This is a genomic window from Micromonospora sp. CNZ286, assembly GCF_014207755.1.
The window spans coordinates 5,309,564-5,367,234 of record NZ_JACHIZ010000001.1; the positions used below are offsets into that span (position 1 = coordinate 5,309,564).

Here is a 57,671-nt window from a genome sequence, read left to right on the forward strand (position 1 = left end):
AGGTCCGGCTCCCGGGTGGTGGTGCCCTCCGGGTAGATCACCACGGCGCCGCCCTCGGCCAGCGCGGCGACGAGCTTGTCGAGCGACTTGACCGCCTCGACGGTGCCCCGCTCGACCGGGATCTGCTGGCAGCGGTGCAGGATCCAGCCGACCACCGGCACCCGGAACACGCTGGCCTTGCCGAGGAAGCGCGGCCAGCGCCCGGCGTCGTAGATGTAGTGCGCGACCACGAGCGGGTCGGCGTGCGAGATGTGGTTCGGCACGAGGATCACGCCGCCGTCGCGGCGCAGGTGCTCCATGCCCCGCCAGGTGCGCCGGGTCCAGACCGTCATCAGCGGCTTCACCAGCACCACGGCGAGTCGTCGCCAGAACCCCAGCCTCCGCCGTGCCACAGTGCCTCCTCGATCCGCCCACGCGCCCCGGCACAGAATCATGCCTGTTCGCCCCCGCTGCGGCCAGTGCGGGTACCGGCGCTCCCGCTGGCAGGATGGTCGGCGTGTCTGAGGCCCGCTGGACCGTGGTGATGCCGGTGAAGCGCCTGGGGGCGGCGAAGAGCCGTCTGCGGGGCGCGCTGCCCGGCGTACCCCATGAGGAGCTGGCACTGGCCCTGGCGGCCGACACGCTGCGCGCGGTGCGGGCGTGCCCGGCGGTGGCCGGGGTGCTCGTGGTCACCGACGACCCCCGGGTGGCCGCGGCAGCCGGCGCGGCGGGCGCCCGCGTCGCCGCCGACCCCGGCGGCGGCCTGAACGCGGCGTTCCGGCACGGCGCGGCGGTCGCCGGGTCGCGCGCCGCCGTGGCCGGCCTGACCGCCGACCTGCCCGCGCTGCGACCGGCCGACCTGGCCGCCGCGCTGCGGGCCACCCAGGGGGTACGCGGGTTCGTGGCTGATGCCCCGGGCGGAGGCACAGTGCTGCTCGCCGCGCCGGCCGGTGCGCCGCTGGCGCCGCGGTTCGGGCCCGGCTCGGCCGCGGCCCACGCGGCGAGCGGGGCGATGCCGCTCGCCGGGGAGTGGCCCAGCCTGCGCCGGGACGTGGACACCCCGGCGGACCTGGCCGACGCCGCCGGGCTGGGCGTGGGGCCGCGCACCGCCGCGCTGCTGGCCCGGGTCGCCGGAGCGGTCCGGTACGGTGCTGGCATGCAGGGGACGGTGGCCACCTACGACGCGTCGACCCGCAGCGGCGTGCTGCTGCTCGACGACGGCACCGAGCTGGCGTTCCCGGCCCGCGCGTTCGACGCCTCCGGGTTACGGCTGCTCCGATTGGGGCAGCGTGTCCGGATCGAGCGGGACGCCGACGGCGAGGTGGTCCGGGTGACCTTGCCGACGATGGCGTGAACAACCTGGCCCGAGTTCATTTTCCGTTCACCCTTATCGGGGAATCATGAGGTGGTGAGCACCCCTCGCGAGCACCCCGACGGCCCGCCGCCGATCCTCGACCCCGGCACGCCCCGCAACGGCCGCCCCACCCGCGGCCCGGACGGGCGGTTCCGCCAGACCCGGCCCCCGGAGGAGCGCCTCGGCGCCGACCCGGACGCGGCCGGCGCGACCGGCCTGGACGAGCCGCTCGACCCGGTGGAGGGCCCCGGCCCGGCCGGCGAGACCGCCGCGGACGCCGGTCCGCCGACCGCGCCGCCGCTGCCGGAGGACCGCTTCCTCAACCGGGAGCTGTCGTGGCTCGACTTCAACGCCCGGGTGCTGGCGCTCGCCGAGGATCCGCGCACCCCGCTGCTGGAACGGGCGAAGTTCCTGGCCATCTTCGCCAGCAACCTGGACGAGTTCTACATGGTCCGGGTCGCCGGGTTGAAGCGGCGGCTCTCCGCCGGCCTGCCGGTACGCGGCGGCGACCGGCTGCCGCTGCGCACCCAGCTCGACCTGATCACCGAGAAGGCCGCCGGCCTGGTCGCCCGGCACGCCACCTGCCTGGTCGACGACGTGCTGCCGAAGCTCGCCGCCGAGGACATCCGCATCCTGCGCTGGAGCGACCTGGACGACGCCGAGCGGGAGCGGCTGCGCACCTGGTTCCGGGAGCACATCTTCCCGGTGCTCACCCCGCTGGCGGTCGACCCGGCGCACCCGTTCCCGTACATCTCGGGCCGGTCGCTGAACCTGGCCGTGTCGGTGCGCGACCCGGACGGCGGCTCGGAGCTGTTCGCCCGGGTCAAGGTGCCGAACAACGTGCCCCGGTTCGTCCGGGTGCACCGCGACCAGCAGGGCGTGCGGTTCCTGCCGGTCGAGGACCTCATCTCGGTGCACCTCGGCCAGCTGTTCTCCGGCATGCAGGTGGTCGAGTGCCACCTGTTCCGGGTGACCCGCAACGCCGAGGTGGAGGTGGACGAGGACCGCGACGAGGACCTGCTCCAGGCGCTGGAACGGGAGCTGGCCCGGCGCCGGTTCGGCCCGCCGGTACGCCTGGAGGTCGCCGCGTCCATCTCCGACCACATGCTGGAGCTGCTGGTCCGCGAGCTGGACATGGACGGCCACGACGTGCTGCGGGTCCGCGGCCTGCTCGACCTGTCCGCGCTGTGGCAGGTGTACGGCGAGGCCGACCGGCCCGACCTGAAGGACCCGTCGTTCGTGCCGGCCACCCATCCGCGGCTGGCCGAGGGCGAGGTGCCGCGCAGCGTCTTCGCCACGCTGCGCGACGGCGACGTGCTGGTGCACCACCCGTACCACTCGTTCGCGACGAGCGTGCAGCGCTTCGTCGAGCAGGCCGCGGCCGACCCGAACGTGCTCGCCATCAAGCAGACGCTCTACCGCACCAGCGGCGACTCCCCGATCGTGGACGCGCTGGTCGACGCGGCCGCCGCCGGTAAGCAGGTGGTGGTGCTGGTCGAGCTGAAGGCGCGCTTCGACGAGGTGGCGAACATCGGCTGGGCGCGCACGCTGGAACGGGCCGGCTGCCATGTGGTCTACGGCCTGGTGGGGCTCAAGACGCACTGCAAGACCGCGCTGGTGGTACGCCAGGAGGGCAACCAGATCCGGCGCTACTGCCACATCGGCACCGGCAACTACCACCCGAAGACGGCCCGGCTCTACGAGGACTTCGGCATGCTCACCGCCGACCCGGAGATCGGCGCGGACCTGACCGACCTGTTCAACGTGCTCACCGGCTACAGCCGGCAGACCGCGTTCCGGCGGCTGCTGGTGGCGCCGCAGGGCATCCGCAGCGGCCTGATCGAACGCATCGACCGGGAGATCGAACACGTCCGGCTGGGCATGCCGGGGCTCGTGCAGTTCAAGGTGAACTCCCTGGTGGACGAGGAGATCACCGACGCGCTCTACCGGGCGTCGCGGGCCGGCGTGCACGTGGACCTGCTGATCCGGGGCATGTGCACGCTGCGGCCGGGCGTGCCGGGGCTGTCGGAGAACATCCGGGTCCGCTCGATCCTCGGCCGGTTCCTGGAACACTCCCGGATCTTCCGGTTCGGCAACAACGGCGACGCCGAGTTCTGGATGGGCTCGGCCGACCTGATGCACCGCAACCTGGACCGCCGGGTCGAGGCGTTGGTGCAGGTGAGCGACCCGGTGGCCCGGGCCGAACTGGACCACGTCCTCACCGCCGCGTTCGATCCCGACGTGGACGCGTTCGAGCTGGCCGCGGACGGCACCTGGCACCGGCGTACCGGGGACGGCGACGTGCGGCTGACCCACCTCCAGGATCTGTTGCTGCGCCGGGTCGGCGGCCGGGCGGACTGACCGGGCCGTGGCGCGTGCCGGGCGGGCATACGGTGAGCGGGTGAGCGACGACGAACCGGTACGGATCCGGGCCGCGGGCGGCGTGGTGTGGCGCCCGGGTCCGGCCGGCGTCGAGGTCTGCCTCGTGCACCGCCCCCGGTACGGCGACTGGTCGCTGCCGAAGGGCAAGCTGGACCGCGGCGAGCACCCGCTCGTGGCAGCGGTCCGCGAGGTGGCCGAGGAGTCCGACGTACGCGCGGTGCCGCAGGTACGCCTGCCCACCGTCCGCTACCGCAGCGAGGGTCTCGCCAAGGCGGTCGACTACTGGTCCATGCGGGCGGCCGGCACCGGCGGTTTCCAGCCCGGCACCGAGGTCGACGACGTGGCCTGGTTCCCGGTCGACGACGCGGTACGCCGGGTCAGCTACCCGCACGACGCCGAGGTGATCGCCGCGTTCGCGGCGCTGCCGCCGGTCACCGCCACGGTGCTGCTGGTCCGGCACGCGCACGCCGGCAAGCGCGGCACCTGGACCGGCCCGGACCACGGCCGCCCGCTCGACGAACAGGGGTGGGCGCAGGCACGGGCGCTGGTCCCGCTCGTCGCGCTGGTCCGCCCGGCCCGCCTGTTCTCCGCCTCGGCCCGGCGCTGCGTGCAGACGCTGGACCCGGCGGCGGCCCGGCTGGACCTGCCGATCGAGGTCTGCGGCGACTTCGACGAACCGGCGCCGGGCCAGCAGGTCGAGGAGTGCGCGCTCGCTGCCGCGGCCCGGCTGACCGCGCTGGCGCAGGCCGCCGGGACGGTGGCCGTGTGCAGCCAGGGCAAGGTGATCCCGGGCGCGCTGGAACGGCTCACCGGCCGCGTGGACGAGGACTTCACCACCGACAAGGGCCGCGGCTGGCTGCTGCCGTTCGCCGGTGACCGGCTGGTCCTTCCCGACCGGTTGTGAGGCGGGCCGCGGCCGCGCGGCGGGTACCGGTTGTCCGGCGGCTCAGGGCAGCGTGACGGTGAGCGTCACCGGGAGGTGGTCGCTGGCCTCGGTGCGCGGCGCGCGTACCTCGGTGGCGGTCAGGCCCGGCGACACGAAGACGTGGTCGATCTGGGTGCGCGGATCGTCGGCCGGGCTGGTCCGCAGCGGCCGGGCCGCGGCCAGCGCGTCCACCAGCCCGGAGCGGGTGAACTCGGCGAACGCCGGGTCGTCCGGCTCGGTGTTCAGGTCACCGCCGAGCACCAGTGGACGGCCGTTCGCGTACCGGCCGGCGAACGCGGCCACCTCCCCCGCCTGCTCGACCGGATCCCGGCCGGGCGGCGGTTGCAGGTGCGTGGCGACCACCGCCAGTTCCCGGCCGCCGAGGTCGAGCGTGACGCCGAGGGCCTGCGCCCCGGTCGGCGCGCCGTGTGCGGTCAGCCGCCGGGTCTGCCCGGAGCGCATCGGGAAGCGGCTGAGCACCGCGTCGCCCCAGACCGGGTCGGCGGCGGGCGCGAAGACGTACGGCATCCCCAGCCGCCCGGCCACCAACGCCAGCGTGTCGTGGCCGCCGTTGAGCCACCAGCCCCGGTCGACCTCGCTGAGCAGCACCACGTCCGCGCCGCGCAGCTCCCGGGCCACCGCGTCCACGTCCAGCCGCCCGTCCAGGCCGAATCCCATCCGGATGTTGTACGCGGCCACGCGTACCGCCGCCGGTGTCGTGGTGGCGCGGGCCTGCGCGGGCGGCACGTGCAGCACGGCGGCGAGCCCGGCCAGCGCGGTGAGCCCGGCCAGGGCCGCGACCCGGACCGTTGCGGGCAGCGCCGGGCCGGCTGATGCCGCACCGGACGGCGTCGGCCCGGGGCGGAGAGGTGCCGTAGCCGCCACCAGAGTCACCAGGACGGCCGTGGCGACCGGAGCCCAGCCGTTGGGGTACCCCAGGTCGTAGGCGGCGTAGTAGGCCACCGTGGCCACCGCGAACACCAGCATGCCGAGCACCGCCGCCCGCCCGCGCCGCGCCCCCGCCCGCCCGCCGTCGGTGCCTCGTTCGTCCGTGGCGGCGGCCCGGGGCTCCGCGGCGCCTCGCCCGTCGGCAGCCGCGGGCCCGTCGTCGGTCGTGTCGGTGAGGGCCAGGCAGCCGCCGAGGCCGGCGGCGGTGAGCAGGTACGCCGGGACGAGCAGCCCGGTCACGAACAGCACCGACCCGGCGAGCAGCGCGAGCGGCCACAGCACCCGCGCCAGGCGCGCCGGTGCCCGGAACAACGCCGCCGCGAGGAACAGCAGCACCGCGAGCGCACCCGGCAGGGCACCGTTTCCGGGGCGGACGAGGCCGGGAAAATCAGGGGATCCGGTGCCGGCGGCGGCGCTCCAGAGCGCCGGGGCGAGCGCCACCTGCCCGGCCAGCAGCAGTGCCGGCCCGCACAGCAACCAGGCCCGGCGGCCCGGGGTCGACACGCTTCGCCCGGCGTCGCCGTCCGCCGCATCCGTCGCCGGAGCGGCCGTCCCCGCCGCGTCGCCGCGCACCCGGGCGGCGGCCCGCTCCCGCCGTACCGCCGCCGAGGCGGCCAGGAACGCCAGCACCAGCAGGGCGCTCAGGCTCCAGGCGAGCACGCCGCCGCGCCACACCAGATCCTCGGTGCCGAGCAGGGCGTGCCCGACCGCGTTCCCGGCCAGGCCGAGCGCCAGCCCGGCGACCGGGCGGGGCACGGACGCGGCGACGGCGGCGAGCCAGACCAGGCCGGCGAACAGTCCGGCGCAGGCCAGCCAGAGCTGGGCCGGGCCGCCGGGTTGCGCGGTGAGCGCCAGCCGGGCCACCGCCAGCACACCGGCGGCGACGAGTCCGACCGGGGCGGCGCCGACGCGGCGTACGAGCGTGGGCGCGGCGAGCGCGAGCAGGAACCAGCCCAGCGCGAACGCGCCGAGCAGCTCGGCGGGCGTCTCGGCGGCCCGGCCGAACAGGGTGATGACCGACGGCAGCCAGACCCGCAGCACGTCCAGCAGGACCGCGATACCGAGCGCGAGCGTGAGGGTGGAGAGGTGACGGTGCCGCACGGGGCGCCTCTTCTCGTGACCGACGGGGGTTTTCGGCACGGCGATTCTGCGGGGCGCGACGGCGGGCGGTCAACGCGTACCCATGCGAAAGGGCGCCCACCGCGAACGGTGGGCGCCCTTTCGTGGGCCGTCCGGTCAGCGCCGGGTGGCGGCCTTCTTGGCCGGCGCCTTCTTCGCGGGCGCCTTCTTCGCCGCCGTGGTCTTCTTCGCCGCGGTGGACTTCGCCGCGGTCGTCTTCTTGGCGGTGGTGGTCTTCTTCGCCGCGGTGGACTTCGCCGCGGTCGTCTTCTTCGCCGCCGTGGTCTTGGTCGCGGCGGCCTTCTTCGCCGGCGCGGCCTTCTTGGTCGCGGTGGTCTTGGTGGCCTTGGTGGCCTTCGCCGCCGTGGTCTTCTTGGCGGCGGCGGTGGTCCGGCCTCCGGTGGCCTTGGCGGCACCGGTGGTCTTCTTCGCGGCGGCGGTGTCCTTGGGCACCTTGCCGCTGGCCACCATCTCCTTGAAGCCCGCGCCCGCCCGGAACGTCGGGACGGAGGTCTTCTTGACCTTCACCGCCTCGCCGGTCCGCGGATTGCGCGCTGTTCGGGCTCCCCGGACGCGCTTCTCGAACGCTCCGAAACCGGTGATCGCCACCTTCTCGCCCTTGGTGACCGCCGCCTGGACCTCAGCGAGAACCGCGTCGAGCGCGGCCGTCGCCGTCTTCCGGTCCCCCAGGCGAACGGCGAGCGCCTCGATGAGCTCGGCCTTGTTCACGACTTCCTCCCGATTGTGCAACTGACTCGACGCGAGCCATTCTGCGCGCACGGTATGCCCTGTGCTGCCTGGACACAAACATTCGGTGGAAAAAAGCCCTTGTGTCGCAACGGATTCGCCCCCACCGGATGCACCGGTGGGGGCGAATAGCGCTGGAGATCAGGCGATCGAGGGCAGGAACGCCGGCCGGGCGGCCTCGTACGCGCTGATCTCGGCCTCGTGCCGGAGGGTGAGTCCAATGTCGTCCAAGCCCTCCATCAGCCGCCAACGGCTGTGGTCGTCCAGCGGGAACGCCCAGGTGGCGTCACCGGCGTGGACCTGACGGGCGGCCAGGTCGACAGTGATCGGCGTGGTCGGCTCGGATTCCACGAGATCCCACAGTTCTTCCACGGCTTTCAATTCCAGCTCGACCGGAAGGAGACCTTCCTTGAGCGCGTTGCCGCGGAAGATGTCGCCGAAGCGAGGCGAGATGACGGCCCGGAAGCCCCAGTCCCGCAGCGCCCAGACGGCGTGCTCCCGGGAGGATCCGGTGCCGAACTCGGGGCCGGCGATCAGAATCGACGCACCCGAATGGGCGGGATCGTTGAGGACGAATGACGGGTCCTCCCGCCACGCGTTGAACAGACCGTCGGCGAATCCGGTCCGGGTCACCCGCTTGAGGTACACGGCGGGGATGATCTGGTCGGTGTCCACGTTGGATCGGCGCAGCGGCACGGCCGTGCCGGTGTGGGTGGTGAACTTGTCCATGTCGGCTGCCCTTCTACAGGTCGGCGGGGGCGGCCAGCCGGCCGACCACGGCGGTGGCGGCGGCGACCGGCGGGGACACCAGGTGGGTACGCCCACCCCGGCCCTGGCGGCCCTCGAAGTTGCGGTTGGAGGTCGAGGCGGAGCGCTCGCCCGGCTTCAGCGTGTCCGGGTTCATGCCCAGGCACATGGAGCAGCCGGCGAAGCGCCACTCGGCGCCGGCGTCGGTGAAGACCTTGTCCAGCCCTTCGATCTCGGCCGCCTCGCGGACCGCGGCGGAGCCGGGGACCACGAGCATGCGTACGCCGTCGGCGACCCGGTGCCCGCGCAGCACCTCGGCGGCGGCCCGCAGGTCCTCCAGGCGGCCGTTGGTGCAGGAGCCGACGAACACCACGTCCACGGCGAGGTCGCGCATCGGGGTGCCCGGGGTGAGGTCCATGTACTCCAGCGCGCGGCGGGCGGCGACCCGCTCCGGCTCGGTGACGAAGTCCTCCGGGTCCGGCACGGTCGCGCCCAGCGGCACGCCCTGCCCGGGGTTGGTGCCCCAGGTGACGAACGGCGTGATCCGGCTCGCGTCGAGCGTGACCTCGGTGTCGAAGGTCGCGCCCTCGTCGGTGGGCAGCGTCCGCCAGTACTCCAGCGCCGCGTCCCAGTCGTCGCCCTGGGGCGCGTTCGGCCGCCCCTTCAGGTACGCGAACGTGGTCTCGTCCGGCGCGATCATGCCGGCCTTGGCGCCCCACTCGATGGACATGTTCGCGATCGTCATCCGGCCCTCCATCGAGAGGTCGCGGATCGCCTCGCCCCGGTACTCGACGATGTGACCGCGCCCGCCGCCGGTGCCGACCTGCGCGATCAGCGCGAGCACCAGGTCCTTGGCGGTGACGCCGGGCGCCAGCTCGCCGACGACGTTCACGGCCATGGTCTTCGGGCGGGCCTGCGGCAGCGTCTGCGTGGCCAGCACGTGTTCGACCTCACTGGTGCCGATGCCGAACGCCAGCGCCCCGAACGCGCCGTGGGTGGCGGTGTGCGAGTCGCCGCACACGATCGTCATGCCGGGCTGGGTGAGGCCGAGCTGCGGGCCGATGACGTGCACGATGCCCTGGTTCTCGTCGCCCAGCGGGTGCAGGCGGACACCGAACTCGGCGCAGTTGCGGCGCAGCGTCTCGATCTGGGTGCGGGAGGTGGGGTCCGCGATCGTGAGCAGGTCGCCGCGCCGGGAACGGAACGCCGGGTCGTCGTACCCGGTCGGGGTGTTGTGGTCCTCGGTCGCGATCGTCAGGTCGGTACGGCGCACCCCGCGCCCGGCCAGACGTAGCCCGTCGAACGCCTGCGGGCTGGTCACCTCGTGCAGCAGGTGCAGGTCGATGAAGAGCAGGTCCGGCTCGCCGGCGGCGGAGCGGACCACGTGTGCGTCCCAGACCTTCTCGGCCAGGGTCCTCGGTTGAGTGACTCCCACCATCTGGACATCCTAAATTCTGGGAGGTAAATTTCGGCTTGTGGGACACAGTATGAGCGGTGTCGGCGTTCTCGACAAGGCGGTGGTCATCCTGGCCGCCTGTGTCGACGGCGCCAGCCTGGCCGAACTCGTTGAACGCACCAAGCTGCCCCGGGCCACCGCGCACCGGCTGGCACAGGCGCTGGAGATCCACCGGATGCTCGTCCGGGACACCCAGGGGCGCTGGCGCCCGGGTCCACGCCTGGGCGAGCTGGCCAACGCGGCCCCGGACGTGCTCCTGACCGCCGCCGAGCCGCTGCTCGCCGCGCTACGGGACGCCACCGGCGAAAGCGCCCAGCTCTACCTGCGCCGCGCCGACGAGCGGATCTGTGTGGCCGCCGCCGAGCGCGCCAGCGGCCTGCGGGACACCGTCCCGGTCGGCTCGGTGCTGCCGATGACCGCCGGCTCGGCGGCGCAGATCCTGCTCGCCTGGGAGCCACCGGAGGCGGTCATGCCGCTGCTCCCCCGCTCCAAGTTCACCGGCCGCACGCTGGCCGAGGTGCGGCGACGCGGCTGGGCGCAGAGCGTCGCCGAGCGGGAGGCGGGTGTGGCGAGCGTCTCGGCGCCGATCCGGGACCGCACCGGGCGGGTGATCGCCGCGATCAGCATCTCCGGCCCGATCGAGCGCCTCGGCCGCCGCCCCGGCGAACGCCACGCCATGGCCGTCGTCCGAGCCGGCCAGCGCCTCTCCGGCCTCTGACCCCCCGCCCTCCACCCTCCCACCCTCTCGCCCCTAGCCCCCCTCGCGTTGATCATGAAGTTGGCGGCATTTTTGATCTCCCTGACTGCCGCTAACTTCATGATCAACGCGGCAGGGCCCGGGGGGGGTGGGGAGGGGGGCGGGGGCAGGGATGCGGAACGGCCCGCCTCGCGTTGCGAGACGGGCCGTTCGTGGATGTAGCCCCGACCGGATTCGAACCGGCGCTACCGCCTTGAGAGGGCGGCGTCCTGGGCCGCTAGACGACGGGGCCAGGCACTTTTCCTGCTTCACCACCCTGCCGGGCGGTGTGGCAGTAGTCTAGCGGCATCCCGTCCGGCACCACCGCCGGGGGTCACCCCCTGCACGCGTGGGCCGGACAGCAGAAAGCCCGCCCCGGAAACGGGACGGGCTGTCGGTGCTGTAGCCCCGACCGGATTCGAACCGGCGCTACCGCCTTGAGAGGGCGGCGTCCTGGGCCGCTAGACGACGGGGCCAGAACCTTCATTGCACTCCGTCAGCGTGAGCTGCCGGAATCCAGCGTCCGAGGGTTCAGGCGAACCCTCGGTTGCGCTGGGGTACCAGGACTCGAACCTAGACTAACTGAACCAGAATCAGTCGGGCTGCCAATTACCCCATACCCCATTGGCCCCTTGCGGCGCCGGGAATGAACTTTACCCTCCCGGTGCCGACAGGCCAAATCCAACCCCTCGAAACCCACCTGACCAGCGGAAACGAGGCATCGGAGCGAATCAGGCGACGGGGACCACCGGGTTGCTCAGCTCCCCGATCCCCTGGATCCGCACGGTGACCGTATCCCCCTCGGTGAGCGGACTAACCCCCGCCGGCGTGCCGGTCAGCACCACGTCGCCGGGCAGCAGCGTCATCACGTGCGAGATGTACGACACCAGGCCCGGCACGTCGAAGACCATGTCCTTGGTCCGGCCGAGCTGGCGCACCTCCATCTCCTCCGGGTTGCGGCCCACCTCACACCGGATCTCCAGGTCGCTGACGTCGAGCCCGGTGGTGATCCACGGCCCGATCGGGCAGAACGAGTCGAAGCCCTTGGCGCGGGTCCACTGCCCGTCGGAGCGCTGGAGGTCCCGCGCGGTGACGTCGTTGGCGCAGGTGTAGCCGAAGATGGCCCGCTCGGCGGCGGCCCGGTCGGCCCGGCGGGCGCCCGGGGCGCCGATCACCACGGCGAGTTCCGCCTCGTGCTCGACCTGCTTGGAGAAGATCGGCAGCCGGATGGCGTCGCGCGGGCCGATCACCGAGGTGGACGGCTTGAGGAAGAGCAGCGGCTCCTTCGGCACCTCGCTGCCGTGCTCGGCGGCGTGCTCGGCGTAGTTACGGCCGACACACACCACCTTGCTGGGCAGGATCGGCGACAGCAGCCGGACGTCGGAGAGCGCCCAGCGGGCGCCGGAGAACTGGATCTGCCCGAACGGGTGGCCCTCGATCTCGGCGATGGTCAGGCCCTGCGGCCCGGCCTCCGGCTCGCCCTCGACGACCCCGAACGACATTCCCTTGGCATGAGCGAAACGAGCGATACGCACCCGGCCAATCTATCCCCGCCCGCGGGCCGCCCGGCGGACACCGGCAGGCGGCACGCCCCGGCGGTCGCGCGCCCCACCCTCGCGGGCCGGCGGCGGCACCGGACCGCCAGGAGCCGGACAGGGTACGCGCGATCGCGCCGGACAGGGCGGGAATGGCGGCTTCGTACCCGCCCGGCGGGCCCCGGACCATAGCTTCGGGTCCGGAGGTTCGTTGGTATGCCTGCATCGAGACGACACCACAGGGCCCTGGCAGTGTTCGTGAACTGCCTCGGCGTCATCGCCGCCGTACCGGCGCTGTCCCCGGCGACGCCCCTCGCGGCCGCCGCCCCCGCCCATCCGGCCCCACCACCGGCTGTCATCCCCGGTGCCGCGGCCACCCCGATCCCGACCGGCGTGCCGGCGGTGCCCCCGGCGGTGCCGACCACCGGCCCGGCACCGGTCCGCCCGTCGATGCCCCCGGTCAGCGTGGCGGTGGGCGCGGCGGGCACCCCGGCGCCGGGTTACCGGATCGAGGTCCGCAACGCCGGCACGGCACCCGTCGACACCATGGTCCGGCAGGAGCTGCCGAACGGCTCGCGGGCCACCACGGTGACCGGCGGTGGGCGGACCAGCCGCCCCGCCGGGATGAGCGCTGGTGAGGTGACCTGGCGGCTGCGGCTGCCGGCGAAGAGCACCACCACGCTGCACACCGCGCTGTCGGTCCCCGGTCCGGGCCGCTCGGTGACGGCACCCACCTGCGTCTACGGCTCGGACGGCACGCGCCCGTTCGACTGCGCCACGGCGACCTGGGTGGGCGCCGCGACGGCCCCGACGGCGCAGGTCACCGCCGCCCCGGCCTGGCGGCGGCCGCCGGTGCTGCTCGCCGCGTTCACGGCGCTGCTGGTGGTCACCGCCGGTGTGGTGTGGTGGGCGGTGTGGCGCCGCCGCCGGCGCACCGCGGCGGGAAGCGCCGCACCCGGCGGCATGGCCCGCGGCGGGACGGGCGCCCCCGGAGGCGGCGCGACGCCCACCGGTACGCCCGCGGGCGGCACCATGCACACCGGCGCTCCCGGAAGCGGTGTGCCCGGCGGAGCCGGACCGGGCCAGGGCGGGCCGGTCCCAGGCGCGACCGGTGGGCCGGCCGAGCGCGGCACGGTCTACCCGCGTACGGCCGTGCCGTCGCCCGCGAGCCGTCGTCGCCGGCCGCCGGTGTGGCTGGTGGTCGGCGTGGCGGCGGCCGTGCTGGCCGGTGTGGTCGGCGCGGCGGCCTGGTCGGCCACGCAGCGGGTGGCCGCGATGGACACCACCAAGCAGCCGACGAGCGGCGCGTGGGTGGGCAGCAGCGTCACCGGCGCGCTGGGCCAGCCGCTGCGCGAGACCGCGTTCGAGTTCACCGTCTACCGGCTGAGCTGCGGCGCCGACGTCCTGCCGCCGGCGCCGGGCGGTGGCCGGCCGTGCCTGGCCACGGTCGGGGTGCGCAATCTCACCAACGAGGACCAGACCTGGCACGGGCAGTTGCAGCGGGCGTACCTGCCCAGCGGCAACTGGGTGGCAGCCGACGAGGACGCCACCCGGGTGGCGAACCTGGGCCGGGACGTCTTCTCCCAGCCGGTGGCCGCCGGGCGGCGGGTGCTGCTGCCGCTGGTGTTCACCATGCGCGGCGACGAGCCGCCGAAACGGCTGGAGCTGCGCAGCGGCGTCTTCTCCGCGGGCGTGCGGGTGGACGTGGCGTGATCCGGGCACGGGCGGCGGTCGTACCCTGGGGTGTGTGACCGCCGCCCTCGCCCCCGCGCTCGACCTGGCCGACTGGCAGGCGCGCCGGCACGCCCACGAGGCGCGGGTGGACGCCTGGCTGACGCCGCACCTGGAGCGCCGCCGCACCGGGGTTAAGCACCCGGTGGAGGACTTCCTCTTCACCTACTACTCGCACCGCCCGGCGCAGTTGCGCCGCTGGCACCCGGGCGCGGGCGTGGTGCTGCGGGACGCCGACCCGGCCGGTTTCGGCCCGGACTACACGGCGGGCGCCGCCGGGCTCACCCTCGACACCGATCGGGTACGCGCGCGGCGCGCCGAGTCGATCGCCTGGATCCGTACGCTGCTCGCAGCGACCGCCGGACGCCCGGCGCAGTTCGGCTGTTTCGGCATGCACGAGTGGGCGATGGTCTACCGGCAGACCCAGGAGCAGGTACGCCACAACGCCTGGCCGCTGCGGCTGAGCCCGGCGGATACGGCGGCTGTGGTCTCCGAGCGCGGCGTGCGGTGCAGCCACTTCGACGCGTTCCGGTTCTTCACCGCGCCGGCCCGGCCGCTGAACGTGCTCCAGCCGACCCGGGAGGGCCAGCACGCGCTGGAGCAGCCGGGTTGCCTGCACGCCAACATGGATCTCTACAAGTGGGCGTACAAGCTGTCGCCGCTGGTGCCGTCGGAGCTGGTGGCGGACTGCTTCGCGCTGGCCCGGGAGATCCGGGCGCTGGACATGCGGGCCAGCCCGTACGACCTGGCCGACCTGGGTTACCCGCCGGTGCGGGTGGAGACGCCGGAGGGCCGGGCCGAGTACGCCACCGCCCAGCGCGGGTTCGCCGAGCGGGCCGCCGGGTTGCGGACCCGGCTGCTTGCCGCGCTGGACCGGGCCGTGCCGGCCGACCACCGCTGAGCGCGGGGGCCGGCCGGCGCGGGGATCAGTTCGAGGCGCAGGTCACTGCCGGTGCCGGGCTCGGGACGGCACCGTCGGCGAGGAACCCGAACGTGGTCTGGGCGGCAGGGGCGAGGGCACCGTTCCAGCTCGCGTTCCGGCCGGTCACTGTGGTTCCGCTCTGCGTCACGTCGGCGCTCCACGCCTGGCTGATCCGCTGGCCCGCGGGGAGCGGGAAGCGCACGGTCCAGCCGGCGATCGGCGCGGCGCCGTCGTTGCGGACTGTCACCTCCCCCTGGAAGCCGCCCGGCCACTGACCGGCGATCCGCCAGGTGGCGGTGCAGCGGCCGGGCGCCGACGTCGGGCCGGCCGTGGGCGACGGGCTGGTCGTGGGCGACGGGCTGACGGTGGGCGACGGCGTGGGGCTGACGGTCGGGGACGTGGTCGGGCCGGGCGTGGTGCGGCCCAGCGCGGCGACCAGCGCCGGGTACCACCTGTCGGACATCTTCTGGTCGCCTGCGGCGTTCGGGTGCACGCCGTCGTACGTGTCGGTGGCGGTGCTGAACCCGGTCCACTGGTCGACCACCACGATCGGCGACGCGGCTGTGGTCTTCCCGGCCGCCCAGCCGTCGATCAGCGAGTTGAGCGCCACCGTCCGCTGGCCGCACTCGGGACAGCTCGCCGGGTTCATCGGGATGATCTTCGCGACCAGCACGGTCATGGCCGGGTTGGCGGCCCGCATCTGGTCCACCAGCTTCGAGTACGCGGCCAGGATCGTGGCGGGCGCGATGTTGCTCCACACGTCGTTGGTGCCGAAGTGCATGAGCACGACGTCCGGACGGGTGGCGGACAGCCAGCCGGGCAGCAGGTTCTGGTTGGCCACGTTCGTCGCGAGGTAGCCGCCGTGCCCCTCGTTGTCGCCGTCGTACGGCACACCGCAGCCCTGCGGCCCGAGCGTGCCGACGAAGTCGACGTCGGTGTGGCCGGTGGACTGGAGGCGGTTCCAGAGCAGCGCCCGCCAGCAGCCGGGCGACCCGGTGATGGAGTCGCCGAGCGGCATGACGCGGACCGGGGTGGCCGCCGCGGCGGCCGGGGGTGTGGTGGCGGTGAGGGCGAGGCCGAGGGCGAGGACCGGTAGCAGCGCGGCGAGCGCGGTCAGCGCGGCGCGCAGGGGGTTACGGGACATGCGGAAGGGACTCCTGTCACTGTGACGTGGTGGTCGGTGACGGCCCTGAAGCTCCCGTACGCATTGAAGCGCTTCGACGCCTCCGACTCAACCCTCCGGGTGCCCCCGATGCCGGTTCCACTCCGGGGCGAGGATCGACATGACAGTGGCGTCCACCCAGTCGTCGCCGTCGCGCAGCACCTGCCGCAGCGTCCCCTCGGCGACGAAGCCCACCTTCTCGTAGGCACGCCGGGCACGCGGGTTGAACGCGAACACCTCCAGGCCGATGCGGTGCAGGCCGAGTTGCTCGAAGCCGTACCCGACGACGAGCCGGACCGCCTCGGTGCCGAGGCCGCGGTCGCGGCCGCCGGGGCCGATCAGCGTGCGGAAGTTGCAGCTCGCGTTGGCCCGGTCCCACTCGTTGAGGACCACCTCGCCGACGCAGGTGCCGCTCGCCCGGTCCACCACCGCGAGGTCGAGCCGGTCGTCCTGGCTGTTGCGGGTGCCGTACCAGGCCCGCAGGCGGGACGGCTCGAACGCCTCGCCGGCCGGGCTGCCGGTCAGCCGGGCCACCTCCGGGTCGGCCAGGATCTCGGCGAGCGCCGGCAGGTCGTCGTCGTGGAACGGGCGCAGCACCACCCGCTCGCCGGTGAGCGTGGGCTTGACGGAGAAGTCGATCACGTGGCGGAATTCTCCGGGCGGCGCGCTCGGCGGCTCAACAGGTTTTCGGTCAGTCGCCGTCCACCCGGCGGTCGCGTTTGCGCTGCGACTGACGCTTCTTCTCGGCCAGGCGACGCTCCTTGGCGCCACGGGAGGGGCGGGTCGGCCGGCGCGTCTTCGGCGGCGGGGCGACGGCCTCGCGCAGCAGCGCGGCCATCCGCTCGCGGGCCGCCTCCCGGTTGGCCAGCTGGGCGCGGTGCTCGCTGGCGGTGACCGTCAGCACGCCACCGACCAGGCGGCCGGCGAGCCGGGCCAGCGCCCGTTCCCGCAGCGTCTCCGGCACGCTCGGCGAGCCGCCCAGGTCGAAGCTCAGCTCCACCCGGGAGTCGGTGGTGTTGACTCCCTGCCCGCCGGGCCCGGACGAGCGGGAGAACCGTTCCCGCAGCTCGGCGGCGGGCACCGTGAGCCGATCGGTGACCCGCAGTCCGTCGTCCACTCCCCGAGGCTAGCGCCCGGCGCGGTGACTCGGGGTGGGGGTGGCGCTCGGCGTGGGACCGGCCCGTTCCTCGCCGCCGCCGGACGCCGCGTACGCGGCCGCGCCGACGAGCAGCAGGGCGATCACCGCGAGCTTGACGACGACGCCCCGGATCGCGAGCCAGGCGTTGCGCCGGGCACCGGGGACGCTGGTCCGGATGGTCTGGTAGTCGGTCCAGCCGCGTTTCGCACGCGCGTAGGACGCGCCGACACCGGCGCCGATGATCAGGCCCACCACGAGGAGGGCCGCAATGACAGCTTGCTCCACCTCCGCCAGTATTCATACTCAGCGTAATATTTCTATGGCCCAATGATCCCACGCCGGATATCCGACACTTCGCACCGATCTTGCGACGCTTGTGCAGGTCAGCGCCGGGAGGGGCGGCAGGGCAACCCCGCGCGGGCGCCAGGCCGGGCCCGCGCGGGTGGCCGCGCAGACGACTCAGCCGCCCCGGCCGATGATGGTGTCGGCGGTCTGCTGGACCTGGTCGATCGGGATGGCGAAGCCGATGCCGATGGAGCCGTTGCCGTCGATGGTGGCGATCGCCGTGTTCACGCCGACCACCTCACCGCGCGCGTTCACCAGCGGGCCACCGGAGTTGCCCGGGTTGATCGAGGCGTCGGTCTGCACCGCCGTGTGCCGGCCGTTGCCGATCCGTACCTGCCGGTTGAGCGCGCTGACGATGCCGGCGGTGACCGTCCCGGCGAGCCCGAGCGGCGACCCGACCGCGAGCACCGGCTCCCCCACTCTCGTCGAGTTCGCCTTTGCCAGCGGCAACGGCGGCAACCCGGCCGACGCGGGCACCTTCAGCACGGCCAGGTCGCTGGCCGGTTCCCGGCCCACCACCTCGGCCGGGAAGCGCCGCCCGTCCGACGTCTCCACAGTCACCGCGCCGGAACCGCCCCGGGCCAGGATGTGGTCGTTGGTGACGATGTGCTGCTCGTTGTCGATGGCGAACCCGGAGCCGGACGCGGACGCGCCGGAGCGGCCCCCGACCATCACCGACACCACCCCGGGCACCGTCTTGCCGGCGGCGGTGATCAGCTCCGCCGGCACCGGCGCGGCGGACGCCGCTGCCGGTCCCGGCGCGCCCCGGTCGGCCGCCCAGGTGCCGGCCGCCGCGCCGGAGACGGTGGAGAGCGCCACCACCGCCGCCACGCTCAGCAGCCGATGCCGCAGGCTACGCCGCCCGGCCTCCGGCCCGCCCCCGGGTACGTCCCGGTAGCCGCGCCCGTCCGGGTCCAGCTCCGGCGAGACGAACCACGGTCCGCGTGGCTCGCCGAGTCCGGTCTGCACTGCCATGCCTGGCTCCTCACATGTCGTGCGGTAGTGGTGTGCGGGTCAGGGCAGCCGGGAGAACCACCGCAGCGAGCCGGCCGCGGCGCCCATCGCCAGGACCAGCCCGAGGCCGATGAAGCGGGCCGAGATGTCCTGCCGCTCGGTGCGGTAGCCGACCGAGGTGCCGATGTCCTCGTAGACGTCCTTCAGCTCGGCGGTGGTGGACGCCTCGTGGAAGCCCCCGCCGGTCTGCTCGGCGACCGCCCGCAGCGTCTGGCCGTCCACCGGCACCTGGATCGCCCGGCCACCCCGGTCGACCGAACCGCCGGGCGTGCCGAAGGAGATGGTGTGCACCGGCACCTTCGCGGCGACCGCCTGGTCGGCGGCCTCCATCGGGTCCATGCCGGAGGTGTTCGCGCCGTCGGAGAGGATGATGATCCGGGCCGGCGGCGGATCCTTGGCGGCGGTGGCGTCCAGGCTCTTGACCGCGCCGAGCGAGGTGCTGATCGCCTCGCCGATGGCGGTGCCCTGCACGCCGGTGATGCCCTCGGCCAGCCGCCCGATCCCGTCGTGCAGCGCCTCCCGGTCGGTGCTCGGCGGCACCAGCACCGCCGCGCTGCCGGCGAACGCGACGAGGCCGACGTTGAACTCGTCCGGCAGCCCGTCGACGAACCGCCGGCCCGCCTCCTTGGCCGCTGTCAGCCGGTCCGGGTCCACGTCACCGGCGAGCATCGAGGTGGAGACGTCCACCGCGACCATCACCGTGGCCCGCTCCCGGGGCACCCGCACCTCCGCCTCGGGCCGGGCGAACCCGACCACGAGCAGCGCCAGCATGGCGAGGAACAGGCCCGCCGGGACGTGCCGCCGCCAGGCCGGGCGGCGCGGGGCGACCCGGTCGAGCAGGCGCAGATTGGTGAAGCGCACCGCGTACCGGCTCTGCCGCCGTTGCAGCACCAGGTAGCCGGCGACCAGCGCGACGACGGCGAGCAGCAGCCAGAGGCGGGCGGGTGACTGCCAGGTCATGCGACACCTCCGCGGGCCGTGGCCGGCACGGTGGCCAGCCGGCGCTGCTCGTGCACGTACCGGACGACGTCCGCGCACCAGTCCCGGTCGGTGCGCAGCGCCAGGTGGGTCGCGCCGGCCCGGCGCAGCGTGCGGCGTACCTGGTCGCGCTGCTCGGCGGCGGCGCGCGCGTACCGCTCGCGCAGGCCCGGGTCACCGGTCCACACCTCGCGGTGCCGGCCGCTCTCCGGGTCGACGAGCGTGACCAGGCCGACGTCCGGCAGTTCCAGCTCGCGCGGGTCGGTCACCTCGACGGCAAGCACCTGGTGCCGTACCGCGAGGCGGCGCAGCGCGGCGGCCCACGGCGGCGGCGCGGCGTCCGGGTCGTCGGGCAGCTCGTCGAGGAAGTCGGAGACGATCACCACGAGCCCGCGCCGGGTGGCGACGCGCTGAAGGCCGTCCAGCCCGTCGGCCAGGCCCGGCGCCGCGTCCGTCCGGCCCGCGCCGGCCGCGCCCGCGCCGTCGGAGTCCGGCAGGTCGCCGGTACGCGGAGCGCCGAGCAACGCGCGGAGCAGCCCGAGCAGATGGGTACGCCCGCTGCGGGCCGGGAACCGGCGCAACCCGCGCGGAGTGAGCACCTGGGCGCCGAGCCGGTTGCCGACTCCCGCGGTGAGGAAGCCGATCGCCGCCACGGCGGCCACCGCCAGTTCCCGTTTGTCCAGCGTGGACGTCCCGTACTCCATGCTGGGGCTGGCGTCGACGAGCAGCCAGGTGGTCAGTTCCCGGTCCGCGTCGACCTCCCGGACGTGCGGGACGGTGGTCCGGGCGGTGACCGCCCAGTCCATCCGGCGTACCTCGTCCTCGCCGGGGCGGTACTCGCGGCTGCCGGCCGCCTCGCTGCCCGGTCCGGGGAGCAGGCCGCGGTACCGGCCGTGCAGCAGCCCGTCGAGCCGCCGGGTCACCGTCAGCTCCAGCCGGCGCAGCCGCTGGTCCGGGGCGAGATCGGCGAGCCCGGGTCCGGCCTCGCCGGTCATGCCGCCGCCAGGTCGTTCACCGTCTCGGTGGGCCCGTTCACCAGCCGGGGCGGCGGCACCGCCTCGATCACGCGGCGCACCACGTCCTCGCCGGAGATCCCGTCGGCGATCGCGTCGAAGGAGAGCACGAGCCGGTGCGCCAGCACGTCCACCGCGAGTTCCCGGATGTCCTCGGGGAGCACGTAGTCCCGGCCGTGGATGAGCGCCTGGGCGCGGGCGGCGGCCACCAGGCCGAGCGTGGCCCGGGGGCTGGCCCCGTACGCCAGCAGGGGCGCGACGTCGGGCAGGCCGAAGCGCTCCGGGTCGCGGGTGGCGAGGATGAGGCGGACCACGTACTCGGCGAGCGCGTGGTGGACGAAGACGTCGGTGGCGCGGCGCTGGAGTTCGCGCAGCCGGACCGGGTCGAGCACGGTACGCGCGGTGGGCCGGTCGGTGCTCATCCGGTAGAGGATGGCCAGCTCGTCGGCGTCGCTCGGGTAGTCGACCACGACCTTCATCAGGAAGCGGTCGCGCTGCGCCTCCGGGAGCTGGTAGACACCCTCGGACTCGATCGGGTTCTGGGTGGCCAGGACCAGGAACGGGTCCGGCACCGGCCAGCTCCGGCCGGCGATGGAGACCTGCCGCTCGGCCATCGCCTCGAGCAGCGCCGACTGCACCTTGGCCGGGGCCCGGTTGATCTCGTCGGCGAGCACCAGGTTCGCCATGATCGGCCCCAGCTCCACGTCGAACTGTTCGGTGGAGGCGCGGTAGATGCGCGTGCCGACGATGTCGGAGGGGACCAGGTCGGGGGTGAACTGGATCCGGGAGAACGTGCCACCGACCACTGTGGCGAGTGTCTGCGCCGCCAGCGTCTTGGCCACCCCCGGTACGCCCTCCAGCAGGCAGTGCCCGTCGGCGATCAGGGCGGTGAGCAGGCGGTCGACGAGCCGATCCTGCCCGACGATCACGCGTTTGACCTCGACGAGGGTCTGTTCCAGCTCGACGCCGCTCGCGTCGGCGTCGACCGGGCTGAGCACGCTGGCCGGGGTGTCCGAGATGTCCGTCACGGTGCTTGCTTCCCGGGCCGGACCGGCGACAAACGTCGGATTATCGGCCCCTGGGCGGTGGTCGACGGGCCGGACCGGCAGCTTCTCCCCAGCCGGGCGGGAACGACACGAAGCGGCGCGGCACCGGCCGGAGGGGTACGGAACACGACACCGGCCCCCGCCGGAGCGGGGGCCGGTGCGGGGCGGGACGGATCAGTTGGCGATGACCAGGTGGAACGGCCGGTCCGAGGCGCTGCCGGAGGAGCTGCGCGTCTGCACGAAGACGGCGTTCGGGGTGAGCGTGCGGGGCGCGACCGACACCTCACCGGCCGGCGGCACGTTCGCCGTGTCGTTCGTGCCGATGGTCGCCACGTACGCCTTGGCGGACACGTTGTAGTCCAGCAGCACCTGGTACTGCCCCGGCGACACCCCGATGCCCGGGGTGAACCGGAACGAGGACACCACGTTGCCGGAGTGCTGCAACAGCGTGCCGTTGGCCGCCACGACGGCCCAGGCGACCTGGCCGGCGGCCGGCGGGGCCAGGGTGGCCCGCATCGCGGTCCGGGCGGCCTGCCGCTCGACGGCGGTCACCGGCGGCTGCGCCGTGGAGTGCCGCGGGCCGGGCTGCGGCTTCGCCTCCGGCTGGGCGGCAGCGGCGATCCCGCCACCGGCCAGGCTGAGCGACAGCGCGGCAAGCGCCACCACCGTCGCCTTCCGCTTGAAGAATGTGGCCATGAGTTCTCCCTTTGTAGACCGTGGTGATACGGCGACTGCGCGCGTCAAATTGCGGATCATCGGGTATCCGCTCGGGAGCGCACCGCTCGTGAGCTGGCCTTACTACAGAGAGTCGCGACGTCTCAACCAGGTGGAACCTAGCACCGGAAAATGTGGGCGGTCAATAGCGTTATTGCGTGTCCGACCGATCGGCAAAGATGCCCGGAAATTGCGAGGAACAATTCACGAAATTGTTTCGGAGGGCATCGCGCCGACCCGGCTCCGGGTAGCCTCACCGTCGTGATCACCATGCCGCGACCAGCCCGGGCCGGCACCCGGGGCGGCCGCCCGGCCACCGCCGCATGCTGGCTCGCCGTCGCACCGGTCGCCGCGTGGGCGCTGGTACGCCTGACCGGGCTGGAACGCGGTCCGCTGGTGCAGGCGGTCGCGTTCACGCCGTACGCCGCCGCCGTGGCCCCGGTCGTGGCGGTGGCGGCACTCGCCCTGCGGCGCCGCACCCCGGCGGTGGTCGCGGTCCTGGCCGCGCTGGCGCTGATCGGCGCGGTGGCGCCCCGTGCGGTCCCCGGCGACCGGCCCGCCGCCGACGGGCCGACGCTGCGGCTGCTCACCGCCAACCTGCGCCTCGGCTCGGCCGACCCGGCGGCGCTCGTGGACCTGGTCCGGACTCGGCGGGTCGACGTCCTCACGGTGCAGGAGCTCACCCCGCCGCTGGCGGCCGAGCTGGACCGGCTCGGCCTGGCCGAGCTGTTGCCGCACCGGTCGCTGACCTCCGAGGTCGGCTCGACCGGCTCCGGCGTGTACGCCCGGCACCCGCTGCGCGACACCGGCCACCGGCGCAACAAGGGCTTCTTCTTCACCCAGGCGTACGCCACGGTGACGCTGCCCGGGGCGCCACCGGTGCGGGTGGAGTCGGCGCACCCGGCCGCGCCGTACGCCCCGCACGTGGTGCCGGACTGGTGGACCGACCAGCGCGCCCAGCCGCCTGCCACCCCGGACGGCGGGCTGAGCGTGCTGGCCGGCGACTTCAACGCCACGCTCGACCACGCGGCGCTGCGGGACCTGATCGCCACCGGCTACACCGACGCGGCGGACGCGGCCGGGGCGGGGTTCGGCGGCACCTGGGGCCCGTACGACGGCGACCCGATCCCGCCGGTCACCATCGACCACGTCCTCGTGGACAGGCGTATCGCGGTGCGCGCCGCCCGCACCTACCCGGTGCCGGGCAGCGACCACCGCGCGCTGCTGGCCGAGCTGCGCCTGCCGGCCGGGTGAGTCAGGCCGCGCTCCCGCCCGGCACCCGGGCCCGGTCCAGGCCGTAGGTGAGCGCGTCGACCAGGGCGTGCCAGCTCGCCTCGACCACGTTCGGGTGCACGCCCACTGTGGTCCAGTCGCGACCGGCGCCGGCGGTCTCCACGAGTACGCGCGTGACAGCGCCGGTGCCGTGGCTGCCCTCCAGGATGCGCACCTTGTAGTCGGCCAGCTCGAACTCGCGCAGCTCCGGGTAGTGCCGGGCCAGGCCGACCCGCAGCGCCTCGTCCAGCGCGTTGACCGGGCCGTTGCCCTCGGCGGTGGCGATCACCCGCTCGCCGCGTACCCGGATCTTCACCGTCGCCTCGGAGACCACCGCGCCGTCCTCGCGGTGCTCGACGATCACCCGGTACGACTCCAGTGCGAACGGCCGGGCCGGCGCGGCATCCGGCAGCTCGGAGCGGACCAGCAGCTCGAACGAGGCGTCGGCGGCCTCGAACGACCAGCCGTCGGCCTCCAGCTCCTTGACCCGCCCGGTGACCCGGGACAGGGCGTCCGGATGGCCGGCCAGGTCCAGACCGAGCTCGCGGCTCTTGAGCTCGATGCTGGCCCGGCCGGCCATCTCGGTCACCAGGATCCGCATGTCGTTGCCCACCACAGCGGGTTCCACGTGGTTGTAGAGCAACGGGTCGACCTTGATCGCGCTCGCGTGCAGCCCCGCCTTGTGAGCGAAGGCGGCGGCCCCGACGTAGGCCTGGTGGGTGTCGGGGGCGATGTTGGCGATCTCGGAGATGGCGTGCGAGACCCGCACCATCTGTTCCAGGCAGCCCTCCGGTAGGACGGGCATGCCCAGCTTGAGCTGGAGGTTGGCGACGATCGCGAAGATGTCGGCGTTGCCGGGGCGCTCGCCGTACCCGTTGGCGGTGCCCTGCACGTGCCGGACGCCCGCCTCGACCGCGGCGATGGTGTTGGCGACAGCGCAGGCGGTGTCGTTCTGGGCGTGCATGCCGAGCCGTTCCGGCGCGATGCCGGTCCGCGCCACCAGTTGCTCGACCACGGCGGTGACCTGGGAGGGCAGCATGCCTCCGTTGGTGTCGCAGAGCACGAACCGCTCGGCGCCGGCGGCCAGCGCGGTCTCCGCCACGGCGGCGGTGTAGCCCGGGTCGAACCGGAACCCGTCGAAGCAGTGCTCCCCGTCGACGAAGACGCGCCGCCCCTGCGCCACCAGGTACGACACGGTGTCGCGGATCATGGCGAGGTTCTCCTCGGCGGTGGTGCGCAGCGCGCGCTCCACGTGCCGCAGGTCCGCCTTGGCGACCAGGGCCACGGCCGGGGTCCGGGCGTCGAGCAGGCCGCGCACCTGCGGGTCGTCCTCGACCGCGAGGCCGGCCTTGCGGGTGGCCCCGAAGGCGACCAGGATCGCGTGCCGCAGCTCCAGCTCGGTGCGGGCGCGGCGGAAGAACTCGGTGTCCTTCGGCACCGCGCCCGGCCAGCCGCCCTCGATGAAGCCGACTCCGAGGTCGTCGAGCAGGCGGGCCACCGCCAGCTTGTCGACCACCGAGTACGTGAGCCCTTCGCGCTGCGCGCCGTCGCGCAGCGTCGTGTCGTACACCTGGAACGTCATCGGAGTCCTCTTCTCGTGCCCTGGGGAGCAAACAAAAAGACCCCCCGCGGATGCGGGAGGTCTGCGCGCTCGGCGGGGGAAGGGCCGGCGCGCTAGCTGCTAATGATCAGGACGAAGCTGGTCACGACCCGTACTCTGCCACCCCGGCCCCGATTTTGGGAGGCGAAACCCATATTCCGGGACGATCGCGCGTGCGGTGATCGTCTTCACACCCGGCCACCGCCCGCCACGAGCGCAAACGGGGCTACGGAAGAATCTTGAACTGATCCAGTTACTGGCCCGGCCACCTCACCCGGCCACGTTCAAGGAGGACCCGTGCTCACTGTCGGTGACCACTTCCCCGAGTACGAACTCACCGCCTGCGTGTCGCTCGACGCCGACAAGGCGTTCAAGACGATCAACCACAAGTCCCACGAGGGCCAGTGGCGCGTCGTGTTCTTCTGGCCGAAGGACTTCACCTTCGTCTGCCCCACCGAGATCGCCGAGTTCGGTCGCCTCAACGGCGAGTTCGCCGACCGCGACGCCCAGGTGCTCGGCGTCTCCGTCGACAACGAGTTCGTCCACTACGCCTGGCGCAAGGACCACCCGGACCTGCGCGAGCTGCCCTTCCCGATGCTCAGCGACATCAAGCGTGAGCTGACCTCCGCCTGCGGCGTGCTCGGCGCCGACGGTGTCGCGCAGCGGGCCACCTTCATCGTGGACCCGAACAACGAGATCCAATTCGTCATGGTGACCGCCGGTTCGGTCGGCCGCAACGTCTCCGAGGTGCTGCGGGTGCTCGACGCTCTTCAGACCGACGAGCTGTGCCCGTGCAACTGGAACTCCGGCGGCGCGACGCTCGACGCCAAGGCGCTCCTCGCCGGCGCCGGGGCCTGACCATGGGCCTGGACGCGATCAAGGCGGGCCTGCCCGAGTACGCCAAGGACATCCGACTCAACCTCGGCTCCACCATCACCACCTCGACGCTGAAGCCGGAGCAGGCGTGGGGCACCGCCCTGGCCTGCGCGGTGGCGGCCCGCAACCCGGTGGTGCTGCGGGAGATCGCCGCCGAGGCGGCCGGTCACCTCACGCCGGAGGCGGTCGAGGCGGCCAAGGGTGCGGCGGCGGTCATGGCGATGAACAACGTCTACTACCGGGCCAAGCACCTGATCGGCGACGAGCAGTACGCGTCGCTGCCGGCCCGGCTGCGAATGCAGATCATCGCCCGCCCCGGTGTGGAGAAGACCGACTTCGAGCTGTGGTGCCTCGCCGTCTCGGCGATCACCGGCTGCGGCGTCTGCCTGGAGTCGCACGAGAAGACGCTGCGCGCGGCCGGGTTCAGCCGTGAGCAGGTGCACGAGGGGCTGCGGATCGCCGCCGTCGTACACGCTGCCGCGGTGACCCTGGACGCGGAGGCCGCACTGGCCTGATCGACCGGCCCGCACGTGCCCGACCGGCACCGCACGGGCCGACGACCCGAGGGGCCGGCGTCACCACCGTGGCGCCGGCCCCTCGGCGTCGGCGGGCCGGCCGCCGGCGGGTTGGTGCCCGGACAGGGTGGGTAACCCTCCCGACTGACGACGGCGCCGCGACGGCCGCGGCCCTGGGGACGGGAGGCGGCACATGGACGGACTGGACCCGCGCGCCACGCACGGCGGCACCGAGCCGATCCTCGACGACGGCCGGGGCACGGTCGCCGGGGGCGCCCCGGCGGGCGCCTTCGACCCGTGGCGCTACCGCGACGAGGCGGGTGTGGCGAGCGCCGACCTGACCGGCTACAAGGTCGAGGCCACCGACGGCGCCATCGGCAAGATCGACCGGGCGAGCCACGAGGTGGACGACAGCTACCTGGTCGTGGACACCGGGCCGTGGATCTTCGGCAAGAAGGTGATGCTCCCGGCCGGGACCGTGAACCACGTCGACCACGACGCCCGCACCGTGCACGTCGACCGGGAGAAGGACCAGATCAAGGCCGCCCCGGAGTACGACGAGTCCAGCCACGCCGAACCGGGCTACCGGGACCGGCTGGGCGGCTACTACGGCGAGAACCACTCGGCGCTGCCGCCGGACGTGCCGCCGCGCGCCTGACATCCCGGCGACGGCCGGCGGGGACGGACGAACGCCCCGCCGGCCGTTACCGTGTCGGATGTGGACGCCGCGCAGAGCCCCTTCCCCGCCCTGTTCAACTTCCGCGACGTCGGCGGATACGCCGCTCGGGACGGGCGCACGGTCCGCCGCGGCCGGCTCTACCGCTCCGACTCGCTGCACCGCATCGACGAGACCGACCGGAGCGCGTTCACCGCGCTCGGCATCCGTACCGTCATCGACCTGCGCCGGCCGTCCGAGGTGGAACGCGACGGGCGGGTGCCCGACTACGACGGGCTGACCTACCGGCACATCCACCCCGAGCACGCCGACTGGGGTGCGAACCGGTTCGACGCCTCCGGCGTCAGCCTGGCCCGCTACCTGGCCGACCGGTACGCCGACCTGGCGCGTACCGGAACCGCCGGGCTCGCCGAGGCGGTCGGGCTGATCGCGGACAGCGCCAACGCCCCGGTGGTGGTGCACTGCGTCGCCGGCAAGGACCGCACCGGCATCGTCTGCGCGCTCACGCTGGCAGTGCTCGGGGTGCCCGACGAGGACGTGGTAGCCGACTACGCGCTCAGCACCGCCGCGTCGCGGCGCTTCACCGAGTGGGTCCGGGCCACGCTGCCGGACGCGGAGGAACCGCCGCCGCCGTTCCTGGAATCGCCGGCCGAGGCGATGGAGCTGTTCCTCGCCGAACTGCGCACCGGCTACGGGTCCGTCGAGGGCTACCTGACCCACGCCGGCGTCACCGAGGCGCAGGTGGAGTCCCTCCGCACCCACCTCCTGGACTGACCCGGCCTCGCGGTGATCGAGGAGCGAACCCCTCGATCACCGCGAAGCGCCGTCAGAGGACCCGGGTGACCCAGCCGTACGGGTCGGCGGCACGCCCGCGCTGGATGTCGACGAGCTTCTGCCGCAGCGCCATCGTGGCCCGGCCCGGCTCGCCGCCGCCGATGAGGAACTCGCCGTCGGGGAAGCGCACGCCGCCGATCGGGGTGATCACGGCGGCGGTGCCGCAGGCGAACACCTCGCGCAGCCGGCCGCTCGCCGCGTCGGCCCGCCAGTCGTCGAAGGCGACCGGCGCCTCCCGCACCTCGTGCCCGGCCTCGGCGGCGAGGGTGAGGATCGCGTCGCGGGTGATGCCCGGCAGGATCGTGCCGCCCAGCGGAGGGGTGACGATGCTGCCGTCGTCGTAGACGAAGAAGACGTTCATGCCGCCCAGCTCGTCGACGTACCGCCGCTGCACCGCGTCCAGGAACACCACCTGGTCGCAGCCCGCCTCGATCGCCTCGGCCTGCGCGGCGAGCGAGGCGGCGTAGTTGCCGCCGCACTTGGCCGCGCCGGTGCCGCCGGGCGCGGCCCGGGTGTAGTCCGGCGAGACCCAGACCGTCACCGGCTTCACGCCACCGGCGAAGTACGCACCGGCCGGCGAGGCGATCACGCAGTAGAGGTATTCGTTGGCCGGGCGCACACCGAGGAAGACCTCGCTGGCGAACATGAACGGACGCAGGTAGAGGCTGGCGTCCTCGTGCTCCGGGATCCACGCCTGGTCGACCTCGACCAGCCGGCGCAGCGACTCCACGAACGTCGCCTCCGGCAGCTCCGGCATGGCCAGCCGGCGCGCCGACGCGGCGAACCGGGCCGCGTTGGCCTCGGGACGGAACATCGTCACCGCGTCACCGGTGCGGTACGCCTTCAGCCCCTCGAAGATCTCCTGCGCGTAGTGCAGCACCGCCGCGGCCGGGTCCATCGGGATCGGCGCGCGCGCCTCCAGGCGGGCGTCGTACCAGCCCTTGCCCTCGGCGTAGCGGATGGTGACCATGTGATCGGTGAAGACCCGGCCGAAGCCCGGGTTCGCCAGCAGGGCGGCCCGGTCGGCGGCGGATACCGGCGCGGGATTCGGACGGATCTCGAAATCGAGCATGTCACCACCGCTCATCGCGCTGACCTCCCTGCGGGTTCACGGCATGCGGGATCGCACGCCGACGTCACTGGTGCCAGAAACTTACCCCGAACGGTCGTTCAGCGGATAGCTCCGCCCCGGCGGATGCGACGCGCCGGACGGTCGGGTGGGCCCGGTGACGGGTCTGGCGGCCCGGTACCGGGCCGCCAGCAGGGTCGGCCCGGTCAGGCTACGGCGTACGCGGCGAGCCGGTCGCCGACCTCCTCGGTGCGCAGCGGCGTCCCCGGCGTACGCCCGGCCAGCTCGGTGCCGACCGCGGCGGTGACCCGGGCGGCGGCGTCGGCGTGGCCGAGCTGGTCCAGCAGCAGCGCGGCGGACAGCACCGCGGCGACCGGGTCGGCGACGCCCTGGCCGGCGATGTCCGGCGCCGAGCCGTGCACCGGCTCGAACATCGACGGGTAGCGCCCCTCGGGGTTGATGCAGCCGCTGGCCGCGAGCCCGATGCCACCGGTCACGGCGGCGGCGATGTCGGTGAGGATGTCGCCGAACAGGTTGTCGGTGACCACCACGTCGTACCGGGACGGGTTCGTCACCAGGAACATCGCTGCGGCGTCGATGTGCTGGTATTCCGTGGTCACGTCCGGGTGCTCGGCGGCCACCGCGGCGAAGGCGCGCGCCCAGAGCGACCCGGCGTGGGTGAGCACGTTCGTCTTGTGCACGAGCGTGACCTTGCGCCGCTCCCGGCGGCCGGCGCGGGCGAACGCGTCGCGGATCACCCGCTCGACGCCGTGCCGGGTGTTCAGGCTCTCCTCGGTGGCCACCTCGGCCGGGGTGTCCCGGTGCAGCGCGCCGCCGGCGCCCGCGTACAGCCCCTCGGTGCCCTCGCGGACCACCACGAGGTCGACCTCGCCGGGCTTGACCGCCGCGAGCGGACCGGCCACGCCGGGCCAGAGCCGGGACGGGCGCAGGTTGACGTACTGGTCGAAGGCGAACCGGAGCTTCAGCAGCAGACCGCGCTCCAGCACACCCGGCGGCACGGTCGGGTCGCCCACCGCGCCCAGCAGGATGGCGTCGTGACCGGCCAGCTCGTCGAGGACGGAGTCGGGCAGCACCTCGCCGGTGCGGTGATAGCGCGCCGCGCCCAGGTCGTACTCGGTGGCCTCGATCCCGGGCACCACCGCGTCGAGGACCTTGCGGGCCTGCGCGACCACCTCGGGTCCGATGCCGTCGCCGGCCACCACCGCGATGTGTGCCACCTGGCGCTCCTCGTCTCGTCGTTAGGCGCAACCGTACGTCGCCGTCCCGGCCCCCGGTACGAATCTTCCATCATCCGGGACGGCGAATCACAGGAGGCTCCCAGCCGACATTCATGGTGCGGTCATCTCCACTGCTTAGGGTCGAGTTCACGGGTCGACGGGGGCCCGGAATTCGGCACCGCCGCGACGTAGCGGCGACCACCGAGGGGGCAGGTGTCATGCGGATCGAGCACCGGCGGGCCCACTGGGCGGACGAGCAGCCACGTACCCGCTGGGTCGACCAGTCCGCGTTCCGCCCGACCCGCCCGGACCTGCACCTGGGCGCCACGAACCACCGCGTCGAGCGGGCCGGCGCCTCCGCGTCGGGCCGGATCAGCGTCCGCCACACCGTCACCACCTCGACCGCCGACTACACCATGCTCCTCAACGCGCCGGAGTGGTTCGGCCACCGGGCGGTCAGCGAGGCGCTGCGCGACGCCGTCGCCGAGCTGCGCGCCGTCGACCTCACCTACGGCCCGAACCGGCCGGACAGCCTCGTCTCCCGGCTGCGCCGCGACGAGATCAGTCCCGACTCGTACCCCCCGCTGGCCGACCTGATCGACCTCTGCGCCGCGATGCGGGCGGCGACCGACGGCTGGTTCGACGCCTGGGCCGTGCCGGGCGGCTTCGACCCGGGCGGCCTGCTCGGCGGCTGGGCGGTGGAACGGGCCGCGGCGCGGTTGCGCGCCGCCGGCATCCACGACTACGCCGTGCTCAGCGGCGCCGACCTGACGGTACGCGGGCACGCCGCCCACGGCGGCCCGTGGCGTGTCGCGGTGCACCACCCCACCGACACCCGCCGGACACCTGTCGTGCTGGAGATGACGACGGGCGCGGTCGGCACCTCGGGCGTCACCGGCCGGCGCGGGCACGTCGTCGACCCGCACACCGGCGAGCCGACCGACCGGCTGGTGGCCGCCACCGTGCTCGGCCCGAACCTCGCCGTCGCCGACGCCTACGCCACCGCCCTGTACGCCGCCGGACCGGCCGGGCTGGCCTGGTTCCGTCACGACACGGACTACCGCCCGCTGTTCGCGCACCACCGGCGCTGAGTCGCCGTCCGCCCGCACGACACCGGCCGGGAGCGCGATCGGCCCCCACGGTCTCGGCAACGACCGTGAGGGCCGGTCAGCGACGAGTGCGCGTGGCTCGCGCAATCGAGGGGTGCGGGCCGAGGGGCCGGGCGCCCGACCGCGCCACCCGAAGACGGGCCGGGGATCGACTCAGCGGAAACCGCATCGGTACGCTAGCGAATCGACGCAACTCGACGCAAGAGTCTCCACAGCGGACGCCTGGTGAACGATGTCGGCAATCAGCGGTGAACGCACGGTGGGGCAGAGGTGACGGGCCGGGCCCGGGATGGCACGCTGTCCGCCGTGAGTTTCGATCTGAGCGTGTGGGCCCTGCCGAACGGGGCGACACCGGAGCAGGTGCGGGCGGCCGTGCAGCAGTGCCGCGAGGGCCGCCACGGCGAGCAGCACCCCGACCCGCGACTCGTCGCCTTCTACCGGGCGATCACGGCGAGCTATCCGGACCGCCCGGCCCGGCCCGGTACGCCGTGGGAGGCGCCGCTGCACACGGCGGCCGACCACATCGAGATGAACCTGAACCCGGCCTGCCCCGATCAGGTCCTGCTGGACGTCGAGCGGCTGGCCGGCGAGCACGACCTGATGCTCTTCGACGCGCAGGACGGCTCGGTCTACCCGCCACCGGCCCGCGTCCGTTCCTGACCCACCGGGACGACGAAGGGCCCGGCCGATCCGGCCGGGCCCCGATATGTCCTGTCCGGACTACACGTCGCGCAGGTCGGCCGCGCTGGCCGCGACCGCGCCGATCGAGTCGGCGGCGGAGGTGAGCAGGTCGGCGCCGAGCGCCTGGTCGACGGTCAGCGTCATCAGCGTCTCGCCACCGGCCTCGCGGCGGGCCACCTGCATGGCCGCGATGTTGACGCCGGCCTCGCCGAGCAGCGTGCCGACGGTGCCGACCACGCCGGGCCGGTCCGCGTAGCGCAGGAAGACCAGGATGCCCTCCGCGCCGATCTCCACGTCGAAACCGTCCACCTCGGTCAGCTTGAACACGTCGCGGGTGCCGGTGTGCGCCACGGTGCCGGAGACACGGACGGTGCGCCCGTCCGGCAGCGCACCGCGCACGGTCACCAGGTTCGGGTGGTCGACGGTCTCGCCCGGCGTGGCCAGCGTGACCTCGACGCCCCGCTCGGCGGCCAGGTGCGGCGCGTTGACGTAGGTGACCTGCTCCTCCACCACGGAGCTGAACAGCCCCTTGGTCGCGGCGAGCTTGAGCACCGACACGTCGTGGGCGGCGATCTCGCCGCGCACCTCGACGGTGACGCTGGCGGCCACCCCGCCGGCCAGGGCGGTGAACGCCCGGCCCAGCCGCTCGGCCAGCGGCAGCAGCGGGCGGACGTCCTCGGCGACCACGCCGCCGGCCTGCACGTTCACGGCGTCCGGGACGAACTCGCCCTGGAGCGCGAGCTTGACGCTCTTGGCCACCGCGAGACCGGCCTTGTCCTGCGCCTCGTTGGTGGAGGCGCCCAGGTGCGGGGTGGCCACCACGTTGTCGAAGGCGAACAGCGGCGAGGAGGTGCACGGCTCCTTGGCGTACACGTCGACACCGGCGCCGGCGACCCGGCCCTCCGCGATCGCGTCGGCGAGCGCCTGCTCGTCGACCAGGCCGCCGCGGGCGGCGTTGACGATCCGGACGCCCGGCTTGACGATCGCCAGCTCCTTCTCGCCGATCAGGCCGACCGTCTCCGGCGTCTTGGGCAGGTGGATCGAGATGAAGTCGCTCTCCCGCAGCAGCTCCTCCAGCCCGACCAGGCGGACGCCGAGCTGCGCGGCGCGGGCCGGCTGGATGTACGGGTCGTACGCGATCAGCCGGGTGCCGAACGCGGCGATGCGAGACGCGAAGAGCACGCCGATGCGGCCGAGGCCGACCACGCCCACGGTCTTGCCCTGGATCTCGACGCCGGTGTACTTGGACCGCTTCCACTCCCCCGCCTTGAGCGCGGCGCTGGCGCTGGCGGTGTTGCGGGCGACCGCGAGCAGCAGCGCGACGGCCTGCTCGGCGGCGGAGACGATGTTCGAGGTGGGCGCGTTGACGACCATGACGCCGCGGGCGGTGGCGGCCGGCACCTCGACGTTGTCCAGACCGACGCCGGCCCGGGCGACCACCTTCAGCCGCGGTGCGGCGGCGATCGCCTCGGCGTCGATCTGGGTGGCGCTGCGTACGATCACCGCGTCGGCCTCGGAGAGGGCGGAGAGCAGAGCGGGGCGGTCGGTGCCGTCCACGTGGCGCACGTCGAAGTCGTGCGCGAGCACCTCGATGGCGGCGGGGGCGAGTTCTTCGGCGATCAGTACGACAGGATTCATCGGTCCTCGTAGACGCTCGGTAATGGTTCGGCCTGGGGCGCCGGGACGCCGCGCTGCGCCCTGCGCCGATCCGTGCCACGGCCGTCGGGTGCGCTCGGGCACCACACCAAGGAATGGTAGGTGCCTGCCCGCTCTCCGGGTCGCGGACTGCGGGGTGAGCGCCCTCACACAGGTCCGTCGCACGCCTGTCATCCCCCGTTCACCGGGGGCGGTGCGGGACGAGGCGTTACTCACCGTGTCCCAGCACGTGAACGAACGGCGGCCCGCGGCCGGACGCCGGGGAGAGCGTCGGGCCGCGGGCCGCACGAGGGAGAAGCTCAGGCGGTCTCGGTGATCGGCCGGTCGACCCAGCTCATCATCGCGCGCAGCTTCTGCCCGGTCTCCTCGATCGGGTGCGCCGCGCCCTCGGCCCGCCACTTAGCGAAGTTCGGCCGGCCGGCCTCGTCCTCGGCCACCCACTCGCGGGCGAACTCGCCGGACTGGATCTCGCCGAGGATCTTGCGCATCTCGTCCTTGACCCGCGAGTCGATGACGCGCGGGCCACGGGACAGGTCGCCGTACTCGGCGGTGTCGGAGATGCTGTAACGCATCCGGGCGATGCCGCCCTCGTACATCAGGTCGACGATCAGCTTCAGCTCGTGCAGGCACTCGAAGTAGGCCACCTCGGGCGCGTAGCCGGCCTCGGTGAGCACCTCGAAACCGGTCTGCACCAGCGCCGCCGCGCCACCGCACAGCACCGCCTGCTCGCCGAACAGGTCGGTCTCGGTCTCCTCGGTGAACGTGGTCCGGATCGCGCCGGCCCGGGTGCCGCCGATCGCCTTGGCGTACGCCAGGGCCAGGCCGAACGCGTTGCCGCTGGGGTCCTGCTCGACCGCGACCAGGCAGGGCACGCCCTTGCCGTCGACGTACTGGCGGCGGACCAGGTGACCGGGGCCCTTCGGGGCGACCATCGCCACGTCCACGTCGGCCGGGGGCTTGATCAGGCCGTACCGGATGTTGAAGCCGTGGCCGAAGAACAGCGCCTTGCCCGCGGCGAGGTTCGGCGCGATGGCCTCGGCGTAGAGACCACGCTGGGCGGTGTCCGGCGCCAGGATCATGATCACGTCGGCCTCGGCCGCCGCCTCGGCGGGCGTGAGCACCCGCAGGCCCTGCTCCTCGGCCTTCGGCCGGCTCTTCGAACCGGCGGGCAGGCCGATCACCACGTCGACGCCGGAGTCGCGCAGCGACAGCGCGTGCGCGTGGCCCTGGCTGCCGTACCCGATCACGGCGACCTTGCGGCCCTGGATCAGGCCCAGGTCGGCGTCGTCGTCGTAGAACACCTCAATGCTCATTGACTTCCCTTTCGTACGGCGGTGCCCGTCGGCCCGTCGAAAAACTTGTGGGTACGGATCAGGCGGCGCGCAGGGCCGGGCCGGCGGTGATGGCCCGCGAACCCCGCCCGATCGCCACGGTGCCGGACTGGACCATCTCCTTGATGCCGAACGGCTCCAGGTCGCGCAGCAGCGCGTCGAGCTTGTCCGGCGTGCCGGTGGCCTCGATGGTCAGCGTGTCCGGCGCGACGTCGACCACCCGGGCGCGGAACAGGCCGACCGTCTCCAGCACCTGGGCGCGGGCCGCGCGGTCCGCGCGGACCTTGACCAGCAGCAGCTCCCGCGCCACCGACACCTGCGGATCCAGCTCCACGATCTTGAGTACGTTGACCAGCTTGTTGAGCTGCTTGGTCACCTGCTCCAGCGGCGAGGACTCGGCGTTGACCACGATGGTGATGCGCGAGACGTCCGGGTTCTCGGTCTCGCCCACGGCGAGGCTGTCGATGTTGAACCCGCGCCGGGAGAACAGCCCGGAGACCCGGGCGAGGACACCCGGCTTGTTCTCCACCAGCACGGACAGCGTGTGCATAGTCATTGCTGTGCCTTCCTCGTCATGCCCTCATGGCCCTCGCTGCGCTCGGTGCATTCGGTCATGACCTAGAGCTCGTCCTCGTCGAAAGCGGGACGCACGCCCCGCGCGAACATGATCTCGTCGTTGCTGGTGCCGGCGGCGACCATCGGCCAGACCATCGCGTCCTTGCCGACCACGAAGTCGATGACCACGGGCGCGTCGTTGATCGCCATGGCCGCCTCGATGGTCTTGTCCACGTCGGCGGCGTTCTCGCAGCGCAGCCCGACGCAGCCGAGCGCCTCGGCGAGCTTGACGAAGTCCGGGATGCGGTGCTTGTGGGTGCCCAGCTCGGTGTTGGAGTAGCGCTCCCCGTAGAACAGGGTCTGCCACTGCCGCACCATGCCGAGGTTGCCGTTGTTGATCACGGCGACCTTGATCGGGATGCCCTCCAGCGCGCAGGTGGCCAGCTCCTGGTTGGTCATCTGGAAGCAGCCGTCACCGTCGACCGCCCACACAGTGGTGTCCGGCTTGCCGACCTTGGCGCCCATCGCGGCCGGGACGGCGTAACCCATGGTGCCCAGGCCGCCGGAGTTGAGCCAGGTGTGCGGCTTCTCGTACGAGATGAACTGGCTGGCCCACATCTGGTGCTGGCCGACGCCCGCCACGTAGACCGCGTCCGGGCCGGCGATCTCGCCCAGCCGCTTGATCACGTACTGCGGGGAGAGCGTGCCGTCGGCCGGCTCCTCGAAGCCCAGCGGGTACCGCTCGCGCAGGTCGTCGAGCTGGGCCCACCAGTCGGTCAGGTCGGCCGGCGGGTGCGCGGCCTGCTCGGCGGTGACGGCGGCGATCAGCTCGTCGATCACGTGCCGCGCGTCACCCACGATCGGGACGTCGGCGTGCCGGTTCTTGCCGATCTCGGCCGGGTCGATGTCGGCGTGCACCACAGTCGCGTCCGGCGCGAACGAGTCCAGCTTGCCGGTCACCCGGTCGTCGAAGCGGGCGCCCAGCGCCACGATCAGGTCGGCCTTCTGGAGGCCGTAGACCGCGGCGACGGTGCCGTGCATGCCGGGCATGCCCAGGTGCTGGCGGTGCGAGTCGGGGAACGCGCCCAGCGCCATCAGCGTGGTGACCACCGGGATGCCGGTCTGCTCGGCCAGCTTGCGCAGCCCCTCGGTGGCGCCGGCCTTGAGCACGCCGCCGCCCACGTAGAGGACCGGACGGCGGGCGCCGGTCATCAGCCGGGCCGCCTCGCGGATCTGCTTGCCGTGCGGGTGCAGCGTCGGCCGGTAGCCGGGCAGGTCGAGCGTGGGCGGCCAGGAGAAGGTCGCCGGCGCCTGGAGCACGTCCTTCGGGATGTCGACGAGCACCGGGCCGGGCCGGCCGGTCGCGGCCAGGTGGAAAGCCTCGGCCAGCACGCGGGGGATCTCGTCGGCGGTCTGCACCAGGAAGTTGTGCTTGGTGATGGGCAGCGTGATGCCCTGGATGTCCGCCTCCTGGAAGGCGTCGGTGCCGATCGACGGCCGGGCCACCTGCCCGGTGATCGCCACCATCGGGACCGAGTCCATGTACGCGTCCGCGATCGGCGTCACCAGGTTCGTCGCGCCCGGACCGGAGGTGGCGATGCAGACGCCGACCCGGCCGGTGGCCTGCGCGTAGCCGGTGGCCGCGTGCCCGGCGCCCTGCTCGTGGCGGACCAGGATGTGCCGGACCGTGGAGTCGTAGAGCGGGTCGTAGGCGGGCAGGATCGCGCCGCCCGGAATGCCGAAGACCACGTCGACGCCGAGCGCCTCCAGCGACCGCACGAGCGAACCGGCGCCCGAGACCTCCGCGGTGGCGGGCTCCCGTACGGGCGTCTCGGTGGTGGCGGCCGCCGGGACGGTACGGCCGGGGCGGGCGGCGGGGTCGGAGTCACCGGCCGCGCCGGTGCCGGAGCGGGCACGGCGGGCGGAGTGGGCGAGGGTCTCTGGCGTGGGTCTCGTCATGGCGGTTCAAGCCTTCGGAAGTGAGTGGGTGACGCGCTTCTCAGGATGGGACGGGGAGGTCCCGGCGATGGTCCGACGGCAACAAAAAAGCCCACGTGCAGGATGCACGGGGCCAGCGCACTCTCGGTGGGAGAGTGCGCTCAGGTAAGTACTCGCGGCGACCGGTTCGACGACATGCGGCTAAGCCTGACGCATCTCACGCGATGAGTCAACTGATCCCACATTTTGGTTCACGGACGTGGGCGTGTCGGTCGCCGCGACCCCCTCCGCGCCCGGCGCCACCTGCGAAGATCCCTCCATCGAGGGACGCGGGGCGGGCGGGTTGTTGCGCAGCCGGGGCAGCAGCGGCGACGGGGCGCGCGCCGGCGCGGGCGGCGGCACCGGCGGCATCGCGGTGTGCCGGTTGCCGGGCGCCGTGGCCGCCTCCAGCATCGCCTCCAGGTGCTCGGCCGGTACGCCCCAGCCGAACAGCGCGCCCTGGCCGAACCGGCACCCGGCGGCCACCACCGCGGCCAGCTCGGTCGGGTTGGTGACGCCCTCGGCGATCACCTCCAGCCCCAGCTGGTGCCCCAGGCGCATGACGATGTCGACCATCGGGGCGAACGCCGGACCGTCCCGCCCGACCGGCCGGACCGGCTCGTGCTCGGCGACCAGACTGTGGTCGATCTTCAGAATGTCGATCGGCAGCCGCCGGAGCTGGCCGAGCGACGAGTAACCGGCGCCGAAGTCGTCGAGTGCGATCCGGACGCCGGTCAGCCGCAGCGCGGTGAGCCGCCGGATCAGCTCGTCCAGGTCGGTGGCGACCGCGTGCTCGGTGACCTCCAGCACCAGCCGCTGTGGCGGCACGTGGTGCGCGCGCAGCGCGTCGGCGACCTGGACCACGTACTCGGGGGCGTGCAGCTCGCGCGGCGACACGTTCACCGACACCCAGACGTCGTGCCCGTCGGCCAGCCAGCGGGAGAGCTGGTAGCAGGCCTGGTGCAGCACCCACGCGCCGAGCTTGGCGATCATCCCGCACTCCTCGGCGAGCGGGATGAACTCGTCCGGCCGGACGTTGCCCAGCTCCGGGTGCCGCCAGCGCAGCAGCGCCTCCGCGCCGACCGGCCGCACCGACGGCAGCGAGGCAACCGGCTGGAAGACCAGCCGCAGCTCGTCGCGCTCGATCGCGCCGCGCAGCTCGTGCTCCATCCGGGTACGGCGGCTCAGCAACTGGTCGTAGGTGGCGTCGTAGCGCTCGATCCGGTTCTTGCCCCGCTGCTTGGCGTAGCGCAGCGCCAGGTCGGCGTTGCGCAGCAGCAGTTCGACGTCCTGCTCACCGTGCCCGGCGGCGACGCCGATGCTCACCGACAGGAAGACCGGCCCGTCCCCCTGCTCGTACGGGCGGCCGAGCACCCCGAGCAGGCGGTCCGCGACGGGGCCGGGGTCGGCCGACCCGTGCATCAGCACCGCGAACTCGTCACCACCGAGCCGGGCGGCCAGGTCGCCCGGGCGCAGGTTGCCCCGCAGCCGCCGCCCCACCTCGATCAGCACCGCGTCGCCGACGTCGTGCCCGCGCATGTCGTTGACGTTCTTGAAGCCGTCGAGGTCGAGCCCGAGCAGCACGCACGGCACGCCCGCCTCGGCACTGCGGTGCAGGGCACGCAGCAGCCCGCGCCGGTTCGCCAGCCCGGTCAGCGGGTCGGTGTGCGCCAGCTCGCGGAAGTGCGCCTCCCGCTCGGCCAGCCGGATGGCGTAGCCGCGGACGTCGTTCAGTGCGAGGTACTGCCGGGTCACCAGGGCGAACCCCTCGACCGTGCCGGCCACGATGGCGTACCCGTCGAACCCGCCGCCCTGCACCAGGTGGTAGATCGCGGAGGCGGCCATGGCGAACATCGGCACGAAGGCGTACTCGCCGTCGCGGCGGATGAAGTCGACGTCGAGCTGCGTCAGATCGGCCCGGCGCCCGGCCACGGCGGTGGCCAGCAGACCGGCGGCGGTCAGCACCGCGCCGGTGAGCACCATGCCCGGGCCGGCCTGGCAGAGCCCGGCGGACACGGCCAGCCCGCCGGCCGTCACCGCTATCGCGCCGGCGGCGAGCAGCGTGAGCCATCCGCGCGGCGGCGCGACCCGCAGCACGACGATCACTGTGAGCCCCGTGGTGAGCGCCGCGCTGACGGTGGCCAGCACGATCGGCAGGCAGGCGACGGGTGTGGCGTCGCCGAGCAGCCGGGTCGGCTCGCTGAACGCCACCCAGCCGACGAACCAGAGTGCGCTGCCCATGATCAGGCCGTCGAGCAGCAGCCGGGCGGTGGCGGCCCGGGTCGCGGCCGCGCCGGGCAGCCGCAGGACGGCGGCGCCGAGGCCGAGCGCGGCGAGCGTCGTACCGGCGGCGACGAGGACCGCCCATCCGGTCCGCTGGCCCTGCCGGTGCGCCCAGTGGTCACCGGCGGCCAGCAGACCGCCGAGGCCGACCAGGAGGCTGAACAGGGCGGCGCAGGCGGCGACCGCGAGCAGCAGGTGAGCCGGCCGGCGGGGGCCGGTGCGACGCCGCACCGACGCGACGAGCAGCACGGCGGCACCGGCCGCGGCGATCCCGCTCAACACCGCGACGGTGACCATCCCCGGGGACGACTGCACGCGTCAACTCTGCCGGATGAGCGCCTCCCGTGGGGGACCGGGTGTGCAACTGTTGGGACACAGGGTGCGCGTGGCGGAGTCGCCGCGCGGATGGTGTCAGACTGGTTGTCATGCCTGAGCTGCGGTCGAGGACCTCCACCCATGGTCGGACGATGGCCGGCGCCCGGGCCCTCTGGCGGGCCACCGGGATGACCGACGACGACTTCGGCAAGCCGATCGTCGCCATAGCGAACAGTTTCACCCAGTTCGTACCCGGTCACGTCCACCTCAAGGACCTCGGTGGCCTGGTCGCCGACGCGGTGGCCGAGGCTGGCGGCGTCGGCCGGGAGTTCAACACGATCGCCGTGGACGACGGCATCGCCATGGGCCACGGCGGCATGCTCTACTCGCTGCCCAGCCGGGAGCTGATCGCCGACGCGGTGGAGTACATGGTCAACGCGCACTGCGCGGACGCCCTGGTCTGCATCTCCAACTGCGACAAGATCACCCCGGGCATGCTGCTGGCCGCGCTGCGGCTCAACATCCCGACCGTCTTCGTCTCCGGCGGCCCGATGGAGGCCGGCAAGACGGTGGCGATCGAGGGCGTCGTGCACTCCAAGATCGACCTGATCGACGCCATGATCGCCTCCTCGAACGAGGCGGTCACCGACGACCAGCTCGGCGAGATCGAGCGCTCCGCGTGCCCGACCTGCGGCTCCTGCTCCGGCATGTTCACCGCCAACTCGATGAACTGCCTCACGGAGGCGATCGGCCTGGCGCTGCCGGGCAACGGGTCGACGCTCGCCACCCACGCCGCGCGGCGGTCGCTGTTCGTCGAGGCCGGGCGCACCGTCGTCGAGATCGCCAAGCAGTGGTACGAGAACGACGACGCCTCGGTGCTGCCGCGCTCGATCGCCGGCCGGGAGGCGTTCGAGAACGCGATCGCCCTCGACGTGGCGATGGGCGGCTCCACGAACACCGTGCTGCACCTGCTCGCCGCCGCCCGCGAGGCGGAGCTGGACTTCGGCGTGGCCGACATCGACGCGATCTCCCGCCGGGTGCCGTGCCTGGCCAAGGTCGCCCCGAACTCCCCGAACTACCACATGGAGGACGTGCACCGCGCCGGCGGCATCCCGGCCATCCTCGGTGAGCTGGACCGCGCCGGGCTGCTGCACCGCGACGTGCGGTCGGTGCACTCCCCCAGCCTCGACAAGTGGCTGGCCGACTGGGACGTCCGGGGCGGCTCGGCGACGCGAGAGGCGGTCGAGCTGTTCCACGCCGCGCCGGGCGGGGTGCGCACCACCGAGCCGTTCTCCACCACCAACCGCTGGTCGTCGCTGGACACCGACGCGGCCGGCGGCTGCATCAGGGACCGGGAGAACGCGTACAGCGCGGACGGCGGCCTGGCCATCCTGCACGGCAACCTCGCGCCGGCCGGCTGCGTGGTGAAGACCGCCGGTGTGCCCGAGGAGTGCCTGACGTTCCGCGGCCCGGCCAAGGTCTACGAGTCGCAGGACGACGCGGTGACCGCGATCCTCGCCAAGGAGATCGTCGCCGGGGACGTGGTGGTGATCCGCTACGAGGGCCCGAAGGGTGGCCCCGGCATGCAGGAGATGCTCTACCCCACCTCGTTCCTCAAGGGCCGTGGGCTGGGCCGCTCCTGCGCGCTGCTGACCGACGGCCGGTTCTCCGGCGGCACCTCCGGCCTGTCCATCGGGCACGTCTCCCCGGAGGCGGCCTCGGGCGGGCTGATCGCGCTGGTCCGCGACGGCGACGAGATCGTCATCGACATCCCGGGCCGGTCGATCGAGCTGAACGTGCCCGCCGACGAGCTGGAGGCGCGGCGGGTGGCCGAGGAGAAGCGGGACCGCCCGTACACCCCGGTCGGCAGGCAGCGTCCGGTGTCGGCGGCGCTGCGCGCGTACGCGTCGATGGCGACCTCGGCCAGCGACGGCGCCTACCGCCGCGTCCCCGAGTGACGTAAGGAAGGGCCCCCTTTTAACGCCTCCGGTAGAGGAGGGGGCCCTTCTTAACGCCCGCGCGCCGGTAACCTCCGGCGGCGTGGAGACGACGGTGAGTTACGCGCGACTGGTCCGGCCGGCGATCGACCGGGTGTACGTGGGCGCCAGGTGGGGAGCCCGCGCCCGGATGGAGGCGTTCTACGCCGAGCGCGGCTGCACACTCGGCGCGGAGAACAGCTTCTTCTCCGGCGTGCTGGCCCGGCCGATGCCCGCCGAGGCGCTGGCCGACGGCCTGATCTACACCTCCGGAAGCATGGACGAGGAGCTGGAGCAGGGCGTCGTGGTCCGGGACGCCGACGGTGACTGGCACCTCACCGACCTGGGACGCGAGCTGACGCTGTTCGCCCAGCGGGCCACCGGTGAGGCAGCCGAGGAACTGTGGTCGACGCTGCCCGGTGTGCTGCCCGGTCTGCGCATCGTGCCCCGCCTCGCCGACCTGGTCGGCCGGGTGCTGACGCACGCGCAGGCCACCGGCGGGCCGGTGTTCCGGGCGATGTCCCCGCCGTACGAGCCGGAGGGTGCCTCCCCGGCGCTGCTGCTGGTCACCCGGCTGGGCTCGCTGCGCCACCACCGCGCCGACGCGCACCGGGCCGCGTGGCGGGCCGCCGGGCTGACCGCCGAGGGGATCCGGGCACTGCCGGACGGCCCGGAGCGCGCGGCGATCGAGGCGGACACCGACCGCCGCGACGAACCGGCGTACGCGGCGCTCACCGAGGCCGAGCGGTGGGAACTGCTGGCCGGCCTCGCCGCCCTTCCCAGCTGACGGTCCGCGGCCTGCGCCGCCATCGGGTGGAACGTCATGGGTGTCTCCGGACCCGTTTGACACCCATGACGTTCCCCTCACCGCTGGGTGGGGTCCTCCTCGGCCGGTGCGGTGCCGTCGATGGGCAGGCCGAACTCCGCCGGCGAGTTCTCGTCGGTGCCGTCCAGGTCCGCGTGCGGGTCCTCCGGGGTGACGTCGTCGGGGTCGGCGCCTCCGGCGTGCAGTTCGGACAGCTCAACCGGATCAGTCATGCCGTCCTGGTACCCGCCGCACGCCGCCCGAACCCGCCCGTCCGTCAGGGCTGGACGAAACGCCCCCCGCTACGGGCGGAACCGTGGGGTCACTCGCCGGGGCGGTCCGAGGAACCAGAGCCGCCGGGCGTTCCCTCGGTGTCGAACTCGGGGCTGTCCTGGGAGGAGATCGCGGTGGAGACGAGGCTGGAAGCGACCGGCTGAACGGGGATCACGTCCTCCGACGTACGCAACCGGGGCGGCGCGGGCATCCACGGCTTGAGGTTCTGGATGATCTGCTCGTAGAAGTCGTCGACGGCGTGCAGCACGGAGTCGATAAAGGCGCCCCGACCACTGCCACGCTTGGTTCCCGCAGCCGTGCTCTGGGCGATACGGAATGCTCGCAGCTCGCGCGAGGGGTCGGTGATGAGCGTCGTGGGCTCGGCGCGTACCTGGCGGAGGAGATCGGTGGCGCCACCTCCTCGGGCGTGCATGGCGAATGCCTCGATCCGGACCGTGTCCGGCGCGTCCTTCAGTTGACGGACCAGCCAGTTCACCCGGGTGGTCGGCCGGCCCGACCGGGGAGCGTCGACATCGACGTGGCAGACGATCTGCCCGGCCCGCAGATCGGCCGTCACGTGCAGGTGCCCGACCGCGCCCGGAATCCGGATGCTGCCGCTCAGGGTGCCGGCGCTGGCGAGTTGGTTGGCGAGCGACTGGGTGCGCGCCGCCGGATCGGCGAGGTCGCGGCGGCTCAGCGCGGGAGTCACGTCGGTGCCCAACTGTCGGCCGAGCCGGAGGCACGCGTAACGGATCAAGGCGTCGAAGCGCCCGGCGACCTGCGCCGCGGCACTGTCGCCGGCCCGCAATGTCCCGGCCGACACCCCGTCCCGCACCTGCACCCAGGCCGGCCCCATGTCGCTGAACTCGAGAGCGCCCGAACGCGGGTGTTCGAGGTATCGGATCAGCTCGCCCAGAACCCATGCCTGATCCGGGTCTGCGACGCCGCGGTATTCCTTCTGGATCACGGCCTGGGTCAGGATCTCCGTCCAGGGCAGGTGATACAGGGCGACCTTGCGCAGTTTCCGGCGATCGACTGTCGTCGGATGCTGACCCGGAACGGGAGCGATCTCGTTCGAGATCGTGATGAGGGCGTCGAATCCCTGCTCCCGCGCGATGTCCAGGTAGGCCTCCAACTGCTCGGATCGCAGCGGGTTACTGCCGGTCTTCACCTCCACGAGCGCGGTCCACTGGCGTTGCCCCCTCGTGACGCGGATGAGGCCGTCCGGAAAGAGTTGCTGGTTTCCGATTTTGAACGGAACCTCGATGAAGGTCTGCACGACTCCGGCCGGCGCGCCGACGGACTGGGTCAGGACACGCCCGAACTCCCGGACCGCGCTCATCACCGCCAGCAGGGCGGAGGTCGCCCGGCGTTCCTGCTCCTCGGCGCCGTTGATACCCGAAGTAGGAATCAGACGTGCCGCGAGCCAGGTTTCCTCAGACATAAGTGACTCCTCGTGAATGCGGTGGTACGAGAAGTTACTCGCGAGCCCGGTCGAAAAGCGGCGCGACCATTGGCGCGTACGAACGAAAAGAGTTGGCCGGTCGGATGTCGAGCGATCCATCCCGGCCGAAAGCGAATGCCGGACGGATACGCGGTCTCATCAGTTCGGCTTTCGTCGGCTTCTCAGTCCGATACCTGACTGCGAATGGCACGGGCCGGGTCAAGGGCTCGGGCGGTGTCGCTCCAGGCCGTCGAAGAGCAGGTCGAGGGTGAACTCGAACTCGGTCTGAGAATCGCACCAGCCGAGCGTCGGATCTGCCGCGTCGTGCGTCTCGGCGGCGACCATCGCGGCCAGGTGCGGCAACCGCTCGGCCAGCGCCACCATCTCGGCCTCCGCTGCCGCCGCGTCGGCCTCCCCGCCCGCGTCCGGCCGGAACACCTCCTGCGCGAAGCCGAGCGCCAGGCTGCCGAAGGCGTGCAGCGCCCGGTGGGCGATCCGGTACGAGAAGCCGCCCTCGACGAGCGTGGCGAGGATGCCGTCGTAGTAGGCGTACACCCCGGCGGGGACGGTCGGGCGGGAGCTGAGCAGCGCCGGGGCCCACGGGTGCCGCAGCATGACCGCACGCGCGGCGAGGAAGCGCAGCCGCAGCCGGGTACGCCAGTCACCGCCGGGCGCGTCTGCCTCGGCCCGTTCGGCGGCTGCGGTGATCTCGGCGGCGACGGCGTCCACGAGGCCGTCGAGCAGTCCGGCCTTGCCGGGCAGGTGGTGGTAGAGCGACATGGCCTCGACGCCGAGGGCGGCGGCGAGCCGGCGCATCGTGAGCGCCGCCATCCCCTCGGCGTCGACCAGGGCGATCGCGCTGGCCAGGGCCCGCTCGCGGCTCAGCGGCTCCCGAGGCTTCCTCGCTCCCATGCGGCTTCCCATCTCCCTTGACCTTACAACGTATGGTTAGCCTTACGACGTAAGGCGACCCCGGCCCCGGCACGTCGATCACCCCCGAAGGAGCCGCCATGCACCAGCTGATCCGTACCGCCCGGGTGACCGGGCTGTTCTACCTCGGGCTCGCCGTCACCGGCGCCCTGGGGTTCCTCACCGTCCGTCCCATGCTCTTCGACGCCGACGACGCGGGCACGACGCTCGCCAACCTGGTGGCCCACGAGTCGCTGGCCCGCCTCGGCATCGCCCTCGAACTACTGGTCGTCCTCACCCAGACGCTCACCGCGGTCTGGTTCCACCGCCTGTTCCGTACCGTCGACGGCACCGCCGCGGGCAGCATCGCCGCCTTCGGGCTCGTCAACGCCGTCGCGATCCTCGGCAGCGCCGCCGTCCTCGCGACGGCCTTGCAGGTCGCGACCGGCGGGCCGGGCGACGCCGACACCGTCCAGCTGCTCTACCTGGTCAGCGGGAACCTGTGGGAGGTGGGCGGGCTCTTCTTCGGCCTCTGGCTGGTGCCGATGGGCTGGTGCGTGCTCCGGTCGGGCTGGCTGCCCCGGCCGCTGGGCTGGGTCCTCGTCGCCGGTGGTGTCGGCTACGTGCTCATGACGTTCGTCGCGTACCTCGCCCCCGGCGCCGGCGCCGTCGGCGACCTGCTGGTGATCCCCGCCACTGTGGGCGAGGTCTGGATCCTCGGCTACCTGATCATCTTCGGCGTGCGCAGGCGGGCACTCGAAGGGACCGAAGCCTAGGCCGGGCTCGCGGCGAGGGCGACACCCCGGGCGTACCGGATGGCGGCCGGGGTGTCCGCGAACACCAGGCCCTCGCGGCGCAGCTCGTCGGCGACGCCGAGCGTGCTGAGCACCTGGTCGTGGCCCGGGGTGATGCCGGAGAGCAGCACCGTGATCCCCCGGCCGCGCAGCCGGGCGATGGCGTCGCCGAGCACCTGGGCGCCGGTCGCGTCGACCGTGGAGACGCGGGACATCCGCAGGATCACCACCCGCACGTCGGCCACCTCGGCCAGTTCCAGCAGGAACGTGTGCGCGGCGGCGAAGAACAGCGGCCCGTCCAGCCGGTACGCCACGATGTGCTCGGCGAGCAGCGCGTGTTCCTCGTCGCTGTGCTCGCCGGTGTCCAACGGCACCTGTTCCAGCTTGGCACTGCGGGCCACCGCGCGCAGCGCCAGGACGACCGCGACCGCGAGCCCGACGACCACTGCTGTCACCAGGTCCCAGATCACCGTGACGGCGAACGTCAGCACCAGCACCACCGCGTCGGCGCGAGTGGCCCGCATCAGCGCGAGCAGGGAGGCCGCCTCCACCATCCGTACCGTGGTGGCGAGCAGCACCCCGGCCAGGGCGGCCAGCGGGATACGGCCGACCAGCGGGGCGGCGGCGAGCACGATCGCGGCGAGGGCCACCGCGTGGGTGAGTGCGGCGAGCTTCGAGGACGCCCCGGCACGCACGTTCACCGCGGTACGGGCGATGGCGGCGGTCGCCGGGATGCCGCCGAAGACCGGGGAGGCGAGGTTGGCCAGGCCCTGGCCGAACAGTTCCCGGTCCGGGTCGTGCCGCTCGCCGACCGTCATGCCGTCCGCCACAGTGGCGGAGAGCAGGCTCTCCAGGGCGGCGAGCGCGGCCACGGCGAGGGCGCTCGGCAGCAGTACGCCCAGCGCGCCGAGGTCCACGAAGTCCAGCGACGGCGCGGGCAACCCTTGCGGCAGCTCACCGATCCGGGCCAGGTCGATCGGGGCCAGCTCGGCGAGCAGCGTCGCGGCGGCCACCCCGACCAGGGAGAACGGCACGGCGGGCCGCCATCGGACGCCGAGCAGCATCAGCGCCGCCACGCCGAGCGCCACAGCGACCGCGGCGGGCCGGGGGTGCGCGGCGAACCGGGCGACCGCGTCGGCGGCCACCGCCCACACCTTCTCGCCGTGCGCGGCGGTGACGCCGAGCGCGGCCGGCACCTGTTGCAGCGCGATGACCACGGCGATGCCGGCGGTGAAGCCCTCGATCACCGGGGCCGGCAGGTAGCGGACGTACCGGCCGAGGCGGGCCACTGCGAGCGCGATCAGGATCAGCCCGGCCAGCGCGCCGACCATCAGCACGCCACCGGCGCCGAACTGCTGCACCACGGGCACCAGCACGACCGTCATGGCCCCGGTGGGACCGGAGACCTGGAGGTTGGAGCCGCCGAAGACCGCCGCGACGGCCCCGGCGACGACGGCGGTGACCAGGCCGGCCTGCGCCCCGAGCCCGGAGGTGACGCCGAAGGCGAGCGCCAGGGGCAGCGCCACCACGGCGACGGTGAGCCCGGCGAGCAGGTCGCGCCGGGGTGAGCGGCGCGCGTTCTGCCAGTCGGCCCGGCCGGGCAGCAGCCCGGCGAACAGCCGGCCCGCCCGGCGTACGGCGTCACCGGCGCGAAGGGCAGCCGCGCTCACCGGTCCGTCCCGGAGGCCCGCAGCTCGTCCAGCAGGGCGTCCCGGTCGGTGAGGACCGCGCCGAGGATGCGCCGTCCGGCGGCGAGCAGGTCGGCCACGTCGGGGGTGCTGAGCGCGTACATGACCAGCGGGCCGTCCCGGTACGAGGTGACCATGCCGGCGCGGCGCAGCACGGCGAGCTGCTGGGAGAGGTTCGACGCCTCCACGTCGATGGCGGCCAGCAGGTCGCGGACCGGCTTCGGCCCGTCCTGGAGCAGTTCGAGCACCCGGATGCGCACGGGGTGCCCGAGGGTGCGGAACAGCTCCGCCTTGGCCTGGTACAGCGGCACCGACATGACTCACCTCTCCGACGACTCTGAAGACTTTAGCACTTGCAGAAATCTTCAAATCGATGGAGATGCGGGTAAGGCCCCTCAGACGAGGTCGTTGACGCAGCGCAGCACCGGGCGGCGGGTGAGCGCGTCGGCGTCGAGCGGGCCGGGCGCGTGCACGGTGAACGTCGCGCTCTCCCCCGGCAGCAGCGTCACCAGCGCCCGGTCCACCTGCGCGGCCGGATCGAGGCGATCAGGGAACAGCGTCAGGTCGCGCAGCACGGTCCGGGCGGTCACCCGGACCCGCCGACCGCCGTCGACCGGCTCGACAGTCGCGTCCCACTGCGCCGCCGGCCACCGCACGTCGCGGTCCTCGGCGAAGAACCACAGCGCGCGCTCCGCGGCGTCCCCGGCGTCCGCGACGAGCAGTTCCGCGCGGCCGTCGTCCGGCCGCGCCAGCTCCGCCGGCAGCGCCAGCACCACCGAGGAGTACGCGGGGACGTAGAGGTCGACCGAGGTCTTCGCCCTCGGCTCCCCGGTGAGTGCCAGCCGGGTGACGGTGGCCGGCCCGCTCCACGCCTGGGCGGTCTCGTTCACCGCTACCAGCGCCAGCCCGCCGTCGCGCGGCTGCACCGTCAGCAGCCGGTCGGCGTAGGCGCGGCGCAGCGCGTACCAGAGGGGTTTGCGGCGGCCGTCGCCGTCGATCGCCGACCAGGACGTGACCGGCCAGCAGTCGTTCAGCTGCCACACGACGGTGCCGGTGCAGACCGGCCGGTGCGAGCGGAAGTGCTCCACCCCGAGCTGGATGGCGCGGGCCTGGTTGAGCTGGGTGAGGTAGTGCCAGTCGTCGAAGTCGGCGGGCGGCGGCAGGTGGGCGTCGAGCCCGCGCCGGAGCTTGCCGTCCCCGTCCGCAGCCTTCTGGTGGTGTGCCATGCCCGGCGAGTCGTGCGTGAGCGGGTTGTCGGAGAGTGCCCGGCGCAGCGTCGCGTACGCGGGCGGCGCCTGGTAGCCGAACTCGGCCACGAAGCGTGGAACGTAGTCCCGGTAGCGCGTGTAGTCGTCGGTGTTCCACACGTCCCAGATGTGCGTGGTGCCGTGCGCCGGATCGTTGGGGTGGACGTCCTCGCTGCCGGACCAGGGGCTACCCGGCCAGTACGGGACCGTCGGGTCCAGCTCGCCGACGATCGCGGGCAGCAGGTCCAGGTAGTAGCCGCGTCCCCAGGTGCGTCCGGCCAGGGGCTCCTGCCAGTCCCAGTCGTGCCAGCCCCAGATGTTCTCGTTGTTGCCGGTCCAGAGCACCAGCGACGGGTGCCCGGCGAGGCGTGTCACCTGCTCCCGCGCCTCCGCCTCGACCTCGGTGCGGAACGGCTCCTCCTCCGGGTACGCGGCGCAGGCGAACAGGAAGTCCTGCTGCACCAGCAACCCCATCTCGTCGGCGAGGTCGTAGAAGTCGTCCGACTCGTACCGGCCGCCGCCCCAGACGCGCAGCAGGTTGACGTTCGCGTCGGCCGCCTGGCCGAACCGCCCGGCGAGGCGCTCCCGGGTGACCCGGTTGGGGAACGCGTCGTCGGGGATCCAGTTGACGCCCTTGACGAACACCGGCACGTCGTTGACGTGCAGCGTGAACGGGGTGCCGTGGGCGTCGGGCGTGGTGTCCAGCCGGACCGAACGGAACCCGATCCGGCGGGCGGCGGCGTCCAGCTCCCGGCCGTCGGCGCCGTGCAGGGTGACGTCGAGGTCGTACCGGGGTTGGTCGCCGTACCCGATCGGCCACCACAGCGCGGGGTCCGCGACGGTGAGCGTCACGACGGCGGTCCGCTCCCCCGCCGGTACGGCGACGTCGGCGGTGACCCCGGCGACGGCGGCGCGGACGGTCAGCGGCTCGTCGCCGGCCCGCTCGACCTGCACGTGCAGCTCGACCCGGCCGACGTCGTCGGCCACCGTGACAATCGGCCGGACCGACGCGAGCCGGGCGGTGGACCAGGCGTGCAGGCCGATGTCGCGCCAGATGCCGGCGGTGACGAGCGTCGGCCCCCAGTCCCAGCCGAAGTTGCAGGCGGTCTTGCGGATGAAGTGGAACGGCTCCGGGTACGCGTTGGGCCGGTCACCGAGCCGGTCCCGGTGCGCCTCGGCGTACCGGTACGGGGAGTCGAAGCGTACGGCGAGGGCGTTGCCGTCCGGGCGCAGCAGCGCGCGGACGTCGAAGCGGTACGAGCGGTGCTGGTTCTCGGTGCGGCCGACCTCGACGCCGTTGAGCGTGACGGTGGCGACCGTGTCGAGGCCGGCGCAGACCAGGTCGACCCGCTCGTCGTCACCGGGCTGCCCGGCGAACGTGGTCTCGTAGACCCAGTCGGTGCGGCCGATCCAGGTGAGGCGGTTCTCGTTGTCGTCCAGGTACGGGTCGGGGATGAGGCCGGCCGCGAGCAGGTCGGTGTGGACGCAACCGGGGACCGACGCCGGCACCGCCGTCCCGGCGATCTCCGGCGGCACCGCCGGCCCGGGCTCGGCCCGCAGCGTCCACCCCTCGTGCAGCAGCGTTCGACGGCTCACGACTTCACTGCGCCTTCCATGATTCCGCGGACGATCTGACGTCCACCGATGAACAGCATGACCAGCAGGGGAACGGTGGCGATGAACGCGCCCGCGAGCACCCGCCGGTAGATCACGTAGTTGCCGCTGGCCAGGTCGGAGACCGCCACCATCGACGTCGGGTAGTCGGTGCCGCTGAGCGTGATCAGCGGCCACTGGAAGTCGTTCCAGGTGGCCACGAACGTGAGCAGGCCGAGCACCGCCAGGGCCGGGCGGATGGCCGGGAGCACGATGGTCGCGTACACCCGCATGGTCGTGGCGCCGTCGACCCGAGCCGACTCGATCAGCTCGTCCGGGACGGTGTTCACGATGAACTGCCGCATGTAGAACACGCCGAACGCGGTGACCAGGCCGGGCGCGATGACGGCGAGCAGCGTGCCGTTCCAGCCGAGCTCGCCCATCACGATGTAGAGCGCGACGATGCCGAGTTGGTTGGGCACGGTGAGCGTGAGCACCACGAACAGCATGAGCGCGCGGCTGCCCTTGAAGCGCAGCTTGGCGAAGGCGAAGCCGGCCAGTGAGCAGAAGAACAGCACCGAGGCGGTCACCACCACCGAGACGATGACGCTGTTGACCAGTGATGCGGCGAAGTAGACGTCCTGGAGGGAGAAGACCTCGTCGACGTTGGTGAGGAAGCGGTCGCCCGGTACGACAGCCGGTGGCAGCTTCGCCAGCGCCTCGTCGTCGCTGGTGGCGATGACGAACATCCAGTAGAGCGGGAACGCGGCGAACAGCATGCTCACCGCGAGGAGCAGGTAGGTCCAGAGCCCGGCCGGGGTGTCCTGTGGCGCCCGGGCCACCACGCGTCGCGTCGTCACCGGCGGCCTCCGGAGAGTCGGTTGGTCAGGAGGTAGTTGACGCCTGCGACCACCAGGATGATCAGGAACAGTGCCCAGGACATCGCGGCGGCGTACCCGAGGTTGAGGTCCTTCCAGCCGACCTTGTAGATGAGCTGGGCGATGGTCTGCCACTCGCCGTCCGGCCCGCCGGTCGCGGCCTGGGCGTTCGGGTCGAACAGCATCGGCTCGGTGAACAGCTGCAACCCGCCGATGGTGGACAGGATGACCGTGAACAGGACCACCGGCTGGATCATCGGGACGGTGATCCGCCAGAGCTGCTTCCACGGCCCGGCGCCGTCGATCGCCGCGGCCTCGTAGACGTCGCGCGGGATGGACTGCATGGCGGCCAGGTAGAGCAGCGCGTTGTAGCCGATCCACTTCCAGTTGACCATGGTGGCGATGGCGATCCAGGCGTGCAGCTTGTCCGCCCGCCAGTCGATCGGGTCGTCCGGGCCGCCGATGCCGAGCAGGCCGAGCGCCCAGTTCGCCATGCCGAAGTCGCGGGAGAAGAAGACGCTGAACACCATCGTCGAGGCCACGATCGGTGTCACGTACGGCAGCAGCACGCCCACCCGCCACCACGTCTGCGCCCGCAGCTTGCGGTTGAGCAGCGACGCGACGAGCAGCGCGAGCAGCAGTTGCGGCACGGTGGAGAGCAGAAAGATGCCGAACGTGTTGTAGAGGGCGTTCCAGAAGTCCTCGTCGGCGAACAGGCGGCTGAAGTTCTCGGCGCCGGCCCAGTACGGCAGCGTCGGGTCGTCCAGCCGGTAGTTGCGCAGCGACACGACCGCGTTGAACAGCAGCGGGAACAGCCCGAACACGAGGAAGAGCAGGAAGAACGGCGCGATCATCAGGTACGGCATGTACCGCATGTCGAAGCGGTACAGCCGGTCGCGCCAGGTCATCCGCCGGTCGCCGGCGCCGGTACGGCCGCGCTTGCGCGCGGGTGGGCGGCCGGGCGGCGCGGGCGCGGCACGGGTGCTGGACATCGGTTCACTCCAGGGCCGGGAGATCGGACGGTGACGGGGCGGACCGGGCCGCCCCGTCACCGCTGACACGTCAGGACTTGGCGGCCTTCTCGGCCTCCTTGACCGCCTCGGACCAGGCGGCGTCGGACTTGAGCGACTTGTTCTCCACCCGCCGGATCACGTTCTCCACCGCCACCCGGGTCGGGCCGTTCTTCCGGCCCAGGTACTGCGGGGTGAGGCCCTGCGCCATCTTCGGGAAGATCTGGCCGACCGGGGCGTCGTTGAAGAACGGGTTCTTGAAGTCGGCGATCGCCGGGTCGGTGTAGAGCGCCGGCTGCGACGGCAGGTTGCCGACCTTCTTGAAGATCTCGATCTGCTGCTCCGGCGCGACCAGCCAGGTCAGCAGCTTGTACGCCTCGTCGACGTTCTTGCCCTGCTTCGGCAGCGTCAGGAAGGAGCCACCCCAGTTGCCGCCGCCACCCGGTACCGCGGCGATGTCCCACTTGCCCTCGGTGCCCGGCGCGGTGTCCTTGATGTGGCCGAGCATCCAGGCCGGGCAGGCGAGCACCGCGAACGCGCCGCTGGTGAAGCCCTTGTCCCAGTCGGCCTGGAAGCTGACCAGGTTGGCCGACAGCCCGGCGCCCACGGCCTTGACCGTGTAGTCGAACGCCACCTTCGGGCCCTGCTCCATCCGGAGCTGGTCCTGCTCGTCGTAGAAGCCGACCGGCTGCTGGCCGAGGATCGGGTTGAACAGGTTGGTGCCGGCGTCGATGAACTTCTTCTTCGTCGTGGCGGTGTACTGCTGGCCGACCTCGATGAACTTGTCCCACGTGGGCCAGAGCGCTGACACCTGGTCGCGTTCGGTGGGCAGGCCGGCGGCCTTGAACAGGTCGGTGCGGTAGCACATGGCCAGTCCGCCGACGTCGGTGCCGAGACCGATCTGCGTCTTGCCGTCGGCCGACAGCGACTGCTTCCACTTCCAGGGCAGGTACTTGCTCTCGTACGAGCCGGCGCCCTTGTCGAGCAGGTTGACGAACTTGTCGGACTGGCTGCGGAACTGGACCATGAAGCCCTCGTCGATCGCCGCGATGTCCGGCGCCCCGTTGCCGGCGACGAGCTTCTTCTGCAGGTCCTCGTGCTGGGCGTTGTACTCGCCCGAGTTGAGCTGGATCTTGACGTTCGGGTGTTCGGCCTCGTACTTGGCCTTCAGATCCTGGAGCCCGAAGTCGCCCCAGAAGTTGATTTTCAGCGTGACCTGACCACCGGCCGAGTCCGAGCCGCCGGTGGTGCTCCTGCCGCTACAGGCGGCGATCATGACCAGGCTGACGGCACCGACGGCGGCCACGCGCGCCAGGTGCGTCCAGGACCGTTTCATGTCATCCTCCGCGCCGAATGGGAACGCTCCCGATATCGAGGAACGTTGACTGAACCGGATAAGTGAGGCCACCGTACGGTTCACCTTCAGGGCTGTCAACGGGCGGTTACCGATGTGCCCGTCCGGTAACCTCGCCGCCGCTCACGACTGCCGTTCACGGCCGTCCAGGGCAGGTGCCGGGCGATCGGCGCTCTAAGCTGAACCGCACAAGCGACGGCCGCCGGAACCCGTCCACCGCCACCCGCCGGTGGCACCCGGGACCGGCGCGGCGTGCAGTAGCGTCACCAGACGCCGGTGACCCGGCGACCGAGAACGCCCGCGAGGGCCGGACACAGTGGAGGAACGCTTCGGTGAAGCGGCCGACCATCGCCGACGTCGCCCGGCGCGCCGGGGTCTCCAAGGGCGCGGTGTCGTACGCGCTCAACGGCCAGCCCGGTGTCTCCGAGGCGACCCGGCAGCGGATCCTCGCCATCGCCGCCGAGATCGGATTCCGTCCGAGCAGCGCCGCCCGCGCACTGTCCGGCGCCACCGCCAAGGCGGTCGGGCTGGCACTGTGCCGCCCCGCCCGGATACTCGGCATCGAGCCGTTCTTCATGGAGCTGATCAGCGGCGTCGAGGCCGAACTGTCGGCCCGCTCGTACGCGCTCACGCTCCAGGTGGTCAGCGACCAGGAGGCCGAGATCGCCGTCTACCGGCGGTGGTGGGCCGAACGCCGGGTGGACGGTGTGCTCGTCTGCGACCTGCGCACCGACGACCGGCGGGTGCCGGCACTGGAGGAACTGCAACTGCCGGCGGTGGTGATCGGCGGACCCGGGCACACCGGCGGCCTGGCGAGCGTCTGGGCCGACGACGCGGCGGCCCTCGTCGAGACGGTGGAGTACCTGGTCGCGCTCGGCCACCGGCGCATCGCCCGGGTCGGCGGGCTGCCCACGCTGCTGCACACCGAGATCCGCACCGAGGCGTTCACCGGCGTGTGCCGGCGGCTCGGGCTGGACGAGGCGACCACCGTCTGGTCCGACTACACCGGCGAGGAGGGCGCGCGCGCCACCCGCCGGCTGCTCAGCTCCGCCGGCCGCCCCACCGCGGTGATCTACGACAACGACGTGATGGCGATCGCCGGGCTCTCGGTGGCCCAGGAGATGGGCCTCACCGTGCCCGGCGACCTGTCCATCGTGGCCTGGGACGACTCGCCGCTCTGCCGGCTGGTGCACCCGCCGCTCACCGCGCTGGGCAGGGACATCCCGGCGTACGGCGCGCACGCCGCCCGGCAGCTCCTGGCCGTGATCGCGGGCGAGCCGGCAGCCGTCGTGCAGGACGAGACGGCGCACCTGACGCCGCGCGGCAGCACCGCCCCACCTCGTACGACGACCCGCTGAACCGGTTCAGCTCACCGGGCGGTGGACGGATACTCCTCGAACCACGCCTCGACCCGCTCGGCGGTCGCCGGCCGGGCCAGCGCGAAGCCCTGGCCGTACCGGCAGCCGGCCCGCCGCGCGCCCGCCACCTGCCCCTCCGACTCCAGCTCCTCGACCACCAGCTCCACGCCGAGCCGGTCGGCCAGGTTCGCCACCACGTCGATCAGCGGGCGCTGACCGTCCCCACCCGGGCCGACCAGGTGCGGACCCACCTTGAGCAGGTCGATCGGCAGCCGGCGGAGCTGCGCGAGCGAGGCGTGCTCGGCCCGGAAGTCGTCGAGCGCGATCCGCACACCGATCGACCGCAGGCCGGCCAGCCGGGCCACCACTGTGGACAGCTCCAGTCCCACCACCGGCTCGGCCACCTCCACCACCAGCCGTTCCGGTGCCACGTCGTACGCGGCCAGCGCAGTCGCGGTACGCGCCACGAAGTCCGGCGCGGCCAGCTCGCGCGGCGTCACGTTCACCGCCATCCACAGCTCGCGGCCGCCCTCCGACCACGCGGCGAGCTGGCGGCAGGCCCGGTCCAGCACCCACCGCCCGATCTCGCCGGTCAGGTCCAGGTCGGCCGCCACCGGCAGCAGCTCCGCCGGGAGCACGGTGCCCAGCGCCGGGCTGCGCCATCGCAGCAACGCCTCCGTACCCACCGGCATCCGGTCGGCGAGCGCCACCACCGGCTGGTAGACCAGGTCCAGCTCACCGCGCGCCACCGCGCCGGGCAGCTCCCGCTCCAGATCCAGGCGGCGGACCAGCTGCTCCTCCAGGTAGGCGTCGTACCACTCGACCCGGTCCCGGCCGAGCTGCACAGCCCGGCGGCGGGCCAGGTCCGCCTGGCGCAGCACGTCCTCCGGATCGCCGCCGCTGGTCTCGGCCAGCCCGACGCTCACCCCGAGCCGGGCGACGCCTCCGGGCCGGGGGTACGGCTCGGCCAGCGCCGCCAGCAGCCGCAGGCCGAGCGCGTACGCGAGCACCGGCCCGAGATCGGTGAGGACGGCGTACTCGGTGTCGCCGAGCCGGGCCACCAGATCGTGCGTCTCGGAGCTTGCCCGCAGCCGACGCGCGGCCTCGCTGAGCACCGGCCCCTCCGGCACGGCGCCACCCACCCCGTGCAGGTCGACGACGAGCAGCCCGCCGCCACTGCGTTCCGCCATCGCCCGGACCAGATCCGCGCGGGTCAGCGGCACGGGCTCCACCGGCCGGGAGTCCGGTCCGAGCCGGCGCCGCAACCACGCCTCGCGGGCCGCGAGCCGTTGCACCCGGCGGCGCTGGTCGGCGGCGGCGAGCAGCTCACCCACCATGATCGGCGGAATGACGGCCAGGCCCAGGGCCATCGCGGCGGTGCTGAACTCCCCCGCCGTACCCAGGTGGATCCCGGCGGCCAGCGCGGCGATCCCGGCCGGCGCGGTGAGGCGGGGCCAGGCGGCCGGCGCCGCGTCCCGGCCCGGCCGCTCACCGCCCGAGGTACGCCGGGTGCCTGCGGCCGTGAGCAGCGCCCCGGCCACCAGGGGCGCCGCGACGAGCGGCAGCACCCGGTCCGGCGCGCCGTAAGCCAGCAGCACCACCAGTAGCGTCAGCCCGCCGAGCGTCAGGGCGGCCCCGGCGTGGCAGCGCGCGGCGCCCGGCCGGCGGCGGCGTTCGGCGACGGCCGCCACCGCGAGCACGGCGAGCACCACCGCGCCGCCCGCCGCCACCATTCCGGCCACGGCCGGGACCGGGCCGCCCGGCAGCAGCATCCAGCCCGCGAAGACCAGGCTGACGCCGAGCGCCAGCACGTCGACGGTACGGCGCACCAGCTCCGGGCCGGACAGCCGCGATCGGCCGGGCAGGCGCAGCAGGGCCGTCACGTGCAGCGCCCCGGTGAGGCACAGCCCGGCCAGCGCGATCGGCAGCCGGTGGGCGGCGTCGCTCAGCGGCAGCACCGCGACGGTGAGCCCGGCGACCAGGACGGCGCTGTCCAGGATGGCGGCGACCCGGCGGGACAGCGCAGCCCGGCGAGCCCGTCGCCCGGTCCTCGGGCCGAGCGCCGTCGCGCCATGGGTCACGGCGAGGTCCGGAGCTTCGCCCGTCGGCACGGGACGGTCGATCGGCGCGGGGTGGCCGTTCGGCGCGGGGCGGTCGGGCGGCGCGGGGCCGTCGGGCGGCGCGGGACGGTCGGGCGGCGCGGGGTGGCCGGTCGGTGCGGGGCTGTCGGGCGGTGTGGCGGCTCCGGCCAGCCAGGCGAGCCGGACGCAGGCGAGGGCGAAGCCTCCGGCGACGGCGAGCGCGGCGGCTGCGGGGCCGGGCAGGGCAGCGGCGACGCCGGCGAGGAGGAAGGCCGTGCCGACG

The 57,671-nt window shown here is 73.2% G+C and carries 49 protein-coding genes, 3 tRNA genes and 1 pseudogene (2 of these 53 running past the window's edge); 17 read left to right on the forward strand and 36 right to left on the reverse strand.

The window, feature by feature from the left end:
• Positions 1-392: the 5' portion of a lysophospholipid acyltransferase family protein gene (locus FHX31_RS23400; RefSeq protein WP_013284537.1), read on the reverse strand. Its footprint begins 334 nt before the window's first position; the window shows 392 of its 726 coding nt (coding positions 1-392); the start codon lies at positions 390-392; the stop codon falls past the left edge of the window.
• A gap of 95 nt (positions 393-487) precedes the next feature.
• Here FHX31_RS23400 and cofC point away from each other — a divergent pair.
• The 3 genes and pseudogenes from cofC to FHX31_RS23415 form a co-directional block, all read left to right on the forward strand.
• A pseudogene (cofC, locus tag FHX31_RS23405) lies at positions 488-1,111 on the forward strand (2-phospho-L-lactate guanylyltransferase); the annotation flags it as partial.
• A 276-nt stretch (positions 1,112-1,387) separates the two neighbouring features.
• Positions 1,388-3,694 (forward strand): RNA degradosome polyphosphate kinase, encoded by a 2,307-nt coding sequence (locus FHX31_RS23410; protein ID WP_030270023.1) that lies wholly within the window; start codon positions 1,388-1,390, stop codon positions 3,692-3,694.
• 7 nt (positions 3,695-3,701) lie between these two features.
• On the forward strand, positions 3,702-4,619 hold the full coding sequence (locus FHX31_RS23415) for an NUDIX hydrolase (protein WP_184977190.1): 918 nt from the start codon (positions 3,702-3,704) through the stop codon (positions 4,617-4,619).
• Positions 4,620-4,661: 42 nt separating this feature from the next.
• On the opposite strand, the gene FHX31_RS23420 is transcribed toward FHX31_RS23415, so the two are convergent.
• The 4 genes from FHX31_RS23420 to leuC all read right to left on the reverse strand — a co-directional run bounded on the left by FHX31_RS23420 (position 4,662) and on the right by leuC (position 9,639).
• A complete protein-coding gene (locus FHX31_RS23420; protein WP_184977191.1) occupies positions 4,662-6,689 on the reverse strand; it encodes an endonuclease/exonuclease/phosphatase family protein in 2,028 nt (675 codons plus the stop codon).
• 135 nt (positions 6,690-6,824) lie between these two features.
• Positions 6,825-7,436 carry an HU family DNA-binding protein gene (locus FHX31_RS23425; RefSeq protein ID WP_013284532.1) on the reverse strand — a complete coding sequence of 204 codons (612 nt, stop codon included), beginning with the start codon at positions 7,434-7,436 and terminating at the stop codon, positions 6,825-6,827.
• A gap of 159 nt (positions 7,437-7,595) precedes the next feature.
• Positions 7,596-8,183 (reverse strand): 3-isopropylmalate dehydratase small subunit, encoded by a 588-nt coding sequence (gene leuD / locus FHX31_RS23430; RefSeq protein WP_013284531.1) that lies wholly within the window; start codon positions 8,181-8,183, stop codon positions 7,596-7,598.
• A gap of 13 nt (positions 8,184-8,196) precedes the next feature.
• Positions 8,197-9,639 carry a 3-isopropylmalate dehydratase large subunit gene (gene leuC / locus FHX31_RS23435; protein WP_013284530.1) on the reverse strand — a complete coding sequence of 481 codons (1,443 nt, stop codon included), beginning with the start codon at positions 9,637-9,639 and terminating at the stop codon, positions 8,197-8,199.
• A gap of 49 nt (positions 9,640-9,688) precedes the next feature.
• On the opposite strand from leuC, the gene FHX31_RS23440 reads away from it, so the two are divergent.
• Positions 9,689-10,375: an IclR family transcriptional regulator gene (locus FHX31_RS23440; RefSeq protein ID WP_013284529.1), complete on the forward strand. Its 687-nt coding sequence runs from the start codon at positions 9,689-9,691 to the stop codon at positions 10,373-10,375.
• 198 nt (positions 10,376-10,573) lie between these two features.
• Here FHX31_RS23440 and FHX31_RS23445 read toward each other — a convergent pair.
• The 4 genes from FHX31_RS23445 to FHX31_RS23460 all read right to left on the reverse strand — a co-directional run bounded on the left by FHX31_RS23445 (position 10,574) and on the right by FHX31_RS23460 (position 11,928).
• Positions 10,574-10,646, reverse strand: a tRNA-Glu gene (locus tag FHX31_RS23445).
• Between the two features lie 150 nt (positions 10,647-10,796).
• Positions 10,797-10,869 (reverse strand) — tRNA-Glu (locus FHX31_RS23450).
• Between the two features lie 76 nt (positions 10,870-10,945).
• Positions 10,946-11,017 (reverse strand) — tRNA-Gln (locus tag FHX31_RS23455).
• 107 nt (positions 11,018-11,124) lie between these two features.
• The gene (locus tag FHX31_RS23460) at positions 11,125-11,928 is read right to left on the reverse strand and encodes a fumarylacetoacetate hydrolase family protein (RefSeq protein WP_013284528.1); all 804 of its coding nucleotides are present in this window, start codon (positions 11,926-11,928) and stop codon (positions 11,125-11,127) included.
• Positions 11,929-12,144: 216 nt separating this feature from the next.
• On the opposite strand from FHX31_RS23460, the gene FHX31_RS23465 reads away from it, so the two are divergent.
• Entirely contained in the window at positions 12,145-13,641 is a 1,497-nt protein-coding gene (locus FHX31_RS23465) for a hypothetical protein (protein ID WP_184977192.1), read from the forward strand.
• Between the two features lie 34 nt (positions 13,642-13,675).
• Positions 13,676-14,560, forward strand: coding sequence for a 3-methyladenine DNA glycosylase (locus FHX31_RS23470; protein WP_091329722.1), 885 nt, complete (start codon positions 13,676-13,678; stop codon positions 14,558-14,560).
• 25 nt (positions 14,561-14,585) lie between these two features.
• On the opposite strand, the gene FHX31_RS23475 is transcribed toward FHX31_RS23470, so the two are convergent.
• The 9 genes from FHX31_RS23475 to FHX31_RS23515 form a co-directional block, all read right to left on the reverse strand.
• A complete protein-coding gene (locus FHX31_RS23475; RefSeq protein WP_091329724.1) occupies positions 14,586-15,725 on the reverse strand; it encodes a cellulose binding domain-containing protein in 1,140 nt (379 codons plus the stop codon).
• Positions 15,726-15,812: 87 nt separating this feature from the next.
• The gene (locus tag FHX31_RS23480; RefSeq protein ID WP_013474328.1) at positions 15,813-16,385 is read right to left on the reverse strand and encodes a GNAT family N-acetyltransferase; all 573 of its coding nucleotides are present in this window, start codon (positions 16,383-16,385) and stop codon (positions 15,813-15,815) included.
• Between the two features lie 49 nt (positions 16,386-16,434).
• Positions 16,435-16,860 (reverse strand): alternative ribosome rescue aminoacyl-tRNA hydrolase ArfB, encoded by a 426-nt coding sequence (arfB, locus tag FHX31_RS23485; protein WP_013284523.1) that lies wholly within the window; start codon positions 16,858-16,860, stop codon positions 16,435-16,437.
• A gap of 9 nt (positions 16,861-16,869) precedes the next feature.
• A complete protein-coding gene (locus tag FHX31_RS23490; protein ID WP_013284522.1) occupies positions 16,870-17,166 on the reverse strand; it encodes a hypothetical protein in 297 nt (98 codons plus the stop codon).
• 174 nt (positions 17,167-17,340) lie between these two features.
• Positions 17,341-18,201, reverse strand: a complete 861-nt coding sequence (locus FHX31_RS23495; protein WP_030270057.1) for a S1C family serine protease — start codon at positions 18,199-18,201, stop codon at positions 17,341-17,343.
• Between the two features lie 39 nt (positions 18,202-18,240).
• Complete coding sequence (locus FHX31_RS23500) at positions 18,241-19,200, reverse strand: VWA domain-containing protein (RefSeq protein ID WP_013284520.1); 960 nt, start codon at positions 19,198-19,200, stop codon at positions 18,241-18,243.
• Positions 19,197-20,213: a DUF58 domain-containing protein gene (locus FHX31_RS23505; RefSeq protein WP_184977193.1), complete on the reverse strand. Its 1,017-nt coding sequence runs from the start codon at positions 20,211-20,213 to the stop codon at positions 19,197-19,199. The genes FHX31_RS23500 and FHX31_RS23505 overlap by 4 nt, the downstream gene beginning before the upstream one ends.
• On the reverse strand, positions 20,210-21,259 hold the full coding sequence (locus FHX31_RS23510) for an AAA family ATPase (RefSeq protein WP_013284518.1): 1,050 nt from the start codon (positions 21,257-21,259) through the stop codon (positions 20,210-20,212). The genes FHX31_RS23505 and FHX31_RS23510 overlap by 4 nt, the downstream gene beginning before the upstream one ends.
• A gap of 192 nt (positions 21,260-21,451) precedes the next feature.
• Complete coding sequence (locus FHX31_RS23515) at positions 21,452-21,973, reverse strand: hypothetical protein (protein ID WP_013284517.1); 522 nt, start codon at positions 21,971-21,973, stop codon at positions 21,452-21,454.
• A gap of 288 nt (positions 21,974-22,261) precedes the next feature.
• Between FHX31_RS23515 and FHX31_RS23520 the strand changes: the two genes are divergently transcribed.
• Positions 22,262-23,245 carry an endonuclease/exonuclease/phosphatase family protein gene (locus FHX31_RS23520; protein WP_184977850.1) on the forward strand — a complete coding sequence of 328 codons (984 nt, stop codon included), beginning with the start codon at positions 22,262-22,264 and terminating at the stop codon, positions 23,243-23,245.
• A 1-nt stretch (position 23,246) separates the two neighbouring features.
• On the opposite strand, the gene cimA is transcribed toward FHX31_RS23520, so the two are convergent.
• Positions 23,247-24,845, reverse strand: coding sequence for a citramalate synthase (cimA, locus tag FHX31_RS23525; protein ID WP_013284515.1), 1,599 nt, complete (start codon positions 24,843-24,845; stop codon positions 23,247-23,249).
• A gap of 315 nt (positions 24,846-25,160) precedes the next feature.
• On the opposite strand from cimA, the gene FHX31_RS23530 reads away from it, so the two are divergent.
• The 4 genes from FHX31_RS23530 (at position 25,161) to FHX31_RS23545 (ending at position 27,704) form a co-directional block, all read left to right on the forward strand.
• Entirely contained in the window at positions 25,161-25,721 is a 561-nt protein-coding gene (locus tag FHX31_RS23530) for a peroxiredoxin (RefSeq protein ID WP_184977194.1), read from the forward strand.
• Positions 25,722-25,723: 2 nt separating this feature from the next.
• Positions 25,724-26,254 carry an alkylhydroperoxidase, AhpD family gene (ahpD, locus tag FHX31_RS23535; protein ID WP_013284513.1) on the forward strand — a complete coding sequence of 177 codons (531 nt, stop codon included), beginning with the start codon at positions 25,724-25,726 and terminating at the stop codon, positions 26,252-26,254.
• A 193-nt stretch (positions 26,255-26,447) separates the two neighbouring features.
• A complete protein-coding gene (locus tag FHX31_RS23540; RefSeq protein WP_013284512.1) occupies positions 26,448-26,912 on the forward strand; it encodes a hypothetical protein in 465 nt (154 codons plus the stop codon).
• 51 nt (positions 26,913-26,963) lie between these two features.
• Positions 26,964-27,704, forward strand: coding sequence for a tyrosine-protein phosphatase (locus FHX31_RS23545; protein ID WP_013284511.1), 741 nt, complete (start codon positions 26,964-26,966; stop codon positions 27,702-27,704).
• Positions 27,705-27,756: 52 nt separating this feature from the next.
• On the opposite strand, the gene FHX31_RS23550 is transcribed toward FHX31_RS23545, so the two are convergent.
• Positions 27,757-28,851, reverse strand: a complete 1,095-nt coding sequence (locus FHX31_RS23550) for a branched-chain amino acid aminotransferase (RefSeq protein ID WP_114919627.1) — start codon at positions 28,849-28,851, stop codon at positions 27,757-27,759.
• A gap of 188 nt (positions 28,852-29,039) precedes the next feature.
• Positions 29,040-30,071: a 3-isopropylmalate dehydrogenase gene (locus tag FHX31_RS23555; protein WP_013284509.1), complete on the reverse strand. Its 1,032-nt coding sequence runs from the start codon at positions 30,069-30,071 to the stop codon at positions 29,040-29,042.
• A 218-nt stretch (positions 30,072-30,289) separates the two neighbouring features.
• Here FHX31_RS23555 and FHX31_RS23560 point away from each other — a divergent pair, with 218 nt between their 5' ends.
• Together FHX31_RS23560 and FHX31_RS23565 are read left to right on the forward strand one after the other, a co-directional pair.
• Complete coding sequence (locus FHX31_RS23560; RefSeq protein ID WP_151012562.1) at positions 30,290-31,162, forward strand: FAD:protein FMN transferase; 873 nt, start codon at positions 30,290-30,292, stop codon at positions 31,160-31,162.
• A gap of 324 nt (positions 31,163-31,486) precedes the next feature.
• Positions 31,487-31,840, forward strand: coding sequence for a hypothetical protein (locus FHX31_RS23565; RefSeq protein WP_030270079.1), 354 nt, complete (start codon positions 31,487-31,489; stop codon positions 31,838-31,840).
• A gap of 60 nt (positions 31,841-31,900) precedes the next feature.
• Here FHX31_RS23565 and serA read toward each other — a convergent pair whose 3' ends face one another.
• From serA to FHX31_RS23590, 5 genes are all read right to left on the reverse strand, one after another.
• Complete coding sequence (gene serA, locus FHX31_RS23570) at positions 31,901-33,499, reverse strand: phosphoglycerate dehydrogenase (RefSeq protein WP_013284506.1); 1,599 nt, start codon at positions 33,497-33,499, stop codon at positions 31,901-31,903.
• Positions 33,500-33,816: 317 nt separating this feature from the next.
• Positions 33,817-34,830 (reverse strand): ketol-acid reductoisomerase, encoded by a 1,014-nt coding sequence (gene ilvC / locus FHX31_RS23575; RefSeq protein ID WP_184977195.1) that lies wholly within the window; start codon positions 34,828-34,830, stop codon positions 33,817-33,819.
• A 58-nt stretch (positions 34,831-34,888) separates the two neighbouring features.
• Entirely contained in the window at positions 34,889-35,404 is a 516-nt protein-coding gene (gene ilvN, locus FHX31_RS23580) for an acetolactate synthase small subunit (RefSeq protein WP_013284504.1), read from the reverse strand.
• A 62-nt stretch (positions 35,405-35,466) separates the two neighbouring features.
• Entirely contained in the window at positions 35,467-37,362 is a 1,896-nt protein-coding gene (locus FHX31_RS23585; protein ID WP_013284502.1) for an acetolactate synthase large subunit, read from the reverse strand.
• A gap of 180 nt (positions 37,363-37,542) precedes the next feature.
• Entirely contained in the window at positions 37,543-39,978 is a 2,436-nt protein-coding gene (locus FHX31_RS23590) for a putative bifunctional diguanylate cyclase/phosphodiesterase (RefSeq protein ID WP_047891856.1), read from the reverse strand.
• 110 nt (positions 39,979-40,088) lie between these two features.
• Here FHX31_RS23590 and ilvD point away from each other — a divergent pair, with 110 nt between their 5' ends.
• Both ilvD and FHX31_RS23600 read left to right on the forward strand, forming a co-directional pair.
• A complete protein-coding gene (gene ilvD / locus FHX31_RS23595) occupies positions 40,089-41,936 on the forward strand; it encodes a dihydroxy-acid dehydratase (RefSeq protein WP_184977196.1) in 1,848 nt (615 codons plus the stop codon).
• 94 nt (positions 41,937-42,030) lie between these two features.
• A complete protein-coding gene (locus tag FHX31_RS23600) occupies positions 42,031-42,741 on the forward strand; it encodes a hypothetical protein (protein WP_184977197.1) in 711 nt (236 codons plus the stop codon).
• A gap of 77 nt (positions 42,742-42,818) precedes the next feature.
• Here FHX31_RS23600 and FHX31_RS23605 read toward each other — a convergent pair whose 3' ends face one another.
• The 3 genes from FHX31_RS23605 to FHX31_RS23615 all read right to left on the reverse strand — a co-directional run bounded on the left by FHX31_RS23605 (position 42,819) and on the right by FHX31_RS23615 (position 45,400).
• The gene (locus FHX31_RS23605) at positions 42,819-42,992 is read right to left on the reverse strand and encodes a hypothetical protein (RefSeq protein ID WP_013284489.1); all 174 of its coding nucleotides are present in this window, start codon (positions 42,990-42,992) and stop codon (positions 42,819-42,821) included.
• A gap of 89 nt (positions 42,993-43,081) precedes the next feature.
• A complete protein-coding gene (locus FHX31_RS23610; RefSeq protein WP_013284488.1) occupies positions 43,082-44,476 on the reverse strand; it encodes a hypothetical protein in 1,395 nt (464 codons plus the stop codon).
• Positions 44,477-44,695: 219 nt separating this feature from the next.
• Positions 44,696-45,400, reverse strand: coding sequence for a TetR/AcrR family transcriptional regulator C-terminal domain-containing protein (locus FHX31_RS23615; RefSeq protein ID WP_184977198.1), 705 nt, complete (start codon positions 45,398-45,400; stop codon positions 44,696-44,698).
• A gap of 86 nt (positions 45,401-45,486) precedes the next feature.
• Here FHX31_RS23615 and FHX31_RS23620 point away from each other — a divergent pair, with 86 nt between their 5' ends.
• On the forward strand, positions 45,487-46,161 hold the full coding sequence (locus FHX31_RS23620) for a DUF4386 domain-containing protein (RefSeq protein WP_091329744.1): 675 nt from the start codon (positions 45,487-45,489) through the stop codon (positions 46,159-46,161).
• Here the strand turns inward: FHX31_RS23620 and FHX31_RS23625 are convergent.
• From FHX31_RS23625 to FHX31_RS23650, 6 genes are all read right to left on the reverse strand, one after another.
• A complete protein-coding gene (locus FHX31_RS23625; RefSeq protein WP_184977199.1) occupies positions 46,158-47,849 on the reverse strand; it encodes a SulP family inorganic anion transporter in 1,692 nt (563 codons plus the stop codon). The genes FHX31_RS23620 and FHX31_RS23625 overlap by 4 nt on opposite strands.
• Positions 47,846-48,184, reverse strand: a complete 339-nt coding sequence (locus FHX31_RS23630) for an ArsR/SmtB family transcription factor (RefSeq protein WP_013284484.1) — start codon at positions 48,182-48,184, stop codon at positions 47,846-47,848. Before FHX31_RS23630 ends, FHX31_RS23625 begins: the two co-directional genes overlap by 4 nt.
• 78 nt (positions 48,185-48,262) lie before the next feature.
• Complete coding sequence (locus tag FHX31_RS23635) at positions 48,263-50,710, reverse strand: glycoside hydrolase family 2 protein (RefSeq protein ID WP_184977200.1); 2,448 nt, start codon at positions 50,708-50,710, stop codon at positions 48,263-48,265.
• Positions 50,707-51,567 (reverse strand): carbohydrate ABC transporter permease, encoded by an 861-nt coding sequence (locus tag FHX31_RS23640; RefSeq protein ID WP_030270116.1) that lies wholly within the window; start codon positions 51,565-51,567, stop codon positions 50,707-50,709. Before FHX31_RS23640 ends, FHX31_RS23635 begins: the two co-directional genes overlap by 4 nt.
• Positions 51,564-52,577, reverse strand: coding sequence for a carbohydrate ABC transporter permease (locus tag FHX31_RS23645; RefSeq protein WP_013284481.1), 1,014 nt, complete (start codon positions 52,575-52,577; stop codon positions 51,564-51,566). Before FHX31_RS23645 ends, FHX31_RS23640 begins: the two co-directional genes overlap by 4 nt.
• 70 nt (positions 52,578-52,647) lie before the next feature.
• The gene (locus FHX31_RS23650; RefSeq protein WP_013284480.1) at positions 52,648-53,931 is read right to left on the reverse strand and encodes an ABC transporter substrate-binding protein; all 1,284 of its coding nucleotides are present in this window, start codon (positions 53,929-53,931) and stop codon (positions 52,648-52,650) included.
• A gap of 350 nt (positions 53,932-54,281) precedes the next feature.
• On the opposite strand from FHX31_RS23650, the gene FHX31_RS23655 reads away from it, so the two are divergent.
• Positions 54,282-55,307 (forward strand): LacI family DNA-binding transcriptional regulator, encoded by a 1,026-nt coding sequence (locus FHX31_RS23655; RefSeq protein WP_013284479.1) that lies wholly within the window; start codon positions 54,282-54,284, stop codon positions 55,305-55,307.
• Between the two features lie 11 nt (positions 55,308-55,318).
• Here the strand turns inward: FHX31_RS23655 and FHX31_RS23660 are convergent, their stop codons facing one another.
• Positions 55,319-57,671, reverse strand: partial view of a bifunctional diguanylate cyclase/phosphodiesterase gene (locus FHX31_RS23660; protein ID WP_184977201.1) — the 3' portion only. 65 nt of this gene lie beyond the right edge of the window; only the last 2,353 of its 2,418 coding nucleotides appear in the window; its start codon lies off the right edge, out of view; it ends in the stop codon at positions 55,319-55,321.

Bases quoted from the DNA above. Each gene is read 5' to 3' on its own strand.
- FHX31_RS23500 (WP_013284520.1), bottom strand. From the start codon at position 19,200: ATGACCTGGCAGTCACCCGCCCGCCTCTGGCTGCTGCTCGCCGTCGTC.
- FHX31_RS23515 (WP_013284517.1), bottom strand. From the start codon at position 21,973: ATGGCCACATTCTTCAAGCGGAAGGCGACGGTGGTGGCGCTTGCCGCG.
- FHX31_RS23645 (WP_013284481.1), bottom strand. From the start codon at position 52,577: ATGTCCAGCACCCGTGCCGCGCCCGCGCCGCCCGGCCGCCCACCCGCG.
- FHX31_RS23585 (WP_013284502.1), bottom strand. From the start codon at position 37,362: ATGACGAGACCCACGCCAGAGACCCTCGCCCACTCCGCCCGCCGTGCC.
- FHX31_RS23440 (WP_013284529.1), top strand. From the start codon at position 9,689: ATGAGCGGTGTCGGCGTTCTCGACAAGGCGGTGGTCATCCTGGCCGCC.
- serA (WP_013284506.1), bottom strand. From the start codon at position 33,499: ATGAATCCTGTCGTACTGATCGCCGAAGAACTCGCCCCCGCCGCCATC.
- FHX31_RS23560 (WP_151012562.1), top strand. From the start codon at position 30,290: ATGCGGATCGAGCACCGGCGGGCCCACTGGGCGGACGAGCAGCCACGT.
- FHX31_RS23620 (WP_091329744.1), top strand. From the start codon at position 45,487: ATGCACCAGCTGATCCGTACCGCCCGGGTGACCGGGCTGTTCTACCTC.
- leuC (WP_013284530.1), bottom strand. From the start codon at position 9,639: ATGGTGGGAGTCACTCAACCGAGGACCCTGGCCGAGAAGGTCTGGGAC.
- ilvC (WP_184977195.1), bottom strand. From the start codon at position 34,830: ATGAGCATTGAGGTGTTCTACGACGACGACGCCGACCTGGGCCTGATC.
- ahpD (WP_013284513.1), top strand. From the start codon at position 25,724: ATGGGCCTGGACGCGATCAAGGCGGGCCTGCCCGAGTACGCCAAGGAC.
- FHX31_RS23605 (WP_013284489.1), bottom strand. From the start codon at position 42,992: ATGACTGATCCGGTTGAGCTGTCCGAACTGCACGCCGGAGGCGCCGAC.
- FHX31_RS23540 (WP_013284512.1), top strand. From the start codon at position 26,448: ATGGACGGACTGGACCCGCGCGCCACGCACGGCGGCACCGAGCCGATC.
- FHX31_RS23610 (WP_013284488.1), bottom strand. From the start codon at position 44,476: ATGTCTGAGGAAACCTGGCTCGCGGCACGTCTGATTCCTACTTCGGGT.
- FHX31_RS23550 (WP_114919627.1), bottom strand. From the start codon at position 28,851: ATGAGCGGTGGTGACATGCTCGATTTCGAGATCCGTCCGAATCCCGCG.
- ilvD (WP_184977196.1), top strand. From the start codon at position 40,089: ATGCCTGAGCTGCGGTCGAGGACCTCCACCCATGGTCGGACGATGGCC.
- FHX31_RS23505 (WP_184977193.1), bottom strand. From the start codon at position 20,213: ATGACCGGCGAGGCCGGACCCGGGCTCGCCGATCTCGCCCCGGACCAG.
- ilvN (WP_013284504.1), bottom strand. From the start codon at position 35,404: ATGACTATGCACACGCTGTCCGTGCTGGTGGAGAACAAGCCGGGTGTC.
- leuD (WP_013284531.1), bottom strand. From the start codon at position 8,183: ATGGACAAGTTCACCACCCACACCGGCACGGCCGTGCCGCTGCGCCGA.
- FHX31_RS23465 (WP_184977192.1), top strand. From the start codon at position 12,145: ATGCCTGCATCGAGACGACACCACAGGGCCCTGGCAGTGTTCGTGAAC.
- FHX31_RS23475 (WP_091329724.1), bottom strand. From the start codon at position 15,725: ATGTCCCGTAACCCCCTGCGCGCCGCGCTGACCGCGCTCGCCGCGCTG.
- FHX31_RS23615 (WP_184977198.1), bottom strand. From the start codon at position 45,400: ATGGGAAGCCGCATGGGAGCGAGGAAGCCTCGGGAGCCGCTGAGCCGC.
- FHX31_RS23630 (WP_013284484.1), bottom strand. From the start codon at position 48,184: ATGTCGGTGCCGCTGTACCAGGCCAAGGCGGAGCTGTTCCGCACCCTC.
- FHX31_RS23650 (WP_013284480.1), bottom strand. From the start codon at position 53,931: ATGAAACGGTCCTGGACGCACCTGGCGCGCGTGGCCGCCGTCGGTGCC.
- cimA (WP_013284515.1), bottom strand. From the start codon at position 24,845: ATGACGTTCCAGGTGTACGACACGACGCTGCGCGACGGCGCGCAGCGC.
- FHX31_RS23520 (WP_184977850.1), top strand. From the start codon at position 22,262: ATGCCGCGACCAGCCCGGGCCGGCACCCGGGGCGGCCGCCCGGCCACC.
- FHX31_RS23495 (WP_030270057.1), bottom strand. From the start codon at position 18,201: ATGGCAGTGCAGACCGGACTCGGCGAGCCACGCGGACCGTGGTTCGTC.